This is a genomic window from Clostridia bacterium, from assembly GCA_035628995.1.
GTDB lineage: Bacteria > Bacillota > Clostridia > Lutisporales > Lutisporaceae > BRH-c25.
Window position 1 is genome coordinate 57,672 of record DASPIR010000024.1, and the last position, 40,441, is coordinate 98,112.

51 protein-coding genes (1 of these 51 running past the window's edge) are annotated in these 40,441 nt (G+C 38.9%); 42 read left to right on the forward strand and 9 right to left on the reverse strand.

All coding sequences use genetic code 11. The annotated features are described in order from the left end of the window. The 3 genes in view from VEB00_10740 to VEB00_10750 are tightly spaced (at most 24 nt apart) and all read left to right on the forward strand, a layout consistent with a single transcriptional unit that may run on beyond the window. On the forward strand, positions 1–296 hold the 3' portion of the coding sequence (locus VEB00_10740; protein HYF83488.1) for a hypothetical protein. 40 nt of this gene lie to the left of the window's left edge; only the last 296 of its 336 coding nucleotides appear in the window; its start codon lies beyond the left edge, outside the window; it ends in the stop codon at positions 294–296. Positions 297–312: 16 nt separating this feature from the next. Further along, positions 313–753, forward strand: a complete 441-nt coding sequence (locus VEB00_10745) for a GNAT family N-acetyltransferase (protein HYF83489.1) — start codon at positions 313–315, stop codon at positions 751–753. Between the two features lie 24 nt (positions 754–777). Further along, on the forward strand, positions 778–1,689 hold the full coding sequence (locus tag VEB00_10750; GenBank protein HYF83490.1) for a YqhR family membrane protein: 912 nt from the start codon (positions 778–780) through the stop codon (positions 1,687–1,689). Between the two features lie 25 nt (positions 1,690–1,714). Here VEB00_10750 and ychF read toward each other — a convergent pair whose 3' ends face one another. After that, entirely contained in the window at positions 1,715–2,812 is a 1,098-nt protein-coding gene (ychF, locus tag VEB00_10755; protein ID HYF83491.1) for a redox-regulated ATPase YchF, read from the reverse strand. 238 nt (positions 2,813–3,050) lie between these two features. Here ychF and VEB00_10760 point away from each other — a divergent pair, with 238 nt between their 5' ends. Genes VEB00_10760 through VEB00_10775 form a run of 4 tightly spaced genes read left to right on the forward strand, consistent with a single transcriptional unit; the run spans position 3,051 to position 4,793 of the window. Further along, complete coding sequence (locus tag VEB00_10760) at positions 3,051–3,587, forward strand: GNAT family N-acetyltransferase (protein ID HYF83492.1); 537 nt, start codon at positions 3,051–3,053, stop codon at positions 3,585–3,587. A 13-nt stretch (positions 3,588–3,600) separates the two neighbouring features. Beyond that, positions 3,601–3,852 (forward strand): hypothetical protein, encoded by a 252-nt coding sequence (locus VEB00_10765; GenBank protein ID HYF83493.1) that lies wholly within the window; start codon positions 3,601–3,603, stop codon positions 3,850–3,852. 27 nt (positions 3,853–3,879) lie between these two features. After that, entirely contained in the window at positions 3,880–4,332 is a 453-nt protein-coding gene (locus VEB00_10770) for a GNAT family N-acetyltransferase (GenBank protein ID HYF83494.1), read from the forward strand. 38 nt (positions 4,333–4,370) lie between these two features. After that, entirely contained in the window at positions 4,371–4,793 is a 423-nt protein-coding gene (locus VEB00_10775) for a GNAT family N-acetyltransferase (GenBank protein HYF83495.1), read from the forward strand. A gap of 215 nt (positions 4,794–5,008) precedes the next feature. Here VEB00_10775 and VEB00_10780 read toward each other — a convergent pair whose 3' ends face one another. Next, the gene (locus VEB00_10780) at positions 5,009–5,173 is read right to left on the reverse strand and encodes a hypothetical protein (GenBank protein ID HYF83496.1); all 165 of its coding nucleotides are present in this window, start codon (positions 5,171–5,173) and stop codon (positions 5,009–5,011) included. Between the two features lie 38 nt (positions 5,174–5,211). After that, positions 5,212–6,048 carry a hypothetical protein gene (locus VEB00_10785; protein ID HYF83497.1) on the reverse strand — a complete coding sequence of 279 codons (837 nt, stop codon included), beginning with the start codon at positions 6,046–6,048 and terminating at the stop codon, positions 5,212–5,214. A gap of 151 nt (positions 6,049–6,199) precedes the next feature. On the opposite strand from VEB00_10785, the gene VEB00_10790 reads away from it, so the two are divergent. The 12 genes from VEB00_10790 to VEB00_10845 all read left to right on the forward strand — a co-directional run bounded on the left by VEB00_10790 (position 6,200) and on the right by VEB00_10845 (position 12,989). Then, on the forward strand, positions 6,200–6,952 hold the full coding sequence (locus tag VEB00_10790; protein HYF83498.1) for a hypothetical protein: 753 nt from the start codon (positions 6,200–6,202) through the stop codon (positions 6,950–6,952). Between the two features lie 9 nt (positions 6,953–6,961). Continuing rightward, positions 6,962–7,312 (forward strand): hypothetical protein, encoded by a 351-nt coding sequence (locus tag VEB00_10795; protein HYF83499.1) that lies wholly within the window; start codon positions 6,962–6,964, stop codon positions 7,310–7,312. Positions 7,313–7,377: 65 nt separating this feature from the next. Next, the gene (locus tag VEB00_10800; GenBank protein ID HYF83500.1) at positions 7,378–8,319 is read left to right on the forward strand and encodes a 2-dehydropantoate 2-reductase N-terminal domain-containing protein; all 942 of its coding nucleotides are present in this window, start codon (positions 7,378–7,380) and stop codon (positions 8,317–8,319) included. Positions 8,320–8,343: 24 nt separating this feature from the next. Continuing rightward, positions 8,344–8,868: a GNAT family N-acetyltransferase gene (locus VEB00_10805; GenBank protein ID HYF83501.1), complete on the forward strand. Its 525-nt coding sequence runs from the start codon at positions 8,344–8,346 to the stop codon at positions 8,866–8,868. Between the two features lie 43 nt (positions 8,869–8,911). Further along, complete coding sequence (locus tag VEB00_10810) at positions 8,912–9,481, forward strand: HD domain-containing protein (GenBank protein ID HYF83502.1); 570 nt, start codon at positions 8,912–8,914, stop codon at positions 9,479–9,481. 27 nt (positions 9,482–9,508) lie between these two features. Continuing rightward, on the forward strand, positions 9,509–10,231 hold the full coding sequence (locus VEB00_10815; GenBank protein HYF83503.1) for a metallophosphoesterase family protein: 723 nt from the start codon (positions 9,509–9,511) through the stop codon (positions 10,229–10,231). Between the two features lie 157 nt (positions 10,232–10,388). Continuing rightward, positions 10,389–10,919 (forward strand): hypothetical protein, encoded by a 531-nt coding sequence (locus tag VEB00_10820; protein HYF83504.1) that lies wholly within the window; start codon positions 10,389–10,391, stop codon positions 10,917–10,919. A 27-nt stretch (positions 10,920–10,946) separates the two neighbouring features. After that, positions 10,947–11,357: a VOC family protein gene (locus VEB00_10825; protein HYF83505.1), complete on the forward strand. Its 411-nt coding sequence runs from the start codon at positions 10,947–10,949 to the stop codon at positions 11,355–11,357. A 28-nt stretch (positions 11,358–11,385) separates the two neighbouring features. Then, entirely contained in the window at positions 11,386–11,676 is a 291-nt protein-coding gene (locus VEB00_10830) for a hypothetical protein (GenBank protein HYF83506.1), read from the forward strand. 73 nt (positions 11,677–11,749) lie between these two features. Further along, entirely contained in the window at positions 11,750–12,232 is a 483-nt protein-coding gene (locus VEB00_10835) for an NUDIX domain-containing protein (GenBank protein ID HYF83507.1), read from the forward strand. A 20-nt stretch (positions 12,233–12,252) separates the two neighbouring features. Then, positions 12,253–12,720: a DUF5680 domain-containing protein gene (locus tag VEB00_10840; GenBank protein ID HYF83508.1), complete on the forward strand. Its 468-nt coding sequence runs from the start codon at positions 12,253–12,255 to the stop codon at positions 12,718–12,720. 149 nt (positions 12,721–12,869) lie between these two features. Beyond that, positions 12,870–12,989, forward strand: a complete 120-nt coding sequence (locus VEB00_10845) for an ABC transporter ATP-binding protein (GenBank protein HYF83509.1) — start codon at positions 12,870–12,872, stop codon at positions 12,987–12,989. Positions 12,990–12,992: 3 nt separating this feature from the next. On the opposite strand, the gene VEB00_10850 is transcribed toward VEB00_10845, so the two are convergent. After that, on the reverse strand, positions 12,993–13,895 hold the full coding sequence (locus tag VEB00_10850; GenBank protein ID HYF83510.1) for a selenium metabolism-associated LysR family transcriptional regulator: 903 nt from the start codon (positions 13,893–13,895) through the stop codon (positions 12,993–12,995). 123 nt (positions 13,896–14,018) lie between these two features. On the opposite strand from VEB00_10850, the gene VEB00_10855 reads away from it, so the two are divergent. The 14 genes from VEB00_10855 to VEB00_10920 all read left to right on the forward strand — a co-directional run bounded on the left by VEB00_10855 (position 14,019) and on the right by VEB00_10920 (position 27,341). Next, entirely contained in the window at positions 14,019–14,279 is a 261-nt protein-coding gene (locus VEB00_10855; GenBank protein ID HYF83511.1) for a DUF3343 domain-containing protein, read from the forward strand. Between the two features lie 110 nt (positions 14,280–14,389). Beyond that, complete coding sequence (locus VEB00_10860) at positions 14,390–15,274, forward strand: LCP family protein (protein HYF83512.1); 885 nt, start codon at positions 14,390–14,392, stop codon at positions 15,272–15,274. A gap of 65 nt (positions 15,275–15,339) precedes the next feature. Further along, positions 15,340–16,773 carry a type I glutamate--ammonia ligase gene (gene glnA, locus VEB00_10865; GenBank protein ID HYF83513.1) on the forward strand — a complete coding sequence of 478 codons (1,434 nt, stop codon included), beginning with the start codon at positions 15,340–15,342 and terminating at the stop codon, positions 16,771–16,773. A gap of 56 nt (positions 16,774–16,829) precedes the next feature. Continuing rightward, on the forward strand, positions 16,830–17,441 hold the full coding sequence (locus tag VEB00_10870) for a lactate utilization protein (GenBank protein HYF83514.1): 612 nt from the start codon (positions 16,830–16,832) through the stop codon (positions 17,439–17,441). Positions 17,442–17,616: 175 nt separating this feature from the next. After that, a complete protein-coding gene (locus VEB00_10875) occupies positions 17,617–18,519 on the forward strand; it encodes a bifunctional enoyl-CoA hydratase/phosphate acetyltransferase (protein HYF83515.1) in 903 nt (300 codons plus the stop codon). 26 nt (positions 18,520–18,545) lie between these two features. After that, on the forward strand, positions 18,546–20,297 hold the full coding sequence (iorA, locus tag VEB00_10880) for an indolepyruvate ferredoxin oxidoreductase subunit alpha (protein HYF83516.1): 1,752 nt from the start codon (positions 18,546–18,548) through the stop codon (positions 20,295–20,297). A gap of 1 nt (position 20,298) precedes the next feature. After that, positions 20,299–20,871 carry an indolepyruvate oxidoreductase subunit beta gene (locus VEB00_10885; protein HYF83517.1) on the forward strand — a complete coding sequence of 191 codons (573 nt, stop codon included), beginning with the start codon at positions 20,299–20,301 and terminating at the stop codon, positions 20,869–20,871. Positions 20,872–20,990: 119 nt separating this feature from the next. Beyond that, complete coding sequence (locus VEB00_10890; protein HYF83518.1) at positions 20,991–23,033, forward strand: ATP-dependent helicase; 2,043 nt, start codon at positions 20,991–20,993, stop codon at positions 23,031–23,033. A gap of 31 nt (positions 23,034–23,064) precedes the next feature. Then, complete coding sequence (locus tag VEB00_10895) at positions 23,065–23,859, forward strand: carbon-nitrogen family hydrolase (GenBank protein ID HYF83519.1); 795 nt, start codon at positions 23,065–23,067, stop codon at positions 23,857–23,859. Between the two features lie 14 nt (positions 23,860–23,873). Next, positions 23,874–24,131 (forward strand): hypothetical protein, encoded by a 258-nt coding sequence (locus VEB00_10900; GenBank protein HYF83520.1) that lies wholly within the window; start codon positions 23,874–23,876, stop codon positions 24,129–24,131. A gap of 20 nt (positions 24,132–24,151) precedes the next feature. Beyond that, on the forward strand, positions 24,152–25,036 hold the full coding sequence (locus tag VEB00_10905; protein HYF83521.1) for a GNAT family N-acetyltransferase: 885 nt from the start codon (positions 24,152–24,154) through the stop codon (positions 25,034–25,036). A gap of 92 nt (positions 25,037–25,128) precedes the next feature. Further along, positions 25,129–25,761 (forward strand): 50S ribosomal protein L25, encoded by a 633-nt coding sequence (locus tag VEB00_10910; protein HYF83522.1) that lies wholly within the window; start codon positions 25,129–25,131, stop codon positions 25,759–25,761. 111 nt (positions 25,762–25,872) lie between these two features. Beyond that, positions 25,873–26,622, forward strand: a complete 750-nt coding sequence (locus tag VEB00_10915) for an S-methyl-5'-thioadenosine phosphorylase (protein HYF83523.1) — start codon at positions 25,873–25,875, stop codon at positions 26,620–26,622. 35 nt (positions 26,623–26,657) lie between these two features. Next, positions 26,658–27,341, forward strand: a complete 684-nt coding sequence (locus VEB00_10920; GenBank protein HYF83524.1) for a thymidylate kinase — start codon at positions 26,658–26,660, stop codon at positions 27,339–27,341. 15 nt (positions 27,342–27,356) lie between these two features. Here VEB00_10920 and VEB00_10925 read toward each other — a convergent pair whose 3' ends face one another. The 4 genes from VEB00_10925 to VEB00_10940 all read right to left on the reverse strand — a co-directional run bounded on the left by VEB00_10925 (position 27,357) and on the right by VEB00_10940 (position 32,302). Beyond that, positions 27,357–28,340 (reverse strand): asparaginase, encoded by a 984-nt coding sequence (locus VEB00_10925; GenBank protein HYF83525.1) that lies wholly within the window; start codon positions 28,338–28,340, stop codon positions 27,357–27,359. Positions 28,341–28,502: 162 nt separating this feature from the next. Continuing rightward, positions 28,503–29,990, reverse strand: coding sequence for an aminotransferase class I/II-fold pyridoxal phosphate-dependent enzyme (locus VEB00_10930; protein ID HYF83526.1), 1,488 nt, complete (start codon positions 29,988–29,990; stop codon positions 28,503–28,505). Between the two features lie 304 nt (positions 29,991–30,294). Then, positions 30,295–31,134, reverse strand: coding sequence for a polyamine aminopropyltransferase (gene speE, locus VEB00_10935; protein HYF83527.1), 840 nt, complete (start codon positions 31,132–31,134; stop codon positions 30,295–30,297). Positions 31,135–31,183: 49 nt separating this feature from the next. Next, entirely contained in the window at positions 31,184–32,302 is a 1,119-nt protein-coding gene (locus VEB00_10940; protein HYF83528.1) for a glycosyltransferase, read from the reverse strand. A gap of 370 nt (positions 32,303–32,672) precedes the next feature. On the opposite strand from VEB00_10940, the gene spoIIAA reads away from it, so the two are divergent. From spoIIAA to VEB00_10980, 8 genes are all read left to right on the forward strand, one after another. Beyond that, positions 32,673–33,017 carry an anti-sigma F factor antagonist gene (gene spoIIAA / locus VEB00_10945; protein HYF83529.1) on the forward strand — a complete coding sequence of 115 codons (345 nt, stop codon included), beginning with the start codon at positions 32,673–32,675 and terminating at the stop codon, positions 33,015–33,017. Positions 33,018–33,021: 4 nt separating this feature from the next. Then, complete coding sequence (gene spoIIAB, locus VEB00_10950; GenBank protein ID HYF83530.1) at positions 33,022–33,450, forward strand: anti-sigma F factor; 429 nt, start codon at positions 33,022–33,024, stop codon at positions 33,448–33,450. Positions 33,451–33,462: 12 nt separating this feature from the next. Further along, positions 33,463–34,200 carry an RNA polymerase sporulation sigma factor SigF gene (gene sigF, locus VEB00_10955; protein ID HYF83531.1) on the forward strand — a complete coding sequence of 246 codons (738 nt, stop codon included), beginning with the start codon at positions 33,463–33,465 and terminating at the stop codon, positions 34,198–34,200. A gap of 317 nt (positions 34,201–34,517) precedes the next feature. Beyond that, a complete protein-coding gene (locus tag VEB00_10960) occupies positions 34,518–34,652 on the forward strand; it encodes a hypothetical protein (GenBank protein ID HYF83532.1) in 135 nt (44 codons plus the stop codon). A gap of 27 nt (positions 34,653–34,679) precedes the next feature. Next, on the forward strand, positions 34,680–35,126 hold the full coding sequence (spoVAC, locus tag VEB00_10965) for a stage V sporulation protein AC (GenBank protein HYF83533.1): 447 nt from the start codon (positions 34,680–34,682) through the stop codon (positions 35,124–35,126). 26 nt (positions 35,127–35,152) lie between these two features. Beyond that, entirely contained in the window at positions 35,153–36,181 is a 1,029-nt protein-coding gene (gene spoVAD / locus VEB00_10970) for a stage V sporulation protein AD (GenBank protein HYF83534.1), read from the forward strand. Beyond that, entirely contained in the window at positions 36,181–36,537 is a 357-nt protein-coding gene (gene spoVAE / locus VEB00_10975) for a stage V sporulation protein AE (GenBank protein HYF83535.1), read from the forward strand. Before spoVAD ends, spoVAE begins: the two co-directional genes overlap by 1 nt. A gap of 11 nt (positions 36,538–36,548) precedes the next feature. After that, a complete protein-coding gene (locus VEB00_10980) occupies positions 36,549–37,145 on the forward strand; it encodes a stage V sporulation protein AE (GenBank protein ID HYF83536.1) in 597 nt (198 codons plus the stop codon). A gap of 14 nt (positions 37,146–37,159) precedes the next feature. Here VEB00_10980 and VEB00_10985 read toward each other — a convergent pair whose 3' ends face one another. Further along, entirely contained in the window at positions 37,160–39,529 is a 2,370-nt protein-coding gene (locus VEB00_10985) for a PBP1A family penicillin-binding protein (protein HYF83537.1), read from the reverse strand. Positions 39,530–39,844: 315 nt separating this feature from the next. Between VEB00_10985 and yunB the strand changes: the two genes are divergently transcribed. Continuing rightward, the coding region (yunB, locus tag VEB00_10990) for a sporulation protein YunB (protein HYF83538.1) at positions 39,845–40,441 on the forward strand (597 nt) is incomplete at its 3' end.

The window sequence follows — 40,441 nt, forward strand, 5'->3', positions numbered from 1 at the left end:
TAATATGGATTTTTTACGTTTTTGTAATTTTTTATGTTTTATATTCAGGGATATATAACAAGATAGATATTTATACGTGGGTAGCTATTGGTTTAGTAATTTTTGAGGGAATAGTCTTGATGATTTTTAAAGGTAAATGCCCTTTTACTATTTTAGGATATAAATATACCGAGAATCCTGAAGTTGGTTTTGACATATTTTTGCCGAAATGGTTAGCAAAGAATAATAAAGCAATATTTACAACAATATTTATTATTGGAATAATTACGATTGTTTACAGAGAAGCGAAGATATGATTTGGGAGGAATAAAATTGGATAATATACATAGATTGAAAGAAGTTCACTTAAAAAGCTGTACAGAATTATACATGAAAGTATTTAATGCAGAGCCATGGAATGATGAATGGACTACGGAATCCGCATATAACAGACTTAACGACATACTCATATCGCCAAATTTTATTGGTGTTTATTATGAGAAAGATAATGAAATAAAAGCTGCAGTATTTGGCAACTGTGAACATTGGTTTGAAGGCATGCATTACGATTTGAAGGAAATGTTTGTCTCAACAGAATTGCAAGGAAGAGGTATCGGAAGCAAACTGCTGAAATACTTGGAAGAACGATTGAAAAAACTAGGAGTAATTACGATATTGCTTTTTACATCAAAAGAGAATAGAACGAGTTACTTTTATGAGAAAAGTGGCTTTAGTGAGCTTGAGGATATGACTATGATGGCTAAAGATATTTAGTGATATTGTACGGGGGGTGCTAGATTGAAAATATTAAAGACATGCTTTGAGTTTTTATGGAAGGGTTTGGTGATAGGATTTCTAAATTTAGTAACTCTAACGATAGTTGGTGGAGTTCTTACAAGCCTTGGAGTGAAATTCCCTGAGGTAAAAGGTGATTTCAGTTTTATCTTATATATCATGTTTTTATCCGGATTTATTATTTCAATTATTGGTGGAATAATTGTTAAGCAGCTGCACTTACCGAAATCAAAGGTCTTCGTTGCTCTATTTCTAATGTTTTTTTTGAATGTTGTTACACAGATGCTGGAGGCATTGTTCTTTGCTCCTGGGTTAGTGAGTTGGGAAACTGCGCCAGCGATATTTGGACAACAATCTATAATGTATCTTTTTATAAGCGCTGGAATTACATTGTTATTTAGATATAATGGGGAAACAGAACAAGCTGGAAAAAGGCAAAAGAGGAGTTGGCGCGGATGGCTCGGGAGAATACTTGTGAGTTCTGGCAGTTATGTGCTGTTTTATTTTATTTTCGGAAGTATCAATGCAGCGTTGATTACTGGAGATTATTATAGGTCTGAAATTAGCGGACTGCATCTACCAAGTACACTTGAAATATTAATGCTGGAACCTATCCGCGCAGCTTTGCTGGTTTTATCTGTTATACCACTTATAATGTATTTGAGAGTATCAAAGAAAAAATGCGCGGCAATAGTGGGGATGGTACTTTTTATTTTAGGTGGATTACTTCCTATGCTCCAGCAATTAAATACTTTACCAACAGCAGTTGCAGTAAGCAGTATTTTCGAAATGTTTTTTCAGTTCTTTTTAACTGGAGTAGTTATAACTTATATTTTCCTATATGAAAAGCCTACTATTCAGGAATCACCTTCTGTGTCAGATGCTGAAAAAGGTAATGGATCAGGTTTAAACTAATCCATTACCTTTATTTTTATTACAACTATACGTTAAATCTAAAGTTTACGACGTCGCCATCTTTCATGATGTATTCTTTACCTTCAATCCTCACAAGTCCTTTTTCCTTAGCAGATGTCATGCTGCCACCATGAGCCATTAGATCATCATAAGCTATTATCTCGGCACGGATGAAGCCTCTTTCTATATCAGAGTGAATTTTACCGGCTGCTTGAGGCGCCGGGGTACCGGCTTTTATGGTCCATGCTCTTGACTCCATAGGTCCTGCAGTCAAAAAGCTTATAAGTCCCAGCAGCTTGTAGCTTGCCTGTACTAATTTATCGAGGCCTGATTTATCAAGTCCCAGATCATTAAGGAATTCGATTCTTTCTTCCTCTGGCAACTGTGATATCTCTTCTTCTATCTGCGCAGAAACAACAACCACTTCAGCATCTTCTGTAGACGCAAATTTTCTTACACTTGCTACATGAGGGTTTGAGTTGCCATCATTGGCCAAATCTTCTTCAGCTACATTGGCGACATAAATAATTGGCTTTGAGCTTAGGAGATTGAAGGATTTAACAAGCTCTTTCTGCTCATCGGACAGGTCCAATGTTCTAATTGATTTACCTTCGCCCATCACTGCCATTGCATTTTGAATTAATTCAACCTCAGCAGCTAAAGTTTTATCTCCCTTTGCGGCTTTCTGAGATCTTTGAAGTCTTCTTTCAAGCAGCTCAATATCGGAGAATATTAACTCAAAATTTATCGTTTCGATATCTCTAAGAGGATTTACGCTTCCATCTACATGGACAATGTCTCCATCTTCGAAACACCTGACAACATGCACGATAGCTTCAACTTCGCGGATATGTGAAAGAAACTTATTTCCCAGTCCCTCTCCTTTACTTGCACCTTTTACTAGTCCTGCTATATCATAGAATTCAATAGCAGTTGGGACTATTTTCTTTGATGCATATATCTCAGCTAGTTTTGTCAGTCTTTCGTCAGGTACTGCAACTACACCTACGTTTGGCTCAATTGTACAGAATGGGTAATTGGCAGATTCTGCTCCAGCTTGGGTAATAGCGTTAAAGAGTGTGCTTTTTCCTACATTTGGTAGACCTACAATTCCAAGTTTCATTTAATTTGTCCTTTCTATAATAAAAAGTATTACTTTGATAGTCTAAACGGCTTAAAACTAATATTGCCACAAAATAAAATTATATTATAGATGAGGGATAAGTGCAACTTTTGTATTGCAAATTTATTTCATAATATTCAGAAAGACATATAAAGGGGGTGAACATATGGAAGGAATTTACTGTAATATATAGAATTATAGTCTTATATGAATATTAATACAGGGAGGAAGTGTGAGGATGAAAACAGTAAACTTGAAAGATGGAAGGAAAATAACTATTCGGAATGCTTCGAAGTCCGATGCTGCATCAATGCTAAAGTTTATAGATATTATTTGCAGGGAGACTGCTTATCTTACTTTTGGTGAGGGCGAATTTCAAATGTCTATTGAAGAAGAGGAAAATTTGATTGAAAGTAAAAGTAAAACTGACAATGCTCTATTCTTAGTTGCTGAGATCAATGACGAAATTGTTGGGAACTTGAGCTTTAGTGCTGGAATGCGAAAGAGATTAAGACATGTTGGAGAGTTTGGAGTTAGTGTCAGAGGCGATCATTGGGGACTTGGAATCGGGAGGGCATTAATTGAATATTTGATTGATTGGGCTGGAACGACTGGTATAGTAAGAAAGATCAACCTAAGGGTAAGAACGGATAATGAGAAGGCAATCAAACTCTATAAGAGTCTTGGTTTTGAAGTGGAAGGAAGATTATTAAGAGATCTTATGATTGATAACAAGTTTTTTGATAGTTACCAAATGGGACTAAAGTTAGATTAACAGGGAGATATCTATGAATTGCTATGAGATGAAGAACTGCTGTTTTAACGGCACCAATCCACAGGGATCAAAATGTCCTCCGCATCAGATGCAAATAGGCTGTTGGGAGTATGATTGGTTAAGCTTTTATACTATTATGCTAGAATGTGAAGAGAAATACAAATGGCGCGATATCATGTTGGAAAAGTGTCCTGAATGTGTTGTTTACTGTCTGCATAAACATGAAATAGATAGAATACTTGAAGGGTTAAAGAATTCGCAGTAACAATTAGCAAATAAGTGAGGAAATTAAATGATTAGATTTTTAAAAGCATCGGAAGAGGATGCAGAATCGTTGGTAAAAATTCAGATTAGAGCCTTTTCTATAGATGTTGATTTTTGTGGAGAAGGACCTCCTGGTTATGACTCAGTTGAAAGACAAATCGAATTAATGGGAAGTCATATTTACTATAAGATAGTTGATGAGGATAAACTCATTGGAGGTTTTTATATACACTCCAAACAAAATGGGTATTACGAAATCATAAGACTATTTGTTGAACCGACCTATCAAGGTAAGGGGATAGGCTGCATGGCTTTGAAGTATATTGAAGAGTTGTTTGATGATTTAGGGCTGCTTGAATTGGAGGCATCAGACTTCAGAAAGGATAACCATGCTTTTTATAAGAGCAGGGGATATGTGAAGGTCGGAGAGAAAGAGTATTCTGAGGGTGGTTTTTCTTACATATACCAGAAGATTTTCTGATCTTTAAGTACAACATCAGGGAAAAGGGGCAAATTAAAATGGAATTAAGATATGCGACATTGAATGATTTACAGGGTGTCTATAAGCTGATTTGTGAGCTAGAAATGACAGGGATGCCAATTATAGAATTTGAGAGCATATATTCGCAGAACATAAATAGGAATGATGTTCACTATTTAGTCGTTGAGGAGAAGGGTGAATTAATTGCTTTTGCAAGTATGCATATACAAAGTCTTTTACATCATTCTGCAGATGTCGCTGAGATTCAAGAGTTGATTATTCAAAATGACTTCAGGGGCAAAGGCACTGGTTCGAAGCTAATAGATAAATTGGTTGAAATAAGTAAAGAAAAGAAATGTGAGCTTATAGAAGTATCCTGTAATAGAAAGAGAATAGATTCACATGAATTTTATGAACATAATGGTTTCAGTAAAAGCCATTATAAATTTACTTTACGCTGAATATCTTAGGAATAATGCAGCAAATACTTAACAAATCCTTGGAGCATGCTTGCTACGGTTATATAAAGTATTTGTATAATAACCGGGAGAGCTTGAAAGTGATGCATCCATGGACTGAAGAGGCATATATTTACTTAACCCAAAAGCTCACAGGTGTTTGATTTTTAAACATAAAAAAAGCCTCCGATATAGGGAGGCCATAAAATCTTTGTATTTTACTTGGCTGGTTTTGTTTTCACAGGCTTTCTATAAATAAGGCTTTCAAAAAAATCCCTAGGGGTCATAGTTTTACCTTTTTTATGCTTTAAATCTACAGCCGCAATATTACTTAAATACATTCCATTTCCTTTAGAAACGATTTTTACCTTATCAACTGTCATAAAAACACCTGCCTTAATAAGAATTATATCACCACAGTTTAGTATACGCAATTGAAAAAATTATAGAGACCAGCAAGACTTTTCTTATAGTTATTCGTTATTTTATGAGCATATGTTAATTGTATCTTTCTTTCATTATTTGTCTTTTTACTCCAAGTAAAACTTTGGTCTATGCAATTTATACTAATGACAAATACCACTTTTGAATCTGATTCATTTTTCTTAATAGGTATATTTATTCTATATATTATGTTTTGCTTTGACCAATTCAAGATATTGGCAGGCAGACCCTTGTACTCAGCATCATTAATTTCTGCAAAGTTGATTGTGTTTCCAGCTTGCAGCAATACCGTTTTTCCTGTACTTGTATTCCTATAATCTTTAATAATCCCATCCCAATTCGGTTCGGATAGTATTCCAGGCATTCCGGAATGACCGATTCTTACAACTTTCCAAATTATTTTGTCCCAGAATACTCTTTTCACAAAGAATAAAGATATGAATAAATCATTTCCATAGTATTTTTTGTGCTCAAGAAATTCTTTTCTAATGTCATCTAGCAAATTCTGTATTTCTTCGTTGATAAACTCATTGGCATAAGAAATATGATGCTCCATCTTTTTAATCTTTAGGACTTTAAAAATCAAGAAAGATATTGAGGTGCCTGTGCAATATAGTATTATTGCTGCTGTTATCGTTAGCTCGTCCAGTCTGGTCAATGCTTTAATACTATTCATGATAGCGCTACTGCCTATAAGAGTAGGCAGAACAAAAGCCAACATTGTACCTAGAAAGGATATTATATAATATTTCTGCAGTTTCTGCATCAGAAGGCCTAGTACCAGTGCCACAACGCATATAACAAAGCTAAGCATATCTCTTACCTCCGCAAAACACTTGCTTATATTATACCATAAAATGGGATAATATGAAAAGTTTTGTAGGATTAACTAATTTATCTGTAGTACATTATATGGTATAATTATCCACAAGTGTCAGGAGTCTAACATGAAATGAGGACAAGAAATGAAAAAAATTCAAGCATATGTTGAGAAACTTAAAAGCATGGAAAACTGGGATGAGTATTTAAAGCAGGAGTCTGGGTTGCCTGGCCCGCGCGGGAATCTCGAATTAATATACGCTGTTGCAGAGGTAGGAAATGAAGAACAGTTCTTGCACCTGATAAGCTTTACACCTGAATTAGCTCCGGTCAATTCGCAAGAAGAGTTTTTATCAGCATGTGGCACGGTGGGTTTGGGCAGGCTTGTTGCTGAAGGAAAGTCAAAGTATTTAGGACTATTACGTTCATTTGCCTCTGATCCAAGGTGGAGAACTCGCGAGGGTGTTGCAATGGCATTGCAAATATATGGTGAAGAGCATATGGATGAATTAATAAATGAGATGAAGGATTGGGCAGAGGGAAGCTATTATGAAAAAAGAGCTGCAGCGGCGGCACTCTGTGAGCCGAAGCTATTAAATCAAAAAGGGCAGGTTTTCAATGTGCTTCAAATACTTGATACGATTACAAAGTCGATTGTTAATGTGGAGAATACAAAAGATGAGGGGTTTGTGGCCTTGAAGAAGGGTCTGGCGTATTGCTGGAGTGTGGCAATAGTCTATAATTTTGATGAAGGTAAGAAGATGTTCGAAAGATGGATTGGCTGTCAAGACAAGGATATTAATTGGATAGTCAGGGAGAACCTTAAAAAAGATCGTTTGAGAAGGATAGATGAAGCTTGGGTTGAAGAATGCAAGCGAAAGAATGAATTAAAGAAATGAGATAATTCAATGGTAAAGTATAAAAGAACTGCAAAGGTATGTTTGCTGACATTTATTTCAGTATTGTTGCTTTTAAGTACTCTAGGTTGTGTTGAGGAGGATAAAGAAATTTCTACACCTGTTAATAATCCAGTAAATACTGAAAAAACTGAGAGTAACATTGAAGGACTGAAAAAAGAAGCTGCTAAGTTAGAAAAGCAAATAGAAAAAGCAAGTGAAATAAAGACCAATGATACTGTACTTTCCGACGAAGAAAAACAAAAAGAGCTGAAAAGGCTGGAAGATATGGAGGCAAAGCTGCTTGAGCAAAGTAAAGAAATTGAAGAGAAGATAAAAGAGCTTCAGAAAAAGGGTAATTAGAAAGCAATGGGCAATAGAAAAGGATTAATTATTCAGAAGCTGATCCCTTTAAGAGGTGATGAGAAATGGACAAGTCTAATACAAAGATATTAATTGTGGGTGCAGGCGTTATAGGCAGTATATATGCTGTGAAATTATCAAAGGTTGGTTATTCAGTGACGATGTATGCCCGTTCCAGAAGATTGGATGAGCTTCAAGAAAATGGTCTTGTTTTTCAGAATACTAATACTAATAGAGTGGAGAAGGCTGATGTCAAAATTATTAGTACACTTTCTGATGAGGATTTCTATGATTTTATCTTTGTCACAGTCCGATATGAACAGATTGAAGCTGCCCTGTCAGATATAAAGAGTAATTGCAGCCAGAACATAATCACTTTGGTGAATAATCCTTTTGGTTATGACAAATGGGAAGGAATAGTCGGGAAGGGCAGAATAATACCGGCTTTTCCAGGTGCTGGAGGCAAGATTGAAAGTGGAGTATTGTGTTATAAGATAACTACAAGGCTTGTTCAGTCCACAACAATTGGAGAGCTCTCAAGTGGGAGAAGCCCTAGGGTGATGAGACTATACAAGTTACTAAAATCCAGTGATTTTCCTGTCAGCATCTGCAATGATATGGATGCATGGCAGAAGTCGCATCTTGCAATGGTTATACCCATGGCAAATTCTATATATTTTGATGGGGGAAATAATTATACTACAGCTCAGAATAAAGAAGCTATACATAACATGAGCTTGTCATTAAAAGAGAATTTTGTTTTTCTAAAAGCTTCCGGTATTGCAGTTACTCCTTTTAAGTTGAATGTTTTCAGATTCTGTCCTGTATGGATTTTGAATATCATACTTAAGCAGCTATATAGAACGAAGTTTTCTGAGATACTGATTAGTAATCATGCTTTAAACGCTAAGCAGGAGATGGGTTTGCTAAGTAATGAATTTGCTGAGTTAGCTCGTAGTAAGGGTTTTTATTTGAGATACCTAAAAAAGCAGTCACATTCATTATAGTAGTGTAGGAGTGAGGAGGAGAGCATGGAACACAAGATTCGTTGGTCTATAGAGCAGGATGCAAAAGATTTAGGACTTATTCATTCACAGGCTTGGAGGGTTGAATACAAGAATATTATTCCTGATGAGATTCTGGACAAATATACTCCATCCAGGCGAGAAGAGCATTTCAAGAATGCAATTATATATAAAACTGAGGAAACTGCAGTTATTGAATCAAGTGGAAAGGTAATTGGCTTTATCACTTTAGGTCGAAGCAGGGACAGTGACTCAACCTCTGAATGTGGTGAGGTATGGGGGATATACATATCGCCTGACTATTGGCGAAGGGGTTTTGGTACAATACTGCTTAATTGGGGTCTAAGAGAACTTGGCTTAAGGGGCTTTATAAAAGTGACGCTCTGGGTTTTAGAAGATAACAAGAATGCACGAAGTTTTTATGAAAAGCAGGGGTTTAAGTTCGATGGGACTGTAAAAGAAATTGAAATAGGCAAACAGTTAAATGAGGTCAGATATGTAAAAGACTATGATGGTGGGCACCAAATATAATAATTAGTTACTAAGTGTCATACGAAGCAAAGGAGAAGAGATAATGAATCAGAAACAAATGATTGAAGAAATAAGCAATCTTGTTGAAGAGACGTGTAAAATGGATACAAATAAGTTTGGGTATGGTATATGGAGCCATCATATAGTATATGTTGTGCAATATGCAAAACAGCTAGCTGCAATGTTGGGTGCTGATTGTGAAGTGGTAGAAATTGCGGCTCTGCTGCATGATTATGCTGGTATAAAGGACAGTTCTTTGGCTGAAAAGCATCAACTTCATGGAGCAACTGAAGCAGAAAGGATTCTCGGAAAATATGATTACTCCCCAGAAAAGATTGAGCAGGTTAAGCGTTGTATTTTGTTTCACAGAGGCAGCATATTATCTGAAAGAAGAAGCCCTGAAGGAGAATGCGTTGCTAGTGCAGATGCGATGTCTCATATAGATCAAGTTGCATCGCTTTTATATTTAGCTTATACCAAACATTGCATGACTATTGATGAAGGTAAAGCGTGGGTGTTAAGCAAGCTTGAAAGAAGTTGGAATAAGCTATGTCCTGAAGCAAGAGAAATAATACGTGAAGACTATTTATGCGCAAAGAAAATTCTTGAGTGATTTAGTTACATAGAGGGGGCTATAACTGTGAGAATAGCAGTAATATCAGATATACATGGCAATAGTGCGGCTTTAGCAGCAGTTATGCAGGATATGCAACAGCAAAAAATAGAGAGTATTATATTTCTTGGGGATTTGGTTATGGTTGGGCCTGAGCCCAAGCTTGTTATTAATGCTCTTCAAGAAATGAATCCTATGTGTTGGGTAAAAGGGAATACTGATGTTTGGCTTGAAGAGATGTCTGGTGATTGGAAGCCAAGCACTGAGAAAGAGATGGAGTTGTATGAATATTACAGGTATGCAAGTAGTTGGCTTAATGAAGAAGAAGTTGCACTGATTATAGGAAAACCTTATACAGAGGTAATCAAGATAATAGATAAGAGTATTCTATGTGTACATGGTTCACCGAGAGCGATAAATGAAACTATGGATTATAGAACTCCGATGGAGGATCTCGTTCAAATACTTGAAGGAGTTGAAGAAGATATTGTAGTCTGTGGACACTCACATGTACCATATTTTGAAGTGATAAATGGCAAGTATCTATTTAATGCAGGCAGTGTTGGAAAGCCACTAGATGGTGATAATAGGGCTACTTACGGGATTCTAAGCATACAATCAGGGGCTTTACCTGAGTTTGAAATAAGACGAGTTAATTATCAGATATCAGAAGCTTTGAAACTAGCAAAAGATAGGAATTTTCCGTTCCCAGAGAAATATATGAATATTCTTATTAGTGGGTTATTATAGCGTTGTAATATAAAAAGCTATATTCTCTAGTCTGGTTAATAGAGTAAATAAATAATAGGGAGGCGGGAATATGCTTACCATTGAAAGGCTGTTATTATTTGAAAAGGATGATTTGCAGGAAGCATCAAAAACAATTAGTGGAGATGACCTGTAGCAATTGGTGAACTCGCTATCAGAAAAGGATGACACAATAAGATATCATTACTTTCTTCTGCTTCAGCATCGCTCAAAAGACTTTGGAGATGTATATCCATATTGGGATATATTCTGCGAAAAGCTTAAAAGCGAAAACTCATATCAAAGAAGTCTAGGGTTAATGCTTATTGCTGCTAATGCAAAGTGGGATATTGATAATAAAATTGACTATGTTATTGATGAGTATTTATCACTCGTATATGATGAAAAGCCTATAACTATACGCCAATGTATTCAGGCTTTAAGTGGGATAGTTCCCTACAAGAGCCACTTGAATATGAAGATTGCTAATAAACTGATGTCTATTAGCATCTCAGATATAAAAGCAACAATGCAGAAACTCATATTGATTGATATACTAGAAGCTCTTGCGATGATTCGAAAGTATCAGACCAATAATGAGATAGAAAGTTACATACTTAATGCTCTTTCAGGCGGTGTACTTGATAAAAAGGCAGTAAATCAGGTTGAGGCAATGCTTCGGCTGGCTTGACTAATACAAAGAAATGGAGTGTTAATTGTGAAGCTGAACATAGATCATTTGAATAGATATGTCTCTAAAATAGAGAAGTTCATTGAATTCTATCATAATGTACTTGGCTATGAGCTCATTGACAGAGGAAAAAAGGAAAACGGAATGAATTACGCAATTCTTAAGGGCTTCAATCACGAGTTGTTTATTTCGGAAAAAGAAAGCTTTGAGGCGAATAGTGAAAATTTTAGGCATATAGGATATTCGGTAGATAATGTCGATGAGCTGCTTAATGAATTTAAGAAAAAAGGTTATGTGGAGGAAAATTTACAAATTATTATAAAGCAGTTTTCCAGGCAGTTCTATATAAAAGATCCTGATGGATTCGAGATAGATATGATACAGTGGACTGACAAGGACGGCTTTTATGAGCATATGAAAGCTAAAAAGATAAAATAAACTGATTATTAGTAAAAGGAGGGTTCTCTTGTTTTATATATTTTTACTTTGTGTTCCCTTCATAGGAATTGCAATTGCAAGAAATAAAAATGATGAATATATAAAGCAGTCAGCTTTTACTGTAATTATTATAGCTGCACTTAACTGTATTGCACTAGCTTATAGAGCATCATTTTTCTCAGGCGGAGGTAATTCTAAGACATTATATTTGGGTGTAATTAAGCTTACACATAACCAGATGAATATGTTGTTTGATATTTCATTAGTTGTTGCGCTAATTGGCTTAATTACATACCTTTACTCCGATACAGAAAGGTAAAGCTTTATTATTTAAGTATCGTGTAGTGATACTGAGAGGCTATTATAAACGATAGAGCATAAGGAGAAAATGCATGGAGTTATGGGATGTTCTGGATGAAGATGGCAATTTAACCGGAAAGACTATCGAAAGAGGTCAGTCGTTGAAGGATGGAGAGTACCATTTGGTAGTAAATATCTGGATTAAGAATAGCAAGGGTGAATATTTAATACAGAAAAGGTCAGAAAAGGTTGAACGATGGCCTGGTATCTGGGCTGCGACGGGTGGATCAGCAATTAAAGGGGAAAACAGCTCGAACGCCGCATTAAGAGAAGTAAAAGAAGAGCTGGGCATAAGCTTCAAGCCGGATATGCTGGAGAGAGTAATTAGGGTTAAACGAAAAAATGTCATATCCGATTTATGGCTGGCATGCCATGACGTCGATCTGAAAGATATCAGAATGCAAAAGGAAGAAGTTAGTGAAGTGAAGTATGCCGGTATGAGAGAAATATTCGAAATGATGGCTAGTAATGAGTTCTTCAATTATGGACAGGATTATATGAGTTTACTTTATTAAAATATTGAGGGGGTTATATTATGAATTTACAGAACTTTAGAGTAGAAGAGTTGAAAGAGTTCTTGGTGGAAGCCAAGAAGAGTACTTATGCAGGAGATGGACAGATTATAGCGCCATCAAGACTGGGTTCGAAAGATTTACCCTATAAGAAAGGCGACTACTATTACCTTGACAGCTATTTAGGCAGCATTAACTTCATAGGTGAAGAAGCAGTGTGGTACAGGGATACTCCCATTTGGGGAATGAATTACTATGGTGAAATGCTGGTGGAGAATATACCTGATGGTTTTTCAAAGTGTCTTAAAGGGGCACTGCTCATGTTGCCTCTGGATAGTCCATTTAGAGGGCCACATGTCTATCAATCAAATGAATACAGATATGAATGCGTCTGGAAAGGGGATATGAGCAGCTTTTGTGGAGAGGAATTCATATATCTGGAAGATAATCTGATATATGAATTGAAGTTTCATGGAGGGTATATAAAATAGAAGGTGCTGCTAAAAGAAAAACCGTATTTGATTGGAGGCATAATGCTATAGACCGTGTTGATAAGAGGAACAGACTTGATGAAGAGGTATTTACATACAAAATAAACAAGGATAATAAAGTGTTTATATTCTGGAACGGAAAACAAATCATGATATTAAAAGGCAGCGAGAGCGAGAAGTTCATGAAAAGAATAAATACTGCTGACCACAAAGAAGCCCAGCTTATCATGGCAAAGTTTACAGGAAACTTCAAGCATGGGAATGAGTAATAATCAACACTTATAATATTCCGTTATGTACTTCAAGAACACTGAATTGACCGGCGAAAGAGGTCTATTCTTATGTGTAACAATATAAAATGATCTCTTCAAGTCAAAGTCTTCGATATCGAAGGCTTTTATTTGGTCGAACCTTACATAGTCTTCAATACTTATGTAAGACATTATGGATACTCCCAATCCATGGCTCACAGCCTGTTTAATAGCATCGATGCTGTTGAACTGGGCAGCAATCTTGATGGAGGTGGAATTTATCCCATGCTTCATAAATATCCTTTCAAATTCTTGTCTTGTACCCGAGCCGGATTCCCGATATATGAAGTTTTCATTTTGGATAGCATCAAAGGGCACTGTATTTGAAGTTATTGCACTGTATTTTTTATTACAAGGCGTAGCTAATACCAGTCTGTCCTCCACCAGCTTGTGATATTCAAGCTTACTGTTTTCAATAATTGTGCCAACCATTCCAAGCTCATATTTTTTTTCGAGAAGCTCATTAATAACCTGCTTTGAATCAAATTGATCAGCAGCAAAGCTAATATTATTGTATATATTTCTAAAGCCTATCATAAGCCTTGGAAGAAGGTACTCAGCTGGCACTGTGGATGCAGCTATTTCAACCTTTCCTTCAATTTTCTTTGAAAACTCGTTAAGCGTGAATAAAGCATTGTCCCTAATATTGATAAGATTATTGGCATAATCATAGAAAATATTGCCTGCGGTTGTTGGCTCGACTTCTTTACCGGAGCGATCTATCAGCTTAATTCCCAGTTCTTTTTCCAAGGTGCTTATATGGGAGCTTACTGTGGGCTGGGTTAGATATATAGCGTCTGCTGCTCTGGAAAAACTCCTATATCGAACCACATATACAAAAGCTTCAATTTGTCTAAAGTCCATAGTTATACCTCCTTATAGGCAAATGAATTTATAATATCAATCCATGAAATGCTAATGATAATATATATTTGAAGTTTTAACCAAGATATAATATAATTTTAGACGATATGGAGAGTGAATGCAATGAACGATTATTATATTGCTGTTTTCGACTCAACTCACTATGCACTGCATTTTGAGAAGGTCGTAAGAGGAAGCGGCTTCACAATAAACATTATGCCTGTTCCCCGGGAAATAACTGCAAGCTGTGGAATTTCTGCAAAGCTGGAAGTTGTTGAAGTTGAAAAGATAAAGGAACTTGCTGTCAAAGAAAATCTAAAAGTAGCCGGATATTATCATGTAGAAGCACAAAATGGAAAGAAAACATACCATAAGAGCATTTAATTGTTTTTATGGTATGTTTTTTTGCTTATAGCAGGCTTTACATATTAGGTGAATAGAATTAAACTGGGAATGGTGTTATTTTGTTGAGGTGTTTTGAAAGGGAGGTAAAGATGAGTAGAAAAGGAAGAATTATCAGAGCAATAGTAATATTAGTTTGTCTGATTGCAGCTGCCGGATATGGCTTTACATACTATTTTCTGAACAGTATAAGTGTTAAAGGGGGTGCGGAAGGATATCCCGTGCCGGAGAAACGAGTCAATGTTGTAGTTATGGGTATAGCTAATGGACTCGCAGATTCAATTATGCTCTGCAGCTTTGACCCCAAGGGCGGGGCACTAGATGTGGTTTCGATACCAAGGGATACTTATGTAGAACGGAAGGGACATAATACTTCTGCCAACAATAAAATAAATTCATCCTATGGCAGAGGCGGAGCCGATAATGTGGTTGAAAGCGTGGAAACGCTTACTGGAGTACCGGTGCATTATTATGTTAAAGTTGATTATAAGGCTGTCAAAGCAATAGTAGATGCTATAGGCGGCATTAAAGTTACAGTTCCAATGAACATGAATTATGATGATCCTGTCGATGGACTCCATATACATTTCGAAAAAGGCCAGGAAGTGAGCAAGGGAGAAGATATAATAAGGCTCTTGAGATATCGTAAGAACAATAAGGGGGGCGGCTATAAGGAAGGCGATCTGGGAAGGGTAAAGATGCAGCAGGAGATAGTCAAGCTTGGCGTTGAGAAGGTTCTAAAAGGGAACCTGGTGGCAAACTTCCTGAAGCTGCAGGGACCTATCACTGAGTATGTAAATACAAATATGTCGCCAAAACAGATGATGTTTTATATAACTAAAGCTCAGAAGATAAAGGAAGAGAATATCAGCTTCCAGACAATCCCCGGCAGGGCGGACTCAATAAACCATTTGTCCTTCTATGTTGTGAATAAGGACAAAATGAACGAACTGCTAAAGCCAATAATTGAGGAATAATTTGACACATTATAGTTGTTTAAATATACTGAAATTGACACATTAGTACAAAGGGGGTTATACGATTGTTCAAAAGTCTCACGGAGGCTAAAAAGTTTTGTGATTCAAGGGGTATAAAGATTGTAGATTTTAAAATTACCGATTTGGCAGGGAGATGGCATCACCTTTCTATACCAGTGGAACGGTTTAGTGAGAAGATTTTTGAGGATGGCATAGGCTTTGACGGTTCCAGCTATGGGTTTGTTACAGTTGAAAAAAGTGATATGGTTTTCATACCGGATTTGAGCTCTGCTTTTGTAGATCCTTTCTGCGAAGTGCCTACCCTTAGCATGATAGGCGATATACACACCTTGGAAGATGGAATCAAAAGGTATGAGGGAGATCCAAGATATATTGCCGAAAAGGCAGAAAAGTTCATGGCTTCAACTGGTATTGCAGATGAGAATATAATTGGTCCTGAGTTTGAATTTTATTTATTTGATCAGATAGCCTTCGAAAGCACACCAAGTCATCAGGAAGTTACTATTGATTCTAAGCAGGCTGAATGGAATACCAATGCATTATACGAAAACAACCTGGGTTATAAGGCAAGACATAAGGGCGGATATCATCTGGCACTTCCCTCTGATATCAGCAATGACTTGAGAAGCAAGATGACTATTATGCTTGAGGAGCTGGGGATGCCTATAAAGTACCACCACCATGAGGTGGGAGGGCCAGGGCAGCACGAGCTGGAAGTTGAACCAGGCAAAATGAAGGATATGGCAGACAAAACCTATCTGCTCAAATATGTAGTTAAAAATATGGCAATTCAAAACGGCAAAAGTGCCACTTTCATGCCTAAGCCTATGTATGGTGAAGCAGGAAGTGGGATGCACGTACATATGTGGTTGTACAAGGATGGAAAGCCATTATTCTATGATAAGAACGGATATTCAGGTCTCAGCCAGACAGCTTTATACTTTATCGGGGGACTGCTGAAGCATTCACCGGCATTATTAGGCTTTACAAGTCCTAGTACAAACTCATACAAGAGGTTGGTTCCGGGCTATGAAGCACCAGTAAGCATTTGCTTTGCAACCTCCAACAGGAGTGCTGTAATAAGGATTCCTGGGTATGGAAACAAGCCTGAGAGTAAAAGGTTTGAATTCAGATCTTCAGACGCGACCTGCAATCCGTACCTTGCTTACTCGGCTTTACTGATGGCAGGCTTGGATGGGATAATCAACAAGATTGATCCTGTAAAGGAAGGCTTTGGTCCATATGACGTAAATATATTCGAGCTTAGCGAAGAGGAAAGGAAGAAAATAAAAGGTCTTCCAAAGAACCTTGAGGAAGCTATGGAAGCATTAATGAAAGACAACGAATTCCTTATAAAAGGCGGAGTTTTCACAAAAGAGATGATAGCTGCATGGGTAAAGAACAAGTTGGAGAAGGAGCATAAGAAGATAAGCATAATTCCACATCCAGCTGAGTTTGAGCTATATTACGACTTATAGGCAAGTGTGAAATATTATTTATATATGAGAATATAATATAAATGAGGAGTGATTGTATGCAGGAATCTGTGAAAAGAACAATAGAGGCTTTGGGAAAAAACGGTATCAAAGCCACATTTTTTGATGATTCTAGCTCTGCGGTAAACTATCTTCTGGAAAGCATCGATAAAGGAGCAAAGGTAGGAATCGGAGGCTCTATGACAGTAAAGTCCCTGGGAATACCAGAGCTGCTCAAAGAGAAGGGCAATGAAGTATTCTTCCACTGGTTGGAAAGCACTACTGAAGCAGCGGATGAAGCCAGGAAAAATGCAGGACGGGCTGATGTGTATATTACAAGCACAAATGCTCTTACTGAGGAAGGACAGCTGGTTAATACTGATGGAGTGGGTAATAGAGTAACTTCAATGATTTTTGGACCTGAAAAAGTATATGTGCTGTGCGGAATCAATAAGATAACGAAGAATCTGGATGGGGCACTGCAGAGGATTAAGGATAACGCTTACAAGAACGCAAGAAGGTTAAAGCTAAATACTCCTTGTACAATAAATGGAAAATGCTCTGATTGCAGCAGTCCACAGAGGATGTGCAACGTAACCACAATTATTAATAGAAAGCCGGGCAAGACTGACTTGGAGGTAATCCTCGTAGGACAAGAACTCGGCTATTAAGCAAATAAAACATAGTAAAACAGCCATGTTTAGGCATATGAACATGGCTGTTTTTGAATTCAATTTTAAAAATAATCAAGTATAGGTTGAAGGAACGCTCGAAATATTGTAAAATGATATTATATTACACAAAAATTTTAAGGCATACAAAATATTTTTAATCTGGGGTGATTTGATGATTAAAAACTTCAAAGAGCTATTGGAAGCTGCAAAAAGTCAGAAAAAAATGCGAATTGTTGTAGCCGCAGCTCAGGATGAAGATGTGATACTGGCAGTAAGCCAAGCAAAGGACATGGGTCTTGTAGAACCATTACTTGTGGGTGATGAAGGCAAAATTAAAGAAATCATGAACAAATTAAAAATTCAAAGCAGCAGCTATGAGATAGTAAATGAGCCGGATATGATACAAGCGGCCAGGAAATCCGTGGAGCTTGTCAGGAATGGTAAGGGTGACTTCTTAATGAAGGGACTCTTACAGACGGCAGATATCATGAGAGCTGTGCTGGACAAGGAAATTGGACTCAGGACAGATAACCTCATCAGCCATGTAATGGTTTATGAAACAGCTACCTATAAGAAGCTCCTTTATACGACTGATGGAGGTATGAATGTAGCACCGAATCTGGAGCAGAAGGTTCAAATACTGGAAAATGCAATAAAAGTATGTAAGGCAATGAAAATGGATAAGATCTATGCTTCCTGTCTTGCAGGAGCGGAGACAGTTAATCCGAAAATACCGGCAACTGTTGATGCAAAAGCTATAGCTGATATGAAGGACAAATGGGAGACTCAAGGAGTTGTAGTACAAGGACCTGTTGCATTGGATCTTGCCATCAGCAGTGAGGCATGTGCTCATAAGGGCTATAAGAGTGAAGGCGGCGGTAATGCTGATATATTGTTGGTTCCATATTATGAGGTAGGAAATGCCCTTGGAAAGTCTCTGACTTATTTTGCAGGAGCAAAATCCGCAGGAGTCATAATGGGCGCCAAGGTACCGATAGTACTTGTTTCAAGAGCAGACTCATCTGAGTCAAAGCTCTTATCCATAGCTCTTGGAAGTATTGTAGCAAGTAATTAATATTTTATATCAAGGGGGTAAAAATAGTGAAGCAATTGATGTCAGGCAACGAGGCGATTGCCAGAGGTGCATATGAAGCCGGTGTTAAAGTCGCCGCAGCTTATCCAGGCACGCCAAGTACAGAGATATTAGAAAATATTGTGGAGTACAAGAAGGATATCTACTGTGAATGGGCACCAAATGAGAAGGTAGCAGCAGAAGTTGCAATTGGTGCATCTATTGCAGGAGTAAGAAGCTTATCTGCAATGAAACACGTTGGTTTGAATGTGGCAGCTGACCCTATATTCACATATGCATATCTGGGAGTAAATGCCGGATATGTTATGATTACAGCTGATGATCCAAGCATGCATAGCTCGCAGAATGAGCAGGACAACAGGTATTATGCGAAGTTTGCCAAGATTCCGATGGTTGAGCCAGGTGATAGTCAGGAATCCAAGGACTTTTTGGCAGAAGCGTTTAGAATCAGTGAGATGTTTGATACTCCGGTTCTCTATAGAGTAACTACCAGAGTATGCCATAGCAAGAGCATAGTCGAGTTGGGAGAAAGAACGGAAGTAGAGACTAAAAAATATGAAAGAAATGCTTCAAAGTTTGTAGCAACTCCTGCAAATGCAAAGATTGCCCATGCTAAAGTTGAAGATAGATTAAAGGCACTTGAAGAATATGCAAATAAATCACCACTAAACAAGATTGAATATAACAAGAATACAAAGATAGGTATAGTAACAGCAAGTGTTGCTTATCAGTATGCGAAGGAAGTATTCGGAGAAGATGCTTCATACTTGAAGCTGGGCTTCACATATCCGCTTCCAATGGACCTTATAAGAGAATTTGCTTCCAAGTTTGAGACTGTATATGTGATTGAAGAGCTTGAGCCCTTTATGGAAGAACAGATGAAGGCTGTGGGAATAAAGTGCATAGGTAAGGAACTTATTCCGAATCTATATGAATTAAATCCTGATGTAGTTGCAAAGGCTCTGCTGAATAAGAAAACTGAGACAAAGACATTGGATGCAAAAGTTGTAGCAAGACCTCCGGTACTTTGTGCAGGCTGCCCACACAGAGGTTTCTTCTATACAATGTCAAAGAAGAAAAACACAGTTATTACAGGAGATATAGGCTGCTACACTCTAGGCGGATCAGCGCCGCTTAACGCTTTAGACACTGTTATATGTATGGGAGCAGGCTTCAGCGCAGGTATGGGAATGGCTAAGGCCTTTGAAGTATCTGGTCGTGACACTAAGGTCTTTGGAGTGCTTGGTGATTCAACCTTCTTCCATTCGGGAATAACAGGTGCTATAGATATAGTTTACAACAAAGGCAGAATGGTGCCTGTAGTGCTCGACAACAGAATTACAGGTATGACCGGGCATCAGGAGAATCCGGGGACGGGTAAGACTCTGATGGGCGAGGACGCAATACAGATAGATCCAGTTGAAGTATTAAAGGCATTAGGGTACAAGACTGTTAAAGTAGTTGATCCCTGTGACCTTAAAGCAATGGATGAGACTGTTGAAGAGGCTGCAAACAGCAAGGAACCTTATGCAATAGTAACAAAGAGGCCATGTGTACTCATTAAGGGCTTGCCTCCTTTTAAAACAAAATGTACTGTCAACAAGGATAAATGCAAGAAATGTAAAATGTGTCTGAAGGTAGGCTGCCCTGCAGTGTTCTTTAAAGACGGCACATCATATATAGATCAATCAATGTGTGTAGGCTGCGAAGTCTGTATGCAGGTTTGCAAATTCGATGCTATAGAGAAGGTTGGTGAATAATATGAGTGATACTAAAAACATATTATTGGTCGGCGTCGGTGGACAAGGAACAATTCTTGTCAGCAGGATATTGACTGCAGGACTTATGAAAGCCGGTTATGACGTAAAGATGTCTGAAGTGCACGGCATGGCTCAGAGAGGTGGAAGCGTAACCACCCAAGTAAGATACGGCAAGAAGGTATACTCTCCGATAATTGGCTTAGGTCAGGCGGACATTCTCGTTTCCTTTGAGAAGATGGAAGCGGTGAGATGGGTTGAATATCTCAAGCCTGAGGGAATTGTAGTAGTTAATAATTATGAGATACCTTCCATGCCTATTGCAAGCGGAAAGGAAGAATACCCCCAGGGACTCATCGAAGCACTGCAGGGTGCATTCAAGACAGTAGTAATTGACGCGGGCAAGATAGCAGAGGAATTGGGTAATATTAAGACACAGAATATAGTACTCTTTGGTGCCTTAGTGAAAGCCCTGAAAATGGATGAGATCGACTGGGAAGAAATAATAAGAGAGACCATAAATCCCAAGCTTGTTGACATCAATATCAAGGCTTACAACAAAGGAAAAGAGCTTTAATTCCATAAGCAAAAGGGAGCTGCACATTGATTGTGCGCTTCCTTTTTTTCAATGCTGAGAAATGCTATAATATACATATAATGTTCGATTTGAGATATTGAAAAGGTTAGGGTAAATTGATGGAGAGCTATTTAAAAGGGTTGAACAAGGAACAACTGGAGGCAGTCAAGCATGAGGAAGGGCCGTGTATGGTATTGGCGGGCCCGGGTACAGGAAAAACCACTGTAATTACATCAAGAGTAATCAATCTCATAAAAAAGAAGGTTGCGGCACCTGAAAATATGCTTGTAGTTACTTTTTCCAGGGCGGCTGCCAATGAGATGAAAGAAAGGTATACCAAGCTTTCTTCTGCTCAAAGTGCAAGGGAAGTAAGCTTTGGCACCTTCCATTCGGTTTTCTACAAGCTGCTGAGGCAATACAAGGGTTATAAGCTGGAGGACTTGCTTGATGAGAACCTTAAGTTCAATATGATAAAAAATATTGTCAGAAGACTTGGAGTTGAGTTTGCGGAAGATGAGGAGCAGATAAGAGAAATAATCAGCGATATGGGATATGTTATCAGTACTATGTCGGACACATCAAGCTACAAGCCAAGTTCCTGCGACAATATGCAGCTAAGAAGGATAATGGCGGAATACGAGGAATTTAAGCAGCAGTCTGGCAAGTATGATTATGATGATATATTGAATGACTGCTACTGCCTGCTTAAGAATAACGCAAGGGTTCTTAAGGAATTAAGGGAGAAATTCAAATACATACTAGTGGATGAGTTTCAGGATATTAACACATTGCAGTTTGAGACAATAAAGCTTCTAGCGGAGCCTCTCAACAATATTTTTATTGTAGGGGACGATGACCAGTCGATATATGGCTTCAGGGGTGCCGCACCCGATATTCTTTTGAACTTCGAAAAGCTTTATACAAAGTGCAGCAGGATATACCTGAAAAACAACTACAGGACTACAGAAAACATATTGACTTCAGCATTATCGGTTATCAATACCAACAGTAACAGATATTCCAAGGAGCTTGAAGCAGTGAACAGTCAGGGAAGCCTGCCTGTTACCTTTGAAGCTGAGGATTTTGAAGAGGAAGCCAGGAACATAGCTGGAAGGATAGGTCAGATGAGCAGAACCGGCAAGGAGTTTTCCGATTTTGCAGTTATTTATAGGACCAATCTTCAATCCAGAGCAGTTATTGATGCTTTTATGGATGCAGGTATTCCTTTTGTTACACTGGATGGAATAGTATCCATGTACAACCACTGGATTTTCAAGGACATAATGAGCTACCTGAAGCTGGGGATTGGTCTTGGCAGCAGCAGGGATACCATGAGGATAATAAACAGGCCTAAACGATATATTAGTAAGGACACAATGGAAAAAGCGGAGAAGCTGGGTGGAGACTTTATTCAAAGCATTACGAATCACAGCAATCTTAATAATCTGCAGATAAACGGAATGCAAGAATTCAAGAATGACCTGAAAAGACTCGGGGTAATGGAACCTCAAAATGCTGTCAGATATATAAGGAATGTAATAGGCTACGATGAATACCTTAAGGAATATGCGGCTTCAAAGGGTATAAGTACAAAAGGGCTTATGGAGACAATTGAAGAAATCCAAAGCTCCGCTTCAAGTTTCAAAAGTATTGTACTGTATATGCAGCACGTGGATGAGGTATCAGAGAAGCTGGGGGAAAAGGATTACGCAAATTTCGGACGCAACAATGTAAAGCTTCTGACAATGCACAAGGCTAAGGGTCTGGAATTTGATACAGTGTTCATCTGCGGCTCGATAGAAGGACTAGCACCATACATAAAGAATGATTCTGAGGCTGATACTGATTTTGAAGAAGAAAGAAGACTTTATTATGTGGCAATGACAAGAGCAAAAAGGGAACTATGCATCACTATTCCGAAGCACAGGTACGGTAAAGCGGTCAAACCCTCGCGATTTGTGGAGGAATTTCAGAAAAGTATTGATTACAGCAGCCAGGTTCATATAGGGCAGAAGATATATCATAAGATATATTACAGCGGGGTGGTAAGAGAGATAATTGACAGTAAGGAAGGTGCAAGGATAAAGGTAGACTTTGAAGGCAGCATGAAGGAGCTTAATCTGAAGGCATGCCTTAAGAATGAAATTGTAAGGCTTCTGTAACGTTTAATATTATTTAAGGAAGGGAATATCTATGGATAGAATGAAGGTATCTGTGATACAGCTTGATATAGCTGACGGCGAACCTGAGATTAACAGGGAGAGGGTTCGAATGTTGATTGAAAAGGCAGCAGTGGATAAGCCTGACGCAATCTTACTTCCCGAAATGTGGACTACCGCTTATGAGCTTACAAAGCTGGAGCAGCTTTGTGACAAAGAGGGCAAGCCGACCCTTGACATGATATGCGAGCTGTCGGCTAAGTATGGAGTGAACATAATAGCTGGTTCTTTTGCAGATATGGGTAAAGACGGCGGCATAAGAAACACATCTTATGTCACAGACAGAAAAGGTAATATCATTGCCAAATATGAAAAAATACACCTATTCAAGCTTATGGGAGAGGATGCCAGCCTAAAGGCGGGGAAGAAGTACTGTACTTTTGAACTGGACGGAGTAAAGTGCGGGCTTATCATCTGTTATGACCTGAGATTTCCTGAACTGATAAGGACTTTGGCGCTGGAAGGAATAAAAGTGCTCTTTGTCCCTGCAGAATGGCCAGCAAGAAGGATAATGCACTGGACGACACTCTTGAAAGCAAGAGCAATAGAAAACCAGATTTTTGTTGTAGCAGCGAACAGGGCAGGAAAGAGCTGTAGTGATGATTTCATAGGCGGATCGGCTGTAATTGATCCATGGGGAGAGGCATATGCAGAAGCTGATTTCAAGGAACAGATAATAAGTGCAGAGTTAGAGCTTGGCAAAGTAGAAGAAATACGGTCGAACATGGATATTCTTTCGGACAGGGTGCCGGAAACATATAGACTTTAGACAGGAGGAGAAGAATGAATTACGTTAGAATAATAAGGATGTCAGGAAGCATTTTTGTAAGGGAATTTGTAAAGCCTGAAAAGGCACGAAAGAAGGTACAGTACAGAGAGGTGGATGAAAAGACTGTGGCAGAACAGTTCTTAAAGGGTGATGCCACTGTACTGGTTGAGTTTGAGGAATCAGAAAGAGAGCCAATTATGTTGGACTTGGAAAGCGATAAGGAGCTTATAAAGAAATATCTTGGGAGCAGGTTTATAGGATATAAGGCATAACAGGAATGGGAGGGGTTAAAATGTACAGGTTCAGAAAAGTTACACAGTCTGATAAGGAAAGAGTATTAGAGATTTCGTCGAAGATTTGGGAAGGCAATGATTTTATAAAATATGTTTTTGACGATTGGGTTAAAGAAACAGAAGGAGAATTCACGCTGGGTGAGAAGGATGGAGTCGTTGTAGGCTTTGCAAAATATACGAAACATAATGATACTGAAGCTTGGCTGGAAGGGATAAGGGTTGATGAGAAGTATGCACATCAAGGCTTTGGGAAGGCCGTTACTCAGTATTATCTAAGCAGGGCAAAGGCTGAAGGTGTGGAAATAGTAAGGCTTAGTGCCTATATAGGAAGCAAAGAGAGCATTAACATTGTAGAAGGCTTGGGCTTTAAGAAGGATGGTTATTTCACTACAGGCTATAAGCAACTGAGCAAGGAGGCATTAAAGTCTTCAGGCGCAAAAACTGTTATAAACGTAATGAGTACGGCAACTGCATGGGACTTGATAACCAGAGGCAATGCATATTATATGGCGAATGGATATGTAAGCTTTGGATGGACTTTCAAAAAGCTGACCTATGAGCTGGTAGAAAGACTTGTAAAAGACAAATGCGTTTATGGAGTGCTGCGGGATGGAAAAGTATCTTCAGTGATGATACTCACAGAGGACTCACATATGGACAGAGGGCTCAGCATAGGCTTCATAGACGGGGATATGGGAGCAATGAAGGAGCTTGTGGATTTTGCCGAGCAGCAGGCTACTAAACAGAATATGGAATATTATGAGATAATGGCGCAAATGGATGAAAGGCTTATCAATGTGATGGAACTAAGCAGCTTCGAATTCCTAAGCGAAAGATACAGGGAAGTAAATGTGTTTGTATATAGTATGAAATTAATAGGGTAGGGGGATCATATGCAAGCCTAAATAGGTGCATGTTTAAACACTGGAATATTTGGGAATACTCCATAAATGAAAATCATTTATGGAGGTTTTTTATGAAGAACGTTGAGTTGGGTGTAAATAATAGGACGGGTTCTGGGAATAAGCAGACAAGGAAGCTTAGAAAAGAGAATTGCATTCCTGCAATACTATATGAAAAAGGGTCTAAGGGAAGATTGCTAAAAGTTGATGAAATCGAACTCAGAAGCCTTCTTGCCAAGAACGGAGAGAACGTGATAGTAAAGCTTAGTGTGGATGGAACAGAGATACCTGCCGTTATAAAAGAGGTGCAGAGGGATCACCTGCAAGACCGCCTAATACATGTGGATTTTCAACCTGTAACACTTCATGAAATAATACATGCCGAGGTACCAATATTGGTAGTGAATGGGGAGAGGGTTGAGAAAAACGGCTGGGTAATAAATAAACAAATGACCGAAGTGGAAATAGAGGGTGAAATTGAGAAAATACCACCAGTAATTACAGTTGATGCCTCGAAGTATACAGTCGGGCATGTTTTGAGAGTGGCCGAACTTGAAATATCGAAGGAGCTTTCAATAATAAATGAGAAGAATGAAGTGATACTCTCGATACTGCCTACTAGGGATGAACCCATAAACCTGGTATTTGACAGGGTTGAGCCTGAACTTGTAAATACAGAAAAGCAAGATAAACAAAAGGATAAATAGAAATAGCTGCTTAAAGCAGCTATTTCTATTTATCCTTAAAACCTGGCTTGTCTAAGCTGGCTGATTATAGTAATATTAAATGTGTAATAAAGTAAGAGGAGGCAGCAGAGTATGAATTATAGAGCTGATATTGGAGTTTTTGGAGGTTCAGGCTTTTATTCCTTTCTTGATGATGTTGAAGAGATTGATATAGAAACCCCCTATGGCAGCACCAGTGACAAAATTGCCTTAGCAAAGATTGGGGATAAAACTGTTGCCTTTTTACCCAGACACGGCAAGCAGCATTCATTTCCACCACATATGATACCGTTCAGAGCAAATGTTTATGCTATGAAAATGCTTGGGGTCAAACACATAATCGCTCCTACTGCATCAGGAAGCCTGCAGGCCTACATTAAACCAGGGGAGTTCGTAGTATGCGACCAGTTCGTGGATAGGACCTGGGGAAGAAAGGATACCTACTTTGAGGGTCCAGAGACGAAGCATGTAAGCCCGGCAGAACCCTATGACGAGACCTTGAGGAATCTTGCGATAAGAGCTTGTGAGGGAGCAGGGGTAAATGTACATAGAAAAGGTACGGTTGTTGTAATACAAGGACCGAGGTTTTCGACAAAGGCTGAGAGCAGATGGTTCAGCAAGATGGGTTGGGAAGTCATAAATATGACTCAATATCCGGAATGCATGCTGGCGAAGGAACTGGAAATACCATATGTGAACATATCTCTCATAACAGATTATGATGCAGGACTTGAAGGCAATGAGGATATAAAGCCAGTTACCGAGGAAGAGGTTTACAGAGTATTCAGCGCTAATAATGAAAAAGTGAAGAAAGTAATATACCATATGATAGAGAAGCTTTAATACTATAATACAAACAAGTTAGTTGAGGTAGATATATGAAGGGAAAGCTCATAATAATTGAAGCAGGTACGGATGGAAGTGGAAAGGCCACTCAAACAAAAATACTTTTTCACAGGCTGAAAGAGGAAAAGCATAATATCAGGAAGGTTGAATACCCCAATTACAAGAGTAATTCATCAGCACTGGTAAAAATGTATTTGAATGGTGAATTCGGCAATAGACCTGAGGATGTAAATGCATATGCGGCATCAACTTTCTATGCGGTTGACCGATATGCCTCCTATGTGAAGGAATGGCAGAAGTTTTATGAAAAAGGCGGCATAGTTCTGGCAGATAGATATACAACTTCAAATATGGTGCATCAGGCATCAAAAATCGAAGATGAAATGGAGCGGAATGAATATCTGGATTGGCTTTGGGATCTGGAATTTGTAAAGCTGGGGCTGCCTATTCCCGATATGGTGATATTCATGGATGTTCCTCCTGTAATAACCAATAATTTGATGTCCGCCAGAAACAATAAAATAACTGGTGGTTCCAAGAAGGACATACATGAAAGCGATAGTGAATATCTTAGTAAGACATACCAGAATGCCTGCTGGATAGCAGAAAAGTATAAGTGGAATAGGATTCAATGCATTGCAAACAATTGTTTGAGGAGCATAGATGATATACACAATGAAATATATGATTCTATAGTTAAAAACCTCCCGCTATAACGGGAGGTTTTTCAATCAATAATAGTTTTTTTCGAATATATCTTTTATATCAGCTACATTTTTGGTTAGGCCTAATGCAATTATCAATTTGATTCTGGCTTTCTGCCCTGGAAGGTTGTCTCCCAGAATTACACCTCTATTAGTAAGTTCTTTACCTGCGCCTGGATACCCATAGCTGTCAAGAACCTTGCCCATGAGACAGCGTGATACAAGTACTACTGGAATTCCTTTGGACACGGCATATTCTACACCTGGAACCATTGACGGCGGAATGTTTCCTCTGCCCATACCCTCAATGACAATCCCGTGAGTTCCTGAATCAACACAGAATCTTAGAAGCCTGTCATCCATGCCACAGCCAGTCTTGATAAGGTCTACCCTGCTGTCTATTTTTTCGGCTGCGATGTATTGGCGTTTTGTGTAGCTGTGGTAAAAATATGCCTTATCGTTGTCAATAAAGCCGATAGGGCCGAAATCAGCGCTCTTAAAGGTATCCAAAGTATGTGTATTCGTTTTGGTTACCTGTGCGGCAGAGTGTATTTCGTTATTCATTACTACAAGAACACCTCTATTATAAGCCTCATCTGAGGCAGCAGCATAAGTTGCAGCTATAAGGTTTACAGGTCCGTCGAAGCCCAGCTCGGAGCTGCTTTTCATAGACCCAACAAATACAATGGGCTTATCTGAATTTGATGTAAGGTCTACAAGATATGCGGTTTCCTCTAAGGAGTCTGTACCATGGGTTATAACTGCACCATCGAAGCCTTCAAACTTCAGCTTGTGCTGAATAATCTTGGAAAGCTCAAACATTTTCTCAGGAGTCATATGTGGTCCTGGAATATTACTGAAGTTAAGAAAATCTATTTCTGCGATGGTGCCAATGCCAGGTGTCATCTGCAGTATTTGCTCACCGGAAATTGCAGGCACTGCCGCATGGGTTTTTTCATCAATTCGCATTGCTATTGTGCCACCGGTAAATACTATGATTATTTTTTTCATCCTTATCCTCCCTGCATTATAGTGTAATATGCTATATTATAAAAATAGTTGAAGGTTTAAAAAATTATTAGACTCTCTAAAATTATTATATTATAGGTTCATCTTATTAACAATCCAAAAAAAGTGAGGCATACAATTGTATGCCTCACGTAGAATTCAATACTATGCGTTTACGTTCATTATCTGCAGGTCACTGACTATTTTGATTCTATTTACTTCAGGATCCTCAGTTCCTTGAACATACAGCTTCGCAGCTTTTAAAGCCTTAACATAGTCAACTATCTCCTGCGTAACTATTTCTCCAGGACAGAGTATTGGTATCCCTGGTGGATAAGCCATCAGGAATTCTGCACTGATAAGTCCTACACTGTCCTCAAGGGGTATCGAAATAGTCAGGCTGTTAAATGCATCCCTTGGAGTAAGAACACTCTCGGGAATGTTTGGTATGCCCAGCACTTCAGACTTAACAATTTCTTTGCAGTTTTGCTCGGCACTTATCTCTTCAAGGGCTGTTAGAAGCTTCTCAACCTTTTCCTTCGTATCTCCAAAAGAGAATACGCAGAGGACATTATACAGGTCGGACATCTCTGGCTGTATGAAATATTTCTCAGCAAGGATTCTTTCCAGCTCATAGCCGGAGAGTCCTAAATCCTTACAAGTAATGGTAATCTTTGTTGGATCGAAGCCATAGGCGCCTTTTTTCTTAAGTACATCTTCTCCGAAGCAATACAAGCCTTCAATTTTATTTATTCTTTCTCTTGCATTTTTGGCTAATTCTATAGAAAAGTCTATAAGTTCTTTGCCTTCTGTAGCCAACTGCATTCTCGCACAATCCAGGGAGGCGAGAAGTGGATATGATGGGCTTGTGGTCTGCAGTAAACTCATTACGGTCTTAACTCTGTTAACATCAACAATTCCTTTTTTTACATGCAGCAGAGAGCTTTGTGTCATGGAACCCACAATTTTATGCGTGCTCTGGGCACAGATATCTGCTCCTGCATCCATAGCTGATATGGGAAGCTTGCTGTTGAAATGAAGATGAGGTCCGTGAGCTTCATCAACTATAAGCGGTATATTATACTCATGAACTATCTTGACAATTTCAACTATATCAGTTGAAACACCATAATAGGTCGGATTAACAATTAGTACAGCTTTAGCATCGCTATTCTGTTCCAGTGTTTTTCTCACAGTCTCAGGTGTAACGTTAAGGGCTAATCCTACGTTTGTGTCGATTTCAGGGTGCATATAAACAGGATTGGCACCGCTCAGAATTATGCCGGCTGTGATGGATTTATGAACGTTCCTCGGGATTATTATTTTGTCTCCCTGGCTGACAACGCTCATAATCATTGCTTGTATGGCACCTGAGGTTCCGTGAATTGAAAAGAAAGTGTAATCGGCGTTATAAGCATCAGCAGCCAGTTCCTGGGCTTCCTTGATTACTCCTGTTGGCTTATGGAGACTGTCAACCTGATGAAAAACCGTTACATCTATTGATAATACGTTCGTACCTACGAAATCCCTAAACTTCTTAACCATTCCCTGGCCTCGCTTATGGCCTGGAACATGGAAAGGGACTGTATCATTGTTGTGGTATTCTAGTAGGGCATCAAACATAGGGGTTTTCGTCTGATCTAATTTGAACATTTTTACACCTTCCTTTCGGCTAACTAAAATTTAATTAGTTTACTAAATTTGCTAATAAAAAAAGCCTGAACTTCGATGCAATAAGTTCAGGCTTCTGCAGAGCGATTTTTAGTTTTATTATTTAAATACCAAATTCATTATAGGGCAAACAAATCCAAAATGCAATAATTTTTATCAAAAAATTTAATAAAAATTCACGATGGAATTTTACAAAGGCAAAAGCTTGCAGAAACAGGTGCCCCAGCGATTTATCAACTATGCTTCTAAGAGGGCTTAAGACATAAAATTACAGCACATCGCATTATTATACATCGCTTCCCAGAATTAAATCCTTCACGTATTTAGGAAGTACAAAGCATGCCTTATGTAAATCTTTATGATAGTATTTTGTATCAAAATCAGGGATATGATGCGTATCCACCTTTTCAGGGTCATGCTTCTTCGAGCCCATTGTAAAACTCCAGTAAACACCGGGATAGGTAGGTATAGCTGCCATGTAAAGCTTTGTAACGGGAAATACATCAGCAATATCATCGAAGACACGTTTCACTACCTGTGGGAGGTAAAAGGGGGTCTCTGTCTGAGCAACAAAGATTCCGTCCTCTGTAAGGCATTCGTAAAGAGACCTATAGAAGTTAACGTTGAAAAGTCCCTCAGCGGCACCAAAAGGGTCAGTTGAATCAACTATGATAACATCAAATTCATTTTTGCGGTCCAAGACATATTTGATGCCGTCGCCTATAAAGACCTCAGCTCTTGGATCATCAAGACCGCAGCTTATTTCAGGAAGGTACTTTTTCGAAAGCTCTACCACCCTGTCATCAATTTCACACAAAACAGCTTTCTCAACGGACTTGTGCTTTAGTATCTCTCTTATTACACCACCGTCACCTCCGCCCACTACCAATACTTTCCTGGGGTTCATATGGGTGAAAAGGGGGACATGGGTTATCATTTCATGATAAACAAACTCATCTCGTATTGTTGTCTGGACAATACCATCAAGCACAAGCATCCTGCCGAATTCATAGGTGTCAAGTATGGCAAGCTCCTGGTACTTAGTCTTCTCTGTATACAAAGTTTCTTTCACCTTATATGTCATTGCTGCGTTCTCTATTTGCTTCTCCTTTATCCATAAATCCATATGTATTCTCCTTCCACACTGTTGATATTTATTCTGCATAATTTAAAATTTATTTTGTTTTTTCGGAACCATGATTATCCATAAGAAAATGTACGATGTCATAAGTTGAGTAAGGCTTTTTCAATAGTCCTGTCATTTCCCGGAAGCATTTCATCCTAACCTCAGAGTTGAATATCTGATCAATTAGAACAGGTATCTTCTTAACATCCGAAGTAGCAACTGCAGCACCAGAATTCAGCAGGAACTCTGCATTTTCATACTCCTGCCCCGGTAGAGGGGAGAATATGATAAGGGGCTTTTCTCTGGTCAGGATTTCTGCTGTCGATACTCCTCCGGGCTTGGTAATTACACAATCTGATAACTCCATAAGCTCGTGAATATTGTTTACAAAGCCATAAACTACAAGCTTGTTACGTGTAGTAAGGCTCTTGAGCTTTGTTTCCAGTCTATGGTTCCTGCCTGCAATAGCGATAATTTGAATGTTCTCCATATAGCTGTCTATTGCTTTTACTATGTTGTTTATCTCTCCAAGACCAAGTCCGCCTCCCATTACCAGTATGGACTTCTTATTCTCAAAATTCAGTTTTTCTATTAGCTCTTCCCTTTTATGAACTTCAGCAAACTCTTTTTTTATCGGTATACCGAAAGGGAGAACCTTTTCTCTGCTTACGCCAAAGTTCTCCATAATATAGGTAAGATCCTCGTGAGGTATTATATAGTAGTCAGTTCCATCGTTTATATATGAAGAGTGGATGTTAAAGTCTGTAATGATCGAAACCAAAGGACAATTCAGTCTTTTCTTCTGCTTGAGGCTCGAAATAATTGCAGACGGAAAGCTGTGAGTGCATATAATCACATCAGGATCAAAGCTCACAATGGTTTTTCGAAGCTTGCTTGTCATTAGTCTGTTAGCGATGTCATTTATATCAATCATCGGGTCAAGTCTATTAGTCTTCTCATATAGCTTTCCCCATGCCTTGGGGTAGAACTTCAATATATTCATATATCCGTCCAAAATAACCTTGTCAAGTATGGGACTTATATAGCTGATAGTGTTGATAATTTTCACACGAGAGGAATTATCCTGACGTATGAACTCATTCCTAAGTGTATGGGCAACCTGATCATGTCCGTTTCCGATAGAAACAGAGAATATTAAAGTATTCACTTAATCACTCCCTAGAATACGGCATTAGCACTGCCGCCCTTATTATATAATTCTTAGTATAGCACAAAACAGAATTTATACCAGATGTAACGCACTAAGTTGCCTTACGGGCTTTAACTGAAACATTTTGCACTTATTTGAATTCTAGTATAAAGGATTAAGTGCAAAATATATAGATTGCAATATGAAAATTGCTAAAGAAATCCATATCACATTTAGAGTACGATGTTTTCGCTAAATTAGTCTGGAAAACAACAAAAACAGAGGAAATAATTTTTACCAATTCAACAAAACTATACAAATTTCGTTGAAGGAAAATCCTGCTATTTATTGAATATTAACAATGCAGTATAAATATGGAGGGACGAGAATGAATATAGGTTTTGAGTATGTGGACAGGCTGTTGATTGTAAGAATCGACGGGGATATTGATCATCACTCCTGTGAAGAAATCAGATCCAAAATTGACAAAGAGATTACTTTAAAAAACCCTAAATCAATTCTTTTTGATATGGAGCAGGTAGGCTTTATGGACAGCTCCGGAATTGGGGTGTTGATAGGGCGTTATAAGCTTATCTCAAACAATGGAGGAAAAGCAGGCATGACAAATGTAAAGCCACAGATTATGAGATTGTGTGAAATATGCGGACTTCAGAAGATAATTCAGATATACCCCAACAAAAAGAAAGCCATAGCAAGTATAAAGGAGTGTTAATGCAATGAGAATAGACAATGAAATGAAACTTGAATTCTTAAGCAAATCGCAGAATGAAAGCTTTGCAAGATCAGTAGTTGCAGCATTTGTAGCCCAGCTGGATCCGACGATAGAAGAGCTGGCAGAGGTTAAGACTGCAGTTTCTGAAGCAGTTACCAATGCCATTATACATGGGTATGGATGCGGAACAGGAAATGTAATGATTGTTTCAAGGATAATTGATAAGACTGTAGAAATAGAAATAAGGGACTTTGGAGCAGGAATTGCAGATATTGAGCTTGCCAGGCAGCCGCTTTATACTTCAAAACCCGAGCTTGAAAGATCAGGAATGGGTTTTACAGTTATGGAGACCTTTATGGATAAGGTGGAAATCGAATCGCATCCGGGGAACGGTACTATCATACGCATGACTAAAACTATGAAGACAGCTTGATGGGGTATGGTTATGGAACGGGTGGAGCTTACTCAAGATGAATTTTTAGAATTTATATTCCGTGCTCAAAAAGGAGACTCTGAGGCAGAAAACTTCCTTGTAGAAAACAACATCGGCTTGGTAAGAAGTGTTGTAAGAAGGTTTTTGAATAGAGGCTGTGAATACGATGATTTGGTCCAGATAGGAAGCATTGGACTGTTAAAGGCGATCAAGAAATTTGATGCCAGCTTTAACGTGCGGTTCTCAACCTATGCAATACCGATGATAATTGGTGAGATAAAGAGATTTCTAAGAGATGACGGAATGATTAAAGTCAGCCGAAGCCTTAAGGAAATAGCTAATAAAGCTCATATGGCGAAGGAGGCACTGGAAAAGGATTATGGACGGGAACCAACAATATCTGAAATTGCTTCAGTGTTGGAGATTTCAAAAGAAGATTTGGCAGTGGCTTTGGATTCTGTGCAAAGCACAGAATATCTTTATGAGACAATACACCAGGATGACGGCTCGCCAATACTCCTCATTGACAGGATAAGCTGCAACGAAGGGGAAGATATTGATATAATAGATAGGCTGGCATTGAAAGAGGTTTTGTCTGCTTTGGAACCCAAGGAACGCCAAATAATAATGCTCCGATATTTCAAGGACATGACTCAGTGTCAGGTAGCTGAAATGCTGGGAATGTCTCAGGTTCAGGTGTCAAGAGTCGAGAAGAAGATAATCAGCAAGCTTAGGCAGAGCATTACTTAAAATTTCACATAAAGATAATGTCAGTAGAGAAGATCGTGTACTTGTTGCATGGTCTTTTTTCTATTGTAAATTTCTAATGTAAATTTCCAAGGTATTAATTTGGCTTAATAGCCAATAATATTAATATAAATTGTACAGGAGTGCTGTGTAATGAAGATTTTCAGGCTCTTACTCGTATTTGCAATGGTGCTTGTCATTAGCTGTTTTTCCTGGAGCTATTATACCAGCAAATCGCTGCAGGAGAAACACGAAAGAGCGATACTTGTATTTGGAGAATGCTGCAACACAATGAAAATATCCGATTTGGAGAGATTATTATGTATACAAATAAAAGGTTTAAGCAGCTGAAAAGTATTTTGAATTTTGAAAGCGAAGCAGAAAAGGAGATAAGGAGTGACATAGACGGCAGGATATTAAAAAACGCAGCAAGGATATTCGAGCACAAGCAGTGAGGATTTAAGACAGGAGGTATAAGCTGAATGAAAACACAAATGAGTTCGAAACAGTATGAACAATATATAAAGGATAAGCTTCCTAAGCCCAGATCCCTTAGAAACTGCATAGCTGCATTTGTTGTAGGAGGGTTCATATGCGATGTGGCACAATTCATATCCAATATTACTAAAAGCTACGGCTACAGCCCTGAGGCAATAGCTTCAATAACAGCCACGACAATGGTGTTTCTAGGAGCTTTTCTTACCGGTCTCGGTATTTATGACCGTATAGGAAGATTTGCCGGGGCAGGAAGTATAGTACCAATTACTGGCTTCGCAAACTCAATAGTATCTCCGGCTATGGAATTCAAGAGAGAAGGTTTTGTTTTTGGAGTAGGTGCAAAGATGTTTGTTCTTGCTGGCCCGGTCCTTGTTTATGGTATATCTGCATCAATAATTATTGGTTTTATTTATTATTTGTTTGGGAAATGAGAAGAATCCACCTAAGGAGTGATTGAATGGCAAGCAAAAGACTGGGGAATCAGACATTAAAGCTGTCATCACCTCCCTCAATGATCTCCAATGCCAGCATAGTTGGACCTAAAGAGGGTGAGGGTCCACTTGCGCAATTTTTTGATAATATATTGAAGGATGACTACTTCGGAGAGGAGAGCTGGGAAAAGGCAGAGAGCAAGATGCTCAAGGAAGCCGTAAAAAATGCAATAAAGGCTTCCGGCAGAAGCAATACAAATATTAATTTCATGTTTGCCGGTGATTTGTTAAATCAAATTGTATCTTCAAGTTTTGCAGCCAGGGAACTTCAGATACCCTTTGTCGGGTTATATGGAGCATGCTCAACAATGGCTGAATCAATATGCATGGGTTCAATGCTGATTGATGGAGGGTTTGGGGAAGCTGTAGTCTGCGCCACCTCAAGCCATTTCAGCAGTGCAGAAAGACAATACCGGTTTCCTTTGGAGCAAGGTGTTCAGAGACCTCCCTTTGCACAATGGACTGTTACAGGCGCTGGAGCCACAGTTCTGGCAGAGGCAGGAAATGGGCCGTTTATAACGTGTGTGACAATAGGAAAGGTCATGGATTTTGGCATCAAGGATGCTAATAACATGGGAGCAGCAATGGCTCCTGCAGCGGTTGACACTATTACAGCCCATCTCAATGAAACAGGAAGGAGTCCTGAGTATTACGACCTAATATTAACAGGAGACCTTGGAAATATTGGAAAGGCAATAACGCTGGATATGATGCAAAAGGAAGGCTTTGATATAAAAAAGGTCTATAACGATTGCGGTTCAATGATTTATGATGGTGCGAAGCAGGATACTGATGCTGGTGGAAGCGGCTGTGGATGTTCTGCTGTTGTATTGAATGGATATATTGCAAAGGAAATGAAGAAGGGGAACCTCAATAGAGTGCTTCTGGTTGCCACCGGTGCACTGCTCTCACCTACCACTAGCTGGCAGGGGGAATCAATCCCTTCAATTGCCCACGCAGTAGCCATAGAAAAAACAGTGGGAGAGGGTACTTGATGGATTATTTGAAGGCATTTCTTGTGGGCGGATTGATTTGTGTTATTGGGCAGCTGCTAATGGATCATACAAAACTGACCCCTGCCAGAGTGCTTGTCAGCTTTGTTACGGCTGGTGCAATCCTTCAGGGATTGGGGCTATATCAAAAAATAGTCGACTTCGGAGGGGCTGGAGCAACCACACCCTTGACGGGGTTCGGCTATTCACTTGCCAAAGGAGCTATGAAAGAGGTTAAAGAGGCAGGAATGCTGGGCGCTTTCACCGGAGGCCTGAAGGCTGCAGCTGGAGGAGTATCAGGAGCTATTTTCTTCGGTTATATAATGGCATTGCTTTTTAGCCCAAAATCAAAAAAATAGGAGACATAAATATGGATGAAAATAATAATATAACAACGCCTATAAATAGCGCCAAAAGAAGAGTGATATTAGTTACAGACGGTGATGGAATCGCAAGAAAAGCGGTAGAGACTGCAGCACTCCGAATCGGGGGCAGATGCATCTCTAAGTCAGCAGGTAACCCCACTCCAATGAGCGGCCAAAGCATAGTTGAGCTAATAAGAAGCACACCTTATGATCCCGTTGTAGTAATGGTTGATGACAGAGGACATACAGGAATGGGGAAGGGTGAAAAGGCAATTAAAGAGATAGTCCAGAGTCCTGATGTAGAAATACTGGGTGTCATTGCAGTAGCTTCAAATACTGAGGGAGTAAATGGGGTCAATATTGACTTTTCAGTGACCAAGGATGGAAATATAATTGAAAACACTGTAGACAAAGATGGCAATAAAGCTGAAGGTACCAAGATTAACGGGGATACGGTTGACATATTGGGGTCTATGGATATCCCTGTTATTATAGGTATTGGAGACCCAGGGAAGATGAACGGCAAGGACTGCTGTGACAAAGGGGCTCCAATAATTACAAAGGCTATGAAAGAGATAATAGAAAGGAGCAGCATTATGTAGCTGCTCCTTATTTATTATGGATTTGTAGGTGTGGGAGTAGGTGTGGGTTCTACGCTGTTTTCATCGCCCTCCAGATCTTCCTCACCCTCTAACGGATCTTCGCCAATAGCTGGTTCTGTATGTTTATCGCAGAACTCTGTAGGTGCCTCATATATCAAATCGGCAGGTACTTGCTTCTGATCAGGTTGAGGAATAAAAGGTTCTGTCCTCTGTATAAACACTTTTGACTGAACTAATGTTGATGGACAATTGGGTGTCGCAAGCTTGCCTGTTTCCACGTCGACATCCTTTATAACATGAACATCACAGATACTTTCCGGTCCAGGTTCTGTGCCTTTTATAAAGATCTCCGACTTCACTGTTGAACCCCTGGGATCAAGGGCGCAAAGCTCGGAAGGTCTTTTGCCTGATACTGTGCAAATATTCACAGATACTAAGCCTCCTGGACGTTCGAAATCTTTCACCTTGAGATTTTTGTGGACTTCCTCCATTACAGCCTTCCAAAGCTTTGCAGGATAGCTGCCTCCAGTAAAGTTCATAGGTTTCGGGTCATCATGTCCTATCCAGACTGAGGTTGTATAGTAGGGGCTATAGCCAGTAAACCAGGCATCTTTGTTTGTTGTTGTAGTACCTGTTTTTCCTGCTACCGGCATCTTGGATAATGCAGCATTTCCACCTGTGCCGCCAGTTACAACACCCTTCATAATGTCTACCATAAGGTAAGAAACCTGTTCGCTTATAACTTTTGATTTTTCAGGCTTGTTTTCAAAGATTAAGTTTCCGTCCTTATCAAGAATCTTTGTAAAGGATATTGGTTTTATTAATATACCCTTATTGGGGAAGACGCTAAATGCTGCAGCCATTTCTATGGGCTTAACACCCTTGGTGACTCCACCAAGTGCAAGCGATGAAAGACCTTCGTCATTAGTGACCTTGTTATCAGCTTTTGTAACCATAGTTGTAATCCCAAACTTTTTGAGATATTCCAGGGAACGCTCTATGCCAATATCTTGAACTATTTTGACTGCAACGACATTAGTAGAATGTTTTATGCCCTCTCTCAAAGTCACAAGGCCTTTGAAGTTATTGCTGTAATTGCGGGGCTTGTAGTTGCCATAGGCAACAGGGGCATCATCTATAACTGTTCCAACGGTATAACCATTATCTAAAGCCGGGGCATAAGCAGCAAGAGGCTTTATTGTAGAACCGGGCTGCCTTAAGGATTGAGTAGCTCTATTGAGGCCTCTTCTGACCTTTTCGCTTCTGCCTCCCATAACTGCTTTGATTTCGCCAGTCCCATTTTCAATTATTATAACAGCAGCTTCAGGCTGTAATATACCGTTGCCATCTTCCTTGCTCTCAGGGAAGAGCTTGGTATTCTTGAAGGTTGCCTCAACCATATTCTGCATCTCTGTGTCTATAGTAGCTATTATTTTGAGCCCGCCGTTATAAAGCTTTATCTCAGCCTCTTCTTTACTAAGCCCAAGCTTTTTCTGCAGTGTGTCAATGACATCATTGATGATCATGTCGGAGAAGTATGTTGTTTCCACTTCTTTTTGAACTTTCGCCAGTTTGATTTCCTGCTTGGAAGTATCGTCATATTCTGATTGCGTAATAAAGCCTTGGCCAAGCATTTCTTTAAGGATTAAATCTTTTCTTTCCATAGACTTTGCAAAGTTTATATATGGAGAATATGCTGAAGGATAACGCGTAATACCTGCTATTGTTGCACATTCCGCAAGAGTAAGTTGATCTAGCTCCTTGCCGAAGTAATAAAGAGCCGCTGCCTTAACCCCTGCAACATTATGCCCAAGTCCTATTGTGTTCAGGTAAGCTTCCAATATCTGCTCCTTACGGAATCTTCTTTCAAGCTGAATAGCATAATACATTTCAACTACTTTTCTTTTCCACTTCTTGTCAGGAGTAAGATAAATATTCTTTATAAGCTGCTGTGTAATAGTACTGGCACCCTGAGAAAGCTCTCCGGTCTTTAGGTCAGCTTTTAAAGCACCAATAATACGATACGGGTCTATACCGTTATGTTTCAAGAAGCGCTTATCTTCGATTGCGATAAAGGCATCTTGCAGGTCCTGAGGTATTTGATCTATTGTGACCATAGTACGGTTCTCATTTGCGTGAAGATTGTCGATGAGCTTGTCATTCTTATCGACAATATATGTAGTCTGGCTTAAATCAAACAGTTCATTTACGTTAAGAGGTGCTGCACTTTTTACCCAGGCATAGGCAGTACCTAGTCCGATGCTTCCGCCCAGAAGAATTACCAGAAGCAAGCTGAGTATAATAAACTTTAAAAATCTATTTAAAGAAAAGGTTCTCTTTTTCTTCTTGCCTTTCCTTGGGGTCTTTGTTTCATTATCGCTCATAATCTACCTCCACAATTGCTTTGCTTTAGCAAAGCATACAATAAATAGTCCATTCTGTGACAGAACAATTATAACATACAGGTGTATTTATGGCAAACCAGGGGGATAATATCCATTGAACTGTCTGCCTTTAAGGTGATTCTTAACATTTTTGCCAATTTTTAATCCAAGTGCTTTGAAAAACCATTACTCCATAAATATTGACGAGGATTATTAAGTTTTGTTACGAGTTTTTAATTATATTTTCAAATATATAAAATAGTTGTAAAGTATGTAACTCTGAATCATATATTAATAAATAGGGGGTGTTTGCTCATGAGGAGGAAGTTTGGCCAAAGAGGCGGAAAGAAGAAATTCTTCTTCAGCGTGCTGATATTAGCTATTATGCTGATATACTCATATTACATCTTGGAGAGGAACATTAAGCCGACTATTTTGGCAATGTCAGAGATAAATGCAAGGCTTATTGCAACGCAGGCGATAAATGATGCAGTGAATAGCAAAATAAGCAACAACTCTTTTAATCATCTTGTTGATTACAAGACCGACGTTAATGGAAGGATTGCACTTATCCAAGCAAACACTGTGCAAATGAACAAGCTGGCAGCTGATACTTCCTTGGAAATTCAGAAGGAAATAAAAAAGATTGGAATTACAGCCTTGAAGATACCCATATCAAACATTTTTGGAAGCCAGGTATTCGCGAATACCGGCCCTAAGATAAGTGTGAATATACAGCCGGCAGGTACAGTCAATGTGGATTTCTATACAGATTTTGAGGAAGCGGGTATAAACCAAACTAGACTAAAGATATATCTTATAGTAAAGACGGATGTGCAGATACTAGTCCCGCTGGCAAGCAATAAAATTGATGTAACGACACATATACCGGTTTCTGAAACAATAATTGTA

Excerpts from the sequence above, each read along its gene's own strand:
- ychF (HYF83491.1), bottom strand. The coding sequence starts at position 2,812 with ATGAAACTTGGAATTGTAGGTCTACCAAATGTAGGAAAAAGCACACTC.
- VEB00_10760 (HYF83492.1), top strand. The coding sequence starts at position 3,051 with ATGAAAACAGTAAACTTGAAAGATGGAAGGAAAATAACTATTCGGAAT.
- VEB00_10765 (HYF83493.1), top strand. The coding sequence starts at position 3,601 with ATGAATTGCTATGAGATGAAGAACTGCTGTTTTAACGGCACCAATCCA.
- VEB00_10770 (HYF83494.1), top strand. The coding sequence starts at position 3,880 with ATGATTAGATTTTTAAAAGCATCGGAAGAGGATGCAGAATCGTTGGTA.
- VEB00_10775 (HYF83495.1), top strand. The coding sequence starts at position 4,371 with ATGGAATTAAGATATGCGACATTGAATGATTTACAGGGTGTCTATAAG.
- VEB00_10780 (HYF83496.1), bottom strand. The coding sequence starts at position 5,173 with ATGACAGTTGATAAGGTAAAAATCGTTTCTAAAGGAAATGGAATGTAT.
- VEB00_10785 (HYF83497.1), bottom strand. The coding sequence starts at position 6,048 with ATGCTTAGCTTTGTTATATGCGTTGTGGCACTGGTACTAGGCCTTCTG.
- VEB00_10790 (HYF83498.1), top strand. The coding sequence starts at position 6,200 with ATGAAAAAAATTCAAGCATATGTTGAGAAACTTAAAAGCATGGAAAAC.
- VEB00_10795 (HYF83499.1), top strand. The coding sequence starts at position 6,962 with ATGGTAAAGTATAAAAGAACTGCAAAGGTATGTTTGCTGACATTTATT.
- VEB00_10800 (HYF83500.1), top strand. The coding sequence starts at position 7,378 with ATGGACAAGTCTAATACAAAGATATTAATTGTGGGTGCAGGCGTTATA.
- VEB00_10805 (HYF83501.1), top strand. The coding sequence starts at position 8,344 with ATGGAACACAAGATTCGTTGGTCTATAGAGCAGGATGCAAAAGATTTA.
- VEB00_10810 (HYF83502.1), top strand. The coding sequence starts at position 8,912 with ATGAATCAGAAACAAATGATTGAAGAAATAAGCAATCTTGTTGAAGAG.
- VEB00_10835 (HYF83507.1), top strand. The coding sequence starts at position 11,750 with ATGGAGTTATGGGATGTTCTGGATGAAGATGGCAATTTAACCGGAAAG.
- VEB00_10840 (HYF83508.1), top strand. The coding sequence starts at position 12,253 with ATGAATTTACAGAACTTTAGAGTAGAAGAGTTGAAAGAGTTCTTGGTG.
- VEB00_10845 (HYF83509.1), top strand. The coding sequence starts at position 12,870 with ATGATATTAAAAGGCAGCGAGAGCGAGAAGTTCATGAAAAGAATAAAT.
- VEB00_10850 (HYF83510.1), bottom strand. The coding sequence starts at position 13,895 with ATGGACTTTAGACAAATTGAAGCTTTTGTATATGTGGTTCGATATAGG.
- VEB00_10855 (HYF83511.1), top strand. The coding sequence starts at position 14,019 with ATGAACGATTATTATATTGCTGTTTTCGACTCAACTCACTATGCACTG.
- VEB00_10860 (HYF83512.1), top strand. The coding sequence starts at position 14,390 with ATGAGTAGAAAAGGAAGAATTATCAGAGCAATAGTAATATTAGTTTGT.
- VEB00_10870 (HYF83514.1), top strand. The coding sequence starts at position 16,830 with ATGCAGGAATCTGTGAAAAGAACAATAGAGGCTTTGGGAAAAAACGGT.
- VEB00_10875 (HYF83515.1), top strand. The coding sequence starts at position 17,617 with ATGATTAAAAACTTCAAAGAGCTATTGGAAGCTGCAAAAAGTCAGAAA.
- VEB00_10885 (HYF83517.1), top strand. The coding sequence starts at position 20,299 with ATGAGTGATACTAAAAACATATTATTGGTCGGCGTCGGTGGACAAGGA.
- VEB00_10890 (HYF83518.1), top strand. The coding sequence starts at position 20,991 with ATGGAGAGCTATTTAAAAGGGTTGAACAAGGAACAACTGGAGGCAGTC.
- VEB00_10895 (HYF83519.1), top strand. The coding sequence starts at position 23,065 with ATGGATAGAATGAAGGTATCTGTGATACAGCTTGATATAGCTGACGGC.
- VEB00_10900 (HYF83520.1), top strand. The coding sequence starts at position 23,874 with ATGAATTACGTTAGAATAATAAGGATGTCAGGAAGCATTTTTGTAAGG.
- VEB00_10905 (HYF83521.1), top strand. The coding sequence starts at position 24,152 with ATGTACAGGTTCAGAAAAGTTACACAGTCTGATAAGGAAAGAGTATTA.
- VEB00_10910 (HYF83522.1), top strand. The coding sequence starts at position 25,129 with ATGAAGAACGTTGAGTTGGGTGTAAATAATAGGACGGGTTCTGGGAAT.
- VEB00_10915 (HYF83523.1), top strand. The coding sequence starts at position 25,873 with ATGAATTATAGAGCTGATATTGGAGTTTTTGGAGGTTCAGGCTTTTAT.
- VEB00_10920 (HYF83524.1), top strand. The coding sequence starts at position 26,658 with ATGAAGGGAAAGCTCATAATAATTGAAGCAGGTACGGATGGAAGTGGA.
- VEB00_10925 (HYF83525.1), bottom strand. The coding sequence starts at position 28,340 with ATGAAAAAAATAATCATAGTATTTACCGGTGGCACAATAGCAATGCGA.
- VEB00_10930 (HYF83526.1), bottom strand. The coding sequence starts at position 29,990 with ATGTTCAAATTAGATCAGACGAAAACCCCTATGTTTGATGCCCTACTA.
- speE (HYF83527.1), bottom strand. The coding sequence starts at position 31,134 with ATGGATTTATGGATAAAGGAGAAGCAAATAGAGAACGCAGCAATGACA.
- spoIIAA (HYF83529.1), top strand. The coding sequence starts at position 32,673 with ATGAATATAGGTTTTGAGTATGTGGACAGGCTGTTGATTGTAAGAATC.
- spoIIAB (HYF83530.1), top strand. The coding sequence starts at position 33,022 with ATGAGAATAGACAATGAAATGAAACTTGAATTCTTAAGCAAATCGCAG.
- sigF (HYF83531.1), top strand. The coding sequence starts at position 33,463 with ATGGAACGGGTGGAGCTTACTCAAGATGAATTTTTAGAATTTATATTC.
- VEB00_10960 (HYF83532.1), top strand. The coding sequence starts at position 34,518 with ATGTATACAAATAAAAGGTTTAAGCAGCTGAAAAGTATTTTGAATTTT.
- spoVAC (HYF83533.1), top strand. The coding sequence starts at position 34,680 with ATGAAAACACAAATGAGTTCGAAACAGTATGAACAATATATAAAGGAT.
- spoVAD (HYF83534.1), top strand. The coding sequence starts at position 35,153 with ATGGCAAGCAAAAGACTGGGGAATCAGACATTAAAGCTGTCATCACCT.
- spoVAE (HYF83535.1), top strand. The coding sequence starts at position 36,181 with ATGGATTATTTGAAGGCATTTCTTGTGGGCGGATTGATTTGTGTTATT.
- VEB00_10980 (HYF83536.1), top strand. The coding sequence starts at position 36,549 with ATGGATGAAAATAATAATATAACAACGCCTATAAATAGCGCCAAAAGA.
- VEB00_10985 (HYF83537.1), bottom strand. The coding sequence starts at position 39,529 with ATGAGCGATAATGAAACAAAGACCCCAAGGAAAGGCAAGAAGAAAAAG.